The 57,671-nt window shown below is 29.2% G+C and carries 61 protein-coding genes, 1 riboswitch and 2 other annotated features (1 of these 64 running past the window's edge); of the genes, 5 read left to right on the top strand and 56 right to left on the bottom strand.

The features are described from left to right. The 14 genes from JOC62_RS12750 to JOC62_RS12685 form a co-directional block, all read right to left on the bottom strand. On the bottom strand, positions 1-1,106 hold the 5' portion of the coding sequence (locus JOC62_RS12750; RefSeq protein ID WP_204595663.1) for a ribonuclease J. 562 nt of this gene lie to the left of the window's left edge; the window shows 1,106 of its 1,668 coding nt (coding positions 1-1,106); the start codon lies at positions 1,104-1,106; its stop codon lies off the left edge, out of view. Positions 1,107-1,179: 73 nt separating this feature from the next. Next, positions 1,180-1,641: a Fur family transcriptional regulator gene (locus tag JOC62_RS12745; RefSeq protein WP_204595662.1), complete on the bottom strand. Its 462-nt coding sequence runs from the start codon at positions 1,639-1,641 to the stop codon at positions 1,180-1,182. 22 nt (positions 1,642-1,663) lie between these two features. After that, entirely contained in the window at positions 1,664-1,924 is a 261-nt protein-coding gene (locus JOC62_RS12740) for a DUF1292 domain-containing protein (protein ID WP_204595661.1), read from the bottom strand. A gap of 76 nt (positions 1,925-2,000) precedes the next feature. Continuing rightward, positions 2,001-2,417 carry a Holliday junction resolvase RuvX gene (gene ruvX, locus JOC62_RS12735; protein ID WP_204595660.1) on the bottom strand — a complete coding sequence of 139 codons (417 nt, stop codon included), beginning with the start codon at positions 2,415-2,417 and terminating at the stop codon, positions 2,001-2,003. 46 nt (positions 2,418-2,463) lie between these two features. Then, positions 2,464-2,721, bottom strand: coding sequence for an IreB family regulatory phosphoprotein (locus JOC62_RS12730; protein ID WP_039315650.1), 258 nt, complete (start codon positions 2,719-2,721; stop codon positions 2,464-2,466). Between the two features lie 145 nt (positions 2,722-2,866). Continuing rightward, on the bottom strand, positions 2,867-5,512 hold the full coding sequence (gene alaS, locus JOC62_RS12725) for an alanine--tRNA ligase (protein WP_204595659.1): 2,646 nt from the start codon (positions 5,510-5,512) through the stop codon (positions 2,867-2,869). A 48-nt stretch (positions 5,513-5,560) separates the two neighbouring features. Further along, positions 5,561-5,739, bottom strand: a binding site (T-box leader). Between the two features lie 90 nt (positions 5,740-5,829). Beyond that, positions 5,830-6,861 carry an AI-2E family transporter gene (locus tag JOC62_RS12720; protein ID WP_204595658.1) on the bottom strand — a complete coding sequence of 344 codons (1,032 nt, stop codon included), beginning with the start codon at positions 6,859-6,861 and terminating at the stop codon, positions 5,830-5,832. Beyond that, positions 6,845-7,339: a PRC-barrel domain-containing protein gene (locus tag JOC62_RS12715; protein WP_204595657.1), complete on the bottom strand. Its 495-nt coding sequence runs from the start codon at positions 7,337-7,339 to the stop codon at positions 6,845-6,847. Before JOC62_RS12715 ends, JOC62_RS12720 begins: the two co-directional genes overlap by 17 nt. 131 nt (positions 7,340-7,470) lie before the next feature. Continuing rightward, entirely contained in the window at positions 7,471-8,550 is a 1,080-nt protein-coding gene (gene mnmA / locus JOC62_RS12710; RefSeq protein WP_204595656.1) for a tRNA 2-thiouridine(34) synthase MnmA, read from the bottom strand. An 8-nt stretch (positions 8,551-8,558) separates the two neighbouring features. Continuing rightward, a complete protein-coding gene (nifU, locus tag JOC62_RS12705) occupies positions 8,559-8,993 on the bottom strand; it encodes a Fe-S cluster assembly scaffold protein NifU (protein WP_204595655.1) in 435 nt (144 codons plus the stop codon). Between the two features lie 2 nt (positions 8,994-8,995). After that, positions 8,996-10,177, bottom strand: a complete 1,182-nt coding sequence (gene nifS / locus JOC62_RS12700; RefSeq protein WP_204595654.1) for a cysteine desulfurase NifS — start codon at positions 10,175-10,177, stop codon at positions 8,996-8,998. A gap of 2 nt (positions 10,178-10,179) precedes the next feature. Further along, complete coding sequence (locus tag JOC62_RS12695) at positions 10,180-10,632, bottom strand: RrF2 family transcriptional regulator (RefSeq protein ID WP_204595653.1); 453 nt, start codon at positions 10,630-10,632, stop codon at positions 10,180-10,182. Between the two features lie 459 nt (positions 10,633-11,091). Next, positions 11,092-12,366, bottom strand: coding sequence for a replication-associated recombination protein A (locus tag JOC62_RS12690; RefSeq protein WP_204595652.1), 1,275 nt, complete (start codon positions 12,364-12,366; stop codon positions 11,092-11,094). Between the two features lie 144 nt (positions 12,367-12,510). Then, positions 12,511-12,777, bottom strand: a complete 267-nt coding sequence (locus tag JOC62_RS12685) for a hypothetical protein (protein WP_204595651.1) — start codon at positions 12,775-12,777, stop codon at positions 12,511-12,513. A gap of 124 nt (positions 12,778-12,901) precedes the next feature. Between JOC62_RS12685 and JOC62_RS12680 the strand changes: the two genes are divergently transcribed. After that, positions 12,902-13,231: a thioredoxin family protein gene (locus tag JOC62_RS12680; protein ID WP_204595650.1), complete on the top strand. Its 330-nt coding sequence runs from the start codon at positions 12,902-12,904 to the stop codon at positions 13,229-13,231. 74 nt (positions 13,232-13,305) lie between these two features. Here the strand turns inward: JOC62_RS12680 and JOC62_RS12675 are convergent, their stop codons facing one another. The 24 genes from JOC62_RS12675 to JOC62_RS12560 form a co-directional block, all read right to left on the bottom strand. Continuing rightward, positions 13,306-13,719 carry a hypothetical protein gene (locus tag JOC62_RS12675; RefSeq protein WP_204595649.1) on the bottom strand — a complete coding sequence of 138 codons (414 nt, stop codon included), beginning with the start codon at positions 13,717-13,719 and terminating at the stop codon, positions 13,306-13,308. A gap of 120 nt (positions 13,720-13,839) precedes the next feature. Then, positions 13,840-14,253, bottom strand: a complete 414-nt coding sequence (locus JOC62_RS12670) for a HutP family protein (RefSeq protein ID WP_204595648.1) — start codon at positions 14,251-14,253, stop codon at positions 13,840-13,842. A gap of 36 nt (positions 14,254-14,289) precedes the next feature. Beyond that, the gene (locus JOC62_RS12665) at positions 14,290-15,249 is read right to left on the bottom strand and encodes a DUF4003 family protein (RefSeq protein WP_204595647.1); all 960 of its coding nucleotides are present in this window, start codon (positions 15,247-15,249) and stop codon (positions 14,290-14,292) included. Positions 15,250-15,389: 140 nt separating this feature from the next. Further along, positions 15,390-16,205: an acetyl-CoA carboxylase carboxyltransferase subunit alpha gene (locus JOC62_RS12660; protein WP_204595646.1), complete on the bottom strand. Its 816-nt coding sequence runs from the start codon at positions 16,203-16,205 to the stop codon at positions 15,390-15,392. Continuing rightward, on the bottom strand, positions 16,198-17,067 hold the full coding sequence (gene accD / locus JOC62_RS12655) for an acetyl-CoA carboxylase, carboxyltransferase subunit beta (protein WP_204595645.1): 870 nt from the start codon (positions 17,065-17,067) through the stop codon (positions 16,198-16,200). Before accD ends, JOC62_RS12660 begins: the two co-directional genes overlap by 8 nt. After that, positions 17,060-18,412 carry an acetyl-CoA carboxylase biotin carboxylase subunit gene (locus JOC62_RS12650; RefSeq protein WP_204595644.1) on the bottom strand — a complete coding sequence of 451 codons (1,353 nt, stop codon included), beginning with the start codon at positions 18,410-18,412 and terminating at the stop codon, positions 17,060-17,062. Before JOC62_RS12650 ends, accD begins: the two co-directional genes overlap by 8 nt. Positions 18,413-18,421: 9 nt before the next feature. Then, on the bottom strand, positions 18,422-18,844 hold the full coding sequence (gene fabZ / locus JOC62_RS12645) for a 3-hydroxyacyl-ACP dehydratase FabZ (RefSeq protein ID WP_204595643.1): 423 nt from the start codon (positions 18,842-18,844) through the stop codon (positions 18,422-18,424). Positions 18,845-18,846: 2 nt separating this feature from the next. Beyond that, positions 18,847-19,335, bottom strand: a complete 489-nt coding sequence (accB, locus tag JOC62_RS12640) for an acetyl-CoA carboxylase biotin carboxyl carrier protein (RefSeq protein WP_204595642.1) — start codon at positions 19,333-19,335, stop codon at positions 18,847-18,849. Positions 19,336-19,346: 11 nt separating this feature from the next. Further along, complete coding sequence (fabF, locus tag JOC62_RS12635) at positions 19,347-20,585, bottom strand: beta-ketoacyl-ACP synthase II (RefSeq protein WP_204595641.1); 1,239 nt, start codon at positions 20,583-20,585, stop codon at positions 19,347-19,349. Between the two features lie 16 nt (positions 20,586-20,601). Then, on the bottom strand, positions 20,602-21,342 hold the full coding sequence (gene fabG, locus JOC62_RS12630; RefSeq protein ID WP_204595640.1) for a 3-oxoacyl-[acyl-carrier-protein] reductase: 741 nt from the start codon (positions 21,340-21,342) through the stop codon (positions 20,602-20,604). A 9-nt stretch (positions 21,343-21,351) separates the two neighbouring features. Next, positions 21,352-22,296, bottom strand: coding sequence for an ACP S-malonyltransferase (gene fabD, locus JOC62_RS12625; RefSeq protein ID WP_204595639.1), 945 nt, complete (start codon positions 22,294-22,296; stop codon positions 21,352-21,354). Then, complete coding sequence (fabK, locus tag JOC62_RS12620; RefSeq protein WP_204595638.1) at positions 22,289-23,227, bottom strand: enoyl-[acyl-carrier-protein] reductase FabK; 939 nt, start codon at positions 23,225-23,227, stop codon at positions 22,289-22,291. The genes fabD and fabK overlap by 8 nt, the downstream gene beginning before the upstream one ends. Positions 23,228-23,383: 156 nt before the next feature. Then, on the bottom strand, positions 23,384-23,608 hold the full coding sequence (gene acpP, locus JOC62_RS12615) for an acyl carrier protein (protein ID WP_204595637.1): 225 nt from the start codon (positions 23,606-23,608) through the stop codon (positions 23,384-23,386). Positions 23,609-23,671: 63 nt separating this feature from the next. After that, on the bottom strand, positions 23,672-24,649 hold the full coding sequence (locus JOC62_RS12610; protein WP_204595636.1) for a beta-ketoacyl-ACP synthase III: 978 nt from the start codon (positions 24,647-24,649) through the stop codon (positions 23,672-23,674). Between the two features lie 10 nt (positions 24,650-24,659). Beyond that, complete coding sequence (locus tag JOC62_RS12605) at positions 24,660-25,109, bottom strand: MarR family winged helix-turn-helix transcriptional regulator (RefSeq protein ID WP_204595635.1); 450 nt, start codon at positions 25,107-25,109, stop codon at positions 24,660-24,662. Positions 25,110-25,325: 216 nt separating this feature from the next. Beyond that, positions 25,326-26,156, bottom strand: a complete 831-nt coding sequence (locus tag JOC62_RS12600; RefSeq protein WP_204595634.1) for an MBL fold metallo-hydrolase — start codon at positions 26,154-26,156, stop codon at positions 25,326-25,328. Between the two features lie 232 nt (positions 26,157-26,388). Next, positions 26,389-27,783, bottom strand: coding sequence for an NCS2 family permease (locus tag JOC62_RS12595; protein ID WP_204595633.1), 1,395 nt, complete (start codon positions 27,781-27,783; stop codon positions 26,389-26,391). 192 nt (positions 27,784-27,975) lie between these two features. Next, positions 27,976-28,078: riboswitch (purine riboswitch) on the bottom strand. A gap of 44 nt (positions 28,079-28,122) precedes the next feature. After that, a complete protein-coding gene (locus tag JOC62_RS12590; RefSeq protein ID WP_204595632.1) occupies positions 28,123-28,539 on the bottom strand; it encodes a DUF3592 domain-containing protein in 417 nt (138 codons plus the stop codon). A gap of 161 nt (positions 28,540-28,700) precedes the next feature. Continuing rightward, entirely contained in the window at positions 28,701-29,198 is a 498-nt protein-coding gene (locus tag JOC62_RS12585; protein ID WP_204595631.1) for a flavin reductase, read from the bottom strand. A gap of 11 nt (positions 29,199-29,209) precedes the next feature. Next, entirely contained in the window at positions 29,210-30,106 is an 897-nt protein-coding gene (locus tag JOC62_RS12580; RefSeq protein WP_204595630.1) for an NAD-dependent epimerase/dehydratase family protein, read from the bottom strand. 133 nt (positions 30,107-30,239) lie between these two features. Continuing rightward, a complete protein-coding gene (locus JOC62_RS12575; RefSeq protein WP_204595629.1) occupies positions 30,240-30,455 on the bottom strand; it encodes a hypothetical protein in 216 nt (71 codons plus the stop codon). Positions 30,456-30,782: 327 nt separating this feature from the next. After that, entirely contained in the window at positions 30,783-30,995 is a 213-nt protein-coding gene (locus JOC62_RS12570) for a hypothetical protein (RefSeq protein ID WP_204595628.1), read from the bottom strand. 85 nt (positions 30,996-31,080) lie between these two features. Then, complete coding sequence (gene yaaA, locus JOC62_RS12565) at positions 31,081-31,848, bottom strand: peroxide stress protein YaaA (RefSeq protein WP_204595627.1); 768 nt, start codon at positions 31,846-31,848, stop codon at positions 31,081-31,083. 32 nt (positions 31,849-31,880) lie between these two features. Next, positions 31,881-32,657, bottom strand: a complete 777-nt coding sequence (locus JOC62_RS12560; RefSeq protein ID WP_204595626.1) for a nitroreductase family protein — start codon at positions 32,655-32,657, stop codon at positions 31,881-31,883. 312 nt (positions 32,658-32,969) lie between these two features. Between JOC62_RS12560 and JOC62_RS12555 the strand changes: the two genes are divergently transcribed. From JOC62_RS12555 to JOC62_RS12545, 3 genes are all read left to right on the top strand, one after another. After that, positions 32,970-33,155, top strand: a complete 186-nt coding sequence (locus JOC62_RS12555) for a hypothetical protein (RefSeq protein ID WP_204595625.1) — start codon at positions 32,970-32,972, stop codon at positions 33,153-33,155. A 105-nt stretch (positions 33,156-33,260) separates the two neighbouring features. Beyond that, positions 33,261-33,536 (top strand) — a binding site (T-box leader). Between the two features lie 65 nt (positions 33,537-33,601). Further along, complete coding sequence (trpS, locus tag JOC62_RS12550; protein ID WP_204595624.1) at positions 33,602-34,618, top strand: tryptophan--tRNA ligase; 1,017 nt, start codon at positions 33,602-33,604, stop codon at positions 34,616-34,618. Positions 34,619-34,812: 194 nt separating this feature from the next. Continuing rightward, a complete protein-coding gene (locus tag JOC62_RS12545; protein ID WP_204595623.1) occupies positions 34,813-35,244 on the top strand; it encodes a hypothetical protein in 432 nt (143 codons plus the stop codon). A gap of 118 nt (positions 35,245-35,362) precedes the next feature. Here JOC62_RS12545 and JOC62_RS12540 read toward each other — a convergent pair whose 3' ends face one another. The 11 genes from JOC62_RS12540 to JOC62_RS12490 all read right to left on the bottom strand — a co-directional run bounded on the left by JOC62_RS12540 (position 35,363) and on the right by JOC62_RS12490 (position 45,064). After that, the gene (locus JOC62_RS12540; protein WP_204595622.1) at positions 35,363-35,611 is read right to left on the bottom strand and encodes a BRCT domain-containing protein; all 249 of its coding nucleotides are present in this window, start codon (positions 35,609-35,611) and stop codon (positions 35,363-35,365) included. A 148-nt stretch (positions 35,612-35,759) separates the two neighbouring features. Next, entirely contained in the window at positions 35,760-36,371 is a 612-nt protein-coding gene (locus JOC62_RS12535; RefSeq protein ID WP_204595621.1) for a bifunctional 4-hydroxy-2-oxoglutarate aldolase/2-dehydro-3-deoxy-phosphogluconate aldolase, read from the bottom strand. Positions 36,372-36,377: 6 nt separating this feature from the next. After that, entirely contained in the window at positions 36,378-37,331 is a 954-nt protein-coding gene (locus JOC62_RS12530; RefSeq protein WP_204595620.1) for a sugar kinase, read from the bottom strand. A gap of 28 nt (positions 37,332-37,359) precedes the next feature. Beyond that, a complete protein-coding gene (gene kduD, locus JOC62_RS12525) occupies positions 37,360-38,142 on the bottom strand; it encodes a 2-dehydro-3-deoxy-D-gluconate 5-dehydrogenase KduD (RefSeq protein WP_204595619.1) in 783 nt (260 codons plus the stop codon). A 13-nt stretch (positions 38,143-38,155) separates the two neighbouring features. Then, on the bottom strand, positions 38,156-38,986 hold the full coding sequence (kduI, locus tag JOC62_RS12520) for a 5-dehydro-4-deoxy-D-glucuronate isomerase (RefSeq protein ID WP_204595618.1): 831 nt from the start codon (positions 38,984-38,986) through the stop codon (positions 38,156-38,158). 185 nt (positions 38,987-39,171) lie between these two features. Then, positions 39,172-41,298, bottom strand: coding sequence for a heparinase II/III family protein (locus JOC62_RS12515; RefSeq protein WP_204595617.1), 2,127 nt, complete (start codon positions 41,296-41,298; stop codon positions 39,172-39,174). Between the two features lies 1 nt (position 41,299). Next, the gene (locus tag JOC62_RS12510; protein WP_204595616.1) at positions 41,300-42,487 is read right to left on the bottom strand and encodes a glycoside hydrolase family 88 protein; all 1,188 of its coding nucleotides are present in this window, start codon (positions 42,485-42,487) and stop codon (positions 41,300-41,302) included. A 59-nt stretch (positions 42,488-42,546) separates the two neighbouring features. Next, positions 42,547-43,038: a PTS sugar transporter subunit IIB gene (locus JOC62_RS12505; RefSeq protein ID WP_204595615.1), complete on the bottom strand. Its 492-nt coding sequence runs from the start codon at positions 43,036-43,038 to the stop codon at positions 42,547-42,549. A 46-nt stretch (positions 43,039-43,084) separates the two neighbouring features. Beyond that, positions 43,085-43,879 (bottom strand): PTS system mannose/fructose/sorbose family transporter subunit IID, encoded by a 795-nt coding sequence (locus JOC62_RS12500; RefSeq protein WP_243425071.1) that lies wholly within the window; start codon positions 43,877-43,879, stop codon positions 43,085-43,087. Continuing rightward, positions 43,872-44,645, bottom strand: a complete 774-nt coding sequence (locus tag JOC62_RS12495) for a PTS mannose/fructose/sorbose/N-acetylgalactosamine transporter subunit IIC (protein ID WP_204595613.1) — start codon at positions 44,643-44,645, stop codon at positions 43,872-43,874. The genes JOC62_RS12500 and JOC62_RS12495 overlap by 8 nt, the downstream gene beginning before the upstream one ends. Positions 44,646-44,659: 14 nt before the next feature. After that, positions 44,660-45,064: a PTS sugar transporter subunit IIA gene (locus JOC62_RS12490; RefSeq protein WP_204595612.1), complete on the bottom strand. Its 405-nt coding sequence runs from the start codon at positions 45,062-45,064 to the stop codon at positions 44,660-44,662. A 515-nt stretch (positions 45,065-45,579) separates the two neighbouring features. Between JOC62_RS12490 and JOC62_RS12485 the strand changes: the two genes are divergently transcribed. Then, on the top strand, positions 45,580-47,343 hold the full coding sequence (locus JOC62_RS12485) for a glycoside hydrolase family 35 protein (protein ID WP_204595611.1): 1,764 nt from the start codon (positions 45,580-45,582) through the stop codon (positions 47,341-47,343). 112 nt (positions 47,344-47,455) lie between these two features. On the opposite strand, the gene JOC62_RS12480 is transcribed toward JOC62_RS12485, so the two are convergent. The 7 genes from JOC62_RS12480 to JOC62_RS12450 all read right to left on the bottom strand — a co-directional run bounded on the left by JOC62_RS12480 (position 47,456) and on the right by JOC62_RS12450 (position 57,400). Beyond that, positions 47,456-50,158: a sigma-54-dependent transcriptional regulator gene (locus tag JOC62_RS12480; protein ID WP_204595610.1), complete on the bottom strand. Its 2,703-nt coding sequence runs from the start codon at positions 50,156-50,158 to the stop codon at positions 47,456-47,458. 196 nt (positions 50,159-50,354) lie between these two features. Next, complete coding sequence (locus JOC62_RS12475; protein WP_204595609.1) at positions 50,355-52,673, bottom strand: polysaccharide lyase 8 family protein; 2,319 nt, start codon at positions 52,671-52,673, stop codon at positions 50,355-50,357. Between the two features lie 84 nt (positions 52,674-52,757). Beyond that, complete coding sequence (locus JOC62_RS12470) at positions 52,758-53,657, bottom strand: hypothetical protein (protein ID WP_204595608.1); 900 nt, start codon at positions 53,655-53,657, stop codon at positions 52,758-52,760. Between the two features lie 453 nt (positions 53,658-54,110). Beyond that, positions 54,111-54,776, bottom strand: coding sequence for a YjgB family protein (locus JOC62_RS12465; RefSeq protein WP_207758190.1), 666 nt, complete (start codon positions 54,774-54,776; stop codon positions 54,111-54,113). 337 nt (positions 54,777-55,113) lie between these two features. Next, positions 55,114-56,091 (bottom strand): hypothetical protein, encoded by a 978-nt coding sequence (locus JOC62_RS12460; RefSeq protein ID WP_204595607.1) that lies wholly within the window; start codon positions 56,089-56,091, stop codon positions 55,114-55,116. Between the two features lie 21 nt (positions 56,092-56,112). After that, on the bottom strand, positions 56,113-56,586 hold the full coding sequence (locus tag JOC62_RS12455) for a hypothetical protein (protein ID WP_204595606.1): 474 nt from the start codon (positions 56,584-56,586) through the stop codon (positions 56,113-56,115). Positions 56,587-56,725: 139 nt separating this feature from the next. Continuing rightward, the gene (locus JOC62_RS12450; RefSeq protein WP_204595605.1) at positions 56,726-57,400 is read right to left on the bottom strand and encodes a Crp/Fnr family transcriptional regulator; all 675 of its coding nucleotides are present in this window, start codon (positions 57,398-57,400) and stop codon (positions 56,726-56,728) included. Positions 57,401-57,671: the final 271 nt, after the last annotated feature.

Raw genomic sequence — 57,671 nt, 5'->3', positions numbered from 1 at the left:
GCATGACCTGAAACGTGAACATTCTCATCAGAACCGTATATAACTTCTGCACCTTTTTTAAATAATTGATTTATAACCTTTGATACTAATTTTTCATTACCTGGTATTGGAGTTGCTGATATTATAACAGTATCCCCTTCAACTATTGTAATTTTTCTATGCTCAGAAGCTGCCATTCTAGCAAGAGCTGACATTGGTTCTCCTTGGCTTCCAGTAGTTATAATAACTATTTCTTCATTTTTGTATTTTTGTGTTGCATCAATTGTTATTAAAGTATCTTTTTGTAATTTTAAATATCCAAGATCTATCGCAACTTGAACAATATTTTCCATACTTCTACCAGATACTGCAACCTTCTTATCATACATTTCTGCTGCAGTTATTATTTGTTGAATTCTATGAATATTTGATGCAAAAGTAGCAACTAAAATTCTACCCTTTGCTCTTCCAAATAATCGTTTTAAAGTGTCACCAACTACACTTTCTGATTTAGTATAACCTGGACGCTCTACATTTGTAGAGTCTGCCATCATTACAAGCACACCTTTTCTTCCAAGTTCAGCAAGTCTTGCAAAATCTGTTCTAGCACCATCTATTGGAGTATGATCTATCTTAAAATCTCCTGTGTGTAGAACAACTCCAAGTGGAGTGTGTATTGCTATTGCAACTGAATCAGCTATTGAGTGATTAGTTTTAATAAATTCAACCGTTACATTTTGTAATTTTATTTTATCCTTAGGTTTTACTCTAAATAATTTTGTAGTAGCTAGAAGTCCGTGTTCTCTTAGCTTTGTTTCTACAATTCCTAGAGTAAGTTTAGTTCCATATATAGGTATATCCAATTGTTTTAAAACATATGGAAGTGCTCCTATATGATCTTCATGTCCGTGAGTTAAAAATATCCCTCTAATTTTATCTTTGTTTTTTAATAGGTATGATATATCTGGTATAACTATATCTATTCCATACATATCAACATCTGGAAACTTCAAGCCGCAGTCTATAATTACGATATCATCTTTATATTCTACAACTGTAAGGTTTTTCCCGATTTCATCTATTCCACCTAAAGGAATGATTTTAACCTTAGCTCTTTCATTCTTCATATTTCCCCTCCTTATTTAAAATATGTATAAACAAAGGATGTCATCTCTTTTATATTTGAGAGGATTCCTTTAATTATTCTTTATTTTTCTTCATACACTCTTCACAGATTCCAAAGAATTTTACACTATGATCTTGTATTTTAAACCCATATTTTGTTTCTATTCTTTGTTCTAATTCATCTAATAAATCTTCTTCAACTTCAAAAACTTTGTTACATTGATTGCATATTAAATGGTGATGTCTATGTTCTTCATCTTGGTGAATAATTTCATATCTACTACATCCGTCGCTTAAATCTAATCTAGATAATAATTTCACTTCCTCAAGTAATAATACTGTTCTATAAACTGTAGCTAAGCCTATTTCAGGACAATCTTTTTTTACCTCATCATATATTTCTTCGGCAGTTAAATGTTTGCCTTCATTTTTTATTATAGTATCAACTATAGCTCTTCTTTGAGGAGTTAATTTATATCCTTTTTTCTTTAAATCTTCTTTAAGTTCTTGCATATCCACTGAAATTAAGCTTCCCATTTACAACACCTCTTTCCATGTTCTAATCTTCTTGCATTAATAAATTATAAGCTTCTTCTACCATTGCAAATTCAGCTTCATCTTCTATATTTATAAGGTTATCGCTTCCATCTTCATCCTTTTCAACTTTAAGAACTACTGCTTCATCTCCCTCTTCATCAGCTGGAGTTAAAACTACATATTCACTATTTAAATCATCTATCTTAAAAAAGCTAATCACTTTAAATGATAACTCATTTCCCTCTTCATCTAATAAATCAATGTATTCTATATCTTTTTCCATATTTATTCTCTCCTTTTTCTTTATTTTAATTACTATAGTAAAGTATTGTCAATAATTATTTTTAATTAATAATTATTTAACGCTTTGATATTCTATCTAAATATCCTTGTAAAATATAGGTTGCTGCTACTTTATCAACTATCTTTTTTCTTTTTCCTCTTGATAAATCAGCCTCAAGCATTGCCCTATGTGCTGCAACAGTTGTAAGTCTTTCATCCCAAAATACTATTTCTAAATCTATAGACTCTTTTAATAATTCACTGAATTCTTGTATCTTTTCTCCTGCAAATCCAATTGAACCATCCATATTTTTAGGTAATCCAATAACTATAGTTTCTACAGAATACTCATTACATATTCTCTTTACAGCTTCTACATCTTCACTTTTTTTAGTTCTTCTTATAGTTGTTATTCCTTGTGCAGTAAATCCTAAAGGATCTGAAATAGCAACCCCAACTGTTTTTTGCCCAACATCTAATCCTAATATTCTCATATTATCTCCTTGAAAATAAAAAGTGCCCTTCAACAGGGCACTTTTTTTATTTTATCTCTAAATAAGATTTTATAACTTCTTCAAGAATTTCATCTCTTTCAAGTTTTCTTACTAAAGCTCTTGCTCCGTTGTAATTTGTAATGTAAGTAGGGTCTCCTGATATTAGATAACCAACAAGCTGATTAATTGGATTATACCCCTTCTCTTGAAGCGAATTATAAACCTCAGTTAAAATGGCTTTTGTTAGCACTTCTTTATTTTTTGATAAATCAAATTGCATTGTATGCTCTAAATTATTACTCATATTCTATGCTGCTTTCCTAGCAGCTCACCCCCTTACCTTATTGTTAAAGGAAATTTATATATATTATTAATAGTAATCTCCATATTTATTCTTTTATATTCATATCTTATAAAATAATTATAACCCATATCTTTTTAAAAGTACACTATTTTACTAAAGTTTCAATTACATAATATGATTTATCGATAGCTTCATTTATTTTTTCAGGAAGCTTTCCACCAGCTTGAGCCATGTCAGGTCTTCCACCTCCACCGCCACCAACTACTGATGCTACTTCTTTAATTATTTTACCACAATGAATTCCTGATGCTACTGCATCTTTACTTGCCATTGCAACTAGATTTACCTTATCACTTACTTTACTTATTAATACAACTACTGATTTTGGAGCCTTATTTCTTATCTTATCCCCTAAGTCTCTTAATGCATTTCCATCAACATCTTCTAATGCATATGCTATTGCAGTAATACCATTTATATCTCTAGCTGAATTTAATATATCATCTTCAGCACCGCTTGTAAGTTTTGATTTTAATTCTGCAATTTCTTTTTCTTTTTCTTTTATTTCTGCTGTTTGAGTAGAAATCTTATTTATTATTTCTTTTTCATTACATTTTAATGCAACACATGCTTCCTTTAGCATTTTTTGCTTCTCTTCAACATACTTTATTGCTGCAAATCCTGTTAATGCTTCTATTCTTCTTACTCCTGCTGCAACTCCAGCTTCATTAACTATTTTAAATAATCCAATTTCCCCTGAGTTTAAAACGTGAGTTCCTCCACAAAGTTCCATTGAATAATCTCCAACTGATACAACTCTAACCTTATCTCCATATTTATCATCAAATAAAGCCATAGCACCCTTTTCTCTTGCCTCTTCTAATGTCATAAGATCTGTATCAACGCTATATACTTCCATTATCTTTTCATTAACTAAATTTTCTGCTTTTTGAAGCTCTTCTTCAGTTAAGCCTTGGAAGTGAGTAAAGTCAAATCTTAATCTTTCATCATCAACAAATGATCCAGCTTGGTTAACATGATCTCCTAAAACTTCTTTTAGTGCTTCATGTAGCATATGAGTTGCTGTATGATTTTTACGTATATTATTTCTTCTCTTTACATCTATCTTTAATTCTGCTTCTTCATTTAATTTTACTATTCCATTATTGATTTTTACATAATGAATAGTTTTTCCACCAACATTATTCTTAGTGTTATATACATAAGCTTCAAAATCATGACCCTTTATAGTACCCTTGTCACCTACTTGACCTCCCATTTCTGCATAGAAAGGTGTCTTGTCAGTAACAATATATCCTTTTTGTCCTTCTTTTAATTCTTCTACAACTGCTTCATCTGTTGCTAAGAATACTATCTTTCCAACAGCTTCATTCTTGTCATATCCTACGAATTCACACTCTATATCACTATCAACTAAATTTATTGGTGTTTCTTCACTTCCCATGTAAGTGAATTCTCCTCTAGCACTTCTAGCTCTTTCTCTTTGCTCTTGCATTTCTTTATCAAAAGCTTCTCTGTCTATTGTGATATTTTTTTCTTCTAATATTTCTTCTGTTAATTCATAAGGGAATCCATAAGTATCATATAACTTAAATGCTTTTTCTCCACTTAATACATTCTTATTTTCTTTTTCTAGTTCTTCAATGTATCCTAAAAGTATTCCCATTCCTGAATCTATTGTTTCATTAAATCTTTCTTCTTCCAATGTAACAATTTTTTCAATGTAATCTTTTTTAGCAATAAGTTCATCATATTCAACGCCATAGTTTTCAACTACTGATTCTACTATATCCTTTAAGAATAATTCTTTTATTCCAAGAACTCTTCCATGTCTTGCAGCTCTTCTTAGAAGTCTTCTAAGTACATATCCTCTTCCTTCATTACTTGGCTGAACACCATCTGAAATCATCATAGTAACTGACTTAACGTGGTCTGTTATTATTCTAAGTGATACATCTTTTGTAGCGTCTTCTCCATATCTAACACCTGCAAGTTCTGAAACTCTACCTAATATATTTTTAACAGTATCTATTTCAAATATATTTTCAACACCTTGCATTAATGTAGCAAGTCTTTCAAGACCCATTCCTGTATCTATGTTAGGATTTTGTAATCTTTCATAATTACCTTTTCCATCTCCATCAAATTGTGTAAATACTAAGTTCCAGAATTCTATTATTCTATCTTCATCACTAGCCTTTACAAATTCTTCAGCAGTCTTAACTGGTTCTACATCTACACCTCTCTCAAAGTGAATCTCTGTACATGGACCACATGGACCTGCACCATGTTCCCAGAAGTTATCTTCTTTTCCAAGTCTAAATATTCTGCTTGTATCTATATCAGTTTTGTTTTTCCATATTTCAAATGCTTCATCATCATCTAAATATATTGTTACATATAATTTATCCTTTGGCATTTTTAATACTTCTGTTATGAATTCCCAAGCCCATGGAATTACTTCTTCTTTAAAATAGTCTCCAAAAGAGAAGTTACCAAGCATTTCAAAGAAAGTACCGTGTCTTGAAGTCTTACCTACATTCTCGATATCTCCTGTTCTTATACATTTTTGGCATGTTGTAATTCTCTTCTTTGGTGGTTCTTGTAAACCTGTGAAATATGGCTTAAGTGGTGCCATACCTGCATTAATTAATAATAAACTCTTATCATTTTTTGGAACTAAAGGAAAACTCTTTAGTCTTAAATGATCCTTACCTTCAAAAAATCTTAAATAAGCTTCTCTAAGCTCATTTGTTCCCATATACTTCATATATCTTACCTCCATTACAATAAAAAAAGCCCTCATCCCAGAATATAAACAAGGGACGAAAGCTAACTCTTCCGCGGTACCACCCTAATTATGTAAAATTAATTTACATCTCTTTAAATGGTTATAGCTCATGGGTAGCTTCAAAATGATCTATTTAGAAGTTTTCACCATCCACTTCCTCTCTAAAAAACAAATTCAAATCTACTCATCCCAGTCATAGCTAAATATTCAATTTACTAAAGAAATTATATTTTATATACTTAAATATGTCAATATTTTTAATAATTATTTGTTGTTTTTCTACAAATATACATATGTTAAAACAAGTAGTAATTTAGATCATCATATATTACCTTTAGTATTACCCCTATAGGTACAGCTAGAATCATCCCTGCTACGCCTCCAGCCTTCTCACCTATTAGTAATAATATGATAATTATTAGAGGGTGTATGTTAGTACTATCTGCTGTTATTTTTGGAGCTAATATATTTCCTTCTATCTGTTGAATTACTAATATTCCAATCACAACCCACAAAGCCTTAACCGGAGAATCAACAAAGGCTATCAGAACAGCTGGTATTCCTCCAAAAAATGCTCCAAAATATGGTACAATGTTAAATACTCCATTTATTATGGATAGTATGAGAGGAAATTTAACACCTAAAGATAAAAATAAGATAAAACACATAACTCCAGTTGCTAAAGAAAGCATCACTTGACTTATTATATATCTTTCAAGAAGTAAATTTACATCATTTATGATTTCTCTAGTTATATTTCTTTTTTCAATAGGGATTAATAAATACATTTTATTTGATACACTATCTCCATCAGATAAAAAATAGTATGCAACTATAGGTATAATTGCTATTGATACTATATTACTTGTAAAGTTTATAATCCAGTTTATAGCACTGTGAGATAATGCCATGATACCGCCCCATAACTTTACTTCTAATTCTTCATATATTGTAATTGCAATGGATGAGTCATTTGCTTTTATTTTTTCTCCTATATTATTCAAGTAATCTGATAGTTCATCTATTATAGTTACGGAGTTACCCATTTCTTTCATAAATTTTGGTATTAATATTGAAAATAATAATACTATTAAAAAGCATATCCCAAGCATAACTATAAGTGTTGATGTTCTCTTTGATATCATCCATTTATCAGAAAGAAAATCTCTTAGTGGCTTTAGAACGTAAGCTAATATTGCTGATATAATTATTATATTTACTACATCTCTAAATACACTCCAATTAAAATATAAAACTACCGCTAGGATTAAGAAGATTACTATAAATATTCTTATCATTAATGATTTATTTTTAATTGGAAATCTCATTTTTCTCTCCCTTTCTAGGCATAGCTTTTAACGTTACACCACTTTTGCCAATATATAATATATATTCTTCACCTAAAATGCATTCATTTACAAGCAAAATATCTTTTCCTTTTAAAAGTCTTTCTATGACCCCAGTACTAACCAGTATACCCTTAATTGAAAAATCATTTTCTTCAATTATCAGATCTTCCATTACCCCTCTTATATCACCATTTAAATCAATTATCTCCATACCTTTAACACTCTTTAACTTAAGCCCACCCCCTTGAATACTTTTTCTTACGACAATGTCTTTATCTATAGATATAATATCCTCACAATTAATGAAGTTCTTTTTAGAGAATAACGAATAATTAGAAATATTAATTCCAATGATTTTTCCTTCAAAAAAGTTAATAAAAAGGTCCTCTACAATTCCTATTTTTTTACCATTAACATCATAAACACTCTTCATATAGAAATCCTTGCTTCTAAGCATAATTAACCCTCCTAACCTTAATATACTTAGCTTACCCATTATTTCCATTTTTAAACTTAAAGATAAAATATATTGATACATTAATTGTATATAAACAAAAAAGACTAGAGAAAATTCTCTAGTCTTAAAATTTATGCTAATCCTTCGATTATTCCACCGCCAACAACAATTTGGCCATCATAAAACACTACTGATTGACCTTTTGTTATTGCTCTTTGCTTATCTTTAAATGACACCTTAATCTTTCCATTTGGAAGAGGTGAAATTACTGCATCTGCAGGTTTTGCTGCATATCTAACCTTTGCTTGAACATTCATATCACCCTTTAATTCATCAAAGGGAATAAAGTTTACATCCTTTGCAACTAAATCTGTTTTAAAGATAGATTCTTCAGATCCTAAAACAACTTCATTAGTCTTAGGTCTTATATCTGTTACAAATACAGGCTTTCCAAGTGCTATTCCAAGACCTTTTCTTTGACCTATAGTATAGTATACTATTCCTTTATGTTGTCCTAGTATATTACCTTTACTATCTACAAAATTACCTGGTTTAACTGCCTTTGGACGCTCTTCTTTTATAAATCTTCCATGATTATTATCAGGAATAAAACATATTTCTTCACTGTCTTTCTTATTATGAACAGCTAGCCCTATCTCTTTTGCAATTTCTCTTATTTTATCTTTAGTGAATTCACCACATGGCATTAATGTATGTGCTAATTGATCTTGCGTAAAATTATATAAAGCATATGTCTGATCTTTTCTATCATCATCAGATCTTATTAAAAGATGTCTTCCATCTCTTTCTTCAATCTTCGCATAATGACCTGTCGCAACATACTCTGCACCTATTCCTCTTGCTTTTCTTAGAAGTTCATCAAACTTTAAGTGTTTATTACAAGCAATACATGGATTTGGTGTCTTTCCATCTATGTATTCTTGGACAAAATATTTAATTACATTCTCTTTAAATGAATCTTTGAAGTTTAATACGTAGAAAGGTATATCTAATTTTTCACAAACTCTTCTAGCATCCTCTACAGATGATAGAGAACAGCATCCACCTTCTTTTTCTTCGTATTCTTTATCTCCTTGCCAAAGTTTCATAGTAATGCCTATTACATCATATCCTTGTTTCTTTAAAAGGTAAGCAGCGACGGAGCTATCAACTCCGCCGCTCATACCTACAACAACCTTTTTCTTTTCCATTATATCACCTATTCTTCTCCGTGAATGTGGTCGTGTAAATCGTCTCCGTGCTCTTCAAAATCCCAAGCTTCTAAACCTTCTTTTTTTCTATAGTCGTTTATAGCTTTGTGGATTGCTTCTTCAGCTAAAACTGAACAGTGCATTTTTACTGGTGGAAGTCCATCTAAAGCTTCTGCAACTGCTTTGTTTGTAAGTTCCCAAGCTTCTTCAATTGTCTTTCCTTTAATTAAATCTGTAGCCATTGATGATGAAGCTATTGCTGATCCACAACCAAATGTTTCAAACTTAGCATCTAAAATCTTATTATCTTCTATCTTAAGATATACTCTCATGATATCTCCGCATTTAGCGTTTCCAACTTCTCCTATACCATTTGCATCTTCTATAATTCCTACATTTCTTGGATTTCTAAAGTGATCCATTACCTTTTCACTATATATCATAATTAATTTTCTCCCTTCTTAATAAAGTCAGTCCATAATGGTGACATCTTTCTAAGTCTTTCTATAATTGGTGGTACAACTTCTAAAACATAATCTACGTCTTCTTCAGTTGATCCATCACCTAATGTTAATCTTAATGATCCATGAGCTTTTTCATGAGGTAATCCTATAGCAAGTAATACATGTGAAGGATCTAATGATCCAGATGTACAAGCACTACCACTTGATGCACATACTCCTTCAAAGTCTAATGAAAGTAGTATTGATTCTCCTTCTATGAATTCAAATGAAACATTTACGTTACCTGGAAGTCTCTTATCTCCTCTTGGTCCATTTAATCTTGTATAAGGAACTCTTAATAAGCCTTCTATTAATCTATCTCTTAGAGCAGTCATGTTCTTAGCATGTTCTTCTAAGTTGTTTGTTGCAAGTTCAATCGCTCTTCCAAGTCCAACTATTCCAGCTATATTTTCTGTTCCAGCTCTTCTATTTCTTTCTTGACCACCACCGTGGATTAGGTTGTGTATTCTAACACCTTTTCTTACATAAAGTGCGCCTATTCCCTTTGGTCCATAAATCTTATGACCTGCAAGTGATAATAAGTCAATATTCATATCTTTAACGTCTATTTCAACATTTCCAATTGCTTGAACTGCATCTGTATGGAATAGAATCTTTTTATCTCTACAGATCTTACCAATTTCTTTTACCGGCTCTATTGTACCAATTTCATTGTTAGCAAACATTATAGATACTAATATTGTTTTATCTGTAATTGCATTTTTAAGATCTTCTATTCTTATAAAGCCTTCTTCATCAACATCTAAGTAAGTAACTTCAAAACCTTGCTTTTCTAAGTATTGGCAAGTATGTAATACAGCATGGTGTTCTACTTTAGTTGTTATGATATGATTTCCTTTGTTTTTATAAGCAGCACAGACACCTTTTATTGCCCAGTTATCTGCTTCTGATCCACCACCTGTGAAGTATATTTCACTCATATCAGCATTTAAAGCTTTAGCAACTTGACCTCTAGCTTTATCTACTGCCATCTTTGTTTCTCTTGATATTCCATAGAATGAAGATGGGTTCCCGAATTTATTAGTGAAGTATGGAAGCATTTCTTCTAAAACTTCTGGTTTAACGTATGTTGTTGCAGCATAATCCATATATACTGATCTCATTTCTATTCACCTCTATCTACAAGATTTAACTCTTGATTCTTTTTCTTTATAATTTCATAATCATTAACTATATCTTCAAGTGTTATTGATTCCATAACACTATCAATGCTATCTTTTATTTTTTTCCAAAGAATCCTAGTTGCACAGCAATCTATATTGTTACATTCTGAACCATCTATACAATCTGCCACTTCAATAGGACCTTCTAAAACATACATAATATCTGATACCTTTATATATTTAGGTTCTTTATTAAGCACATACCCTCCTTGAGCACCTCTTATACTTTTTATAAGCTTTGCTTTTCTAAGGGGACTAAAAAGTTGTTCTAAATAATATTCAGATATATTTTGTCTCTTTGATATTGTTTTTATTGATACTGGCGCTTCTCCATAGTTAATTGCAAGATCAACCATAGCCTTTACACCATATCTTCCTTTTGTTGAAAGTTTCATTGATTCACCCCTTAAAGTAGAGTAACTTACTACGATTTATGATTATATCTTACCAAAGCACTCGGTTATTGTCAATAAAGTTATGTAAATAATTTATGAAAAGTTATTATATATATTTCATAATAGTATAAATTGCTATACTGCATATTTTAAAGTATCTTTATAAATAAGAAATTACTATGAATACAACTTATACAAATGATAAATTTAATTAATATCATAATACAAATAATCTAATAGATTTATGTAATAATTCTATTAGAAAATAAACTTCAATAGTTTTCTACACTCATTAAATTAATAGTGTTTAGTAATTAAAGTTACTATATACGACATAAATAAAAGTGAGTACTAACACTATTTAATTTGTTAATACTCACTTTATTTTTAATTTGTACTATCTTAATTATTTAATACTATTATAAATACACATTAAATTCATTTTTATCATATTTAATATTATTTCTTTTCCTTTATACCCTTCCAATAGTTATCAATACCCTTTTCAAATTTATTATCTCCCGGAGTATAATATTTTTTATTTTTTATATTATTAGGTAAGTATTGCTGTTCTATATAGGAGCTTTCATAATTATGAGGATATTTATATTCTATCCCTCTTCCAAGACTCTTTGCCCCACCATAATGAGCATCCTTTAATGTGTTTGGTATATCATCTATTTTCATAGTTTCTAAATCTTTTAAAGCTGAATCTATAGCTACATAAGCTTTATTTGATTTAGGACTAGTAGCTAAGAGTATCGTTGCTTCAGCAAGGGGTATTCTAGCTTCAGGAAATCCAAGCTCCCTTGCAGAATCAACTAAAGATTTTACTATCATAGCAGCTTGTGGATATGCAAGGCCTATATCCTCACTTGCAATAACTTGAAGCCTTCTACATATAGATATTAGATCTCCAGCCTTAATAAGTCTTGCTAAATAATGAATTGAAGCGTTAGGATCACTTCCTCTTATAGACTTTTGGAATGCACTTAATATATCATAGTGACTATCACCTTTCATATCATAAGCTACAACCTTTGTCTGAGTACTTTCTATAGCCACATCTAAATCTATTATTATTTCTCCATTTTCATTAGGATTAGTTGAATTTATTGCAACTTCAAGTCCATTTAATGCTTTTCTAACATCACCATTAGAAGCTGCTGCAAAATATCTATATCCATCATCACTAACTATTATTTTTAAATTTTCATAATCTTCTTCTTCAATTAATACAGCTCTCTTTAATGCATCAATTACATCTTCCTCATCTAATGATTTAAATTCAAATATAGTAGATCTACTTAAAAGGGCCTTAAAAATATAATGATAAGGATTTTCTGTAGTAGATGCTATTAAAGTTATTCTCCCATCCTCTATGTATTCAAGAAGAGACTGTTGTTGTTTTTTATTAAAATTTTGAATCTCATCTAGATAAAGAACTACTCCATCTCTACCCATGAAGGTATCTAATTCTTTTCCTATTTCTTGTATATCCTTTAACGAAGCAGTAGTTGCATTTAACTTATAAAACCTTTTATTTATTTTATTAGAAATAATATTTGCAACTGTAGTCTTTCCAACTCCAGGTGGTCCATAAAAAATCATATTATTTATAGTTCCACTCTTAATTATTCTATTTAAAATTTTATTTTCTCCTAGTATATGCTTTTGACCAAATACTTCACTTAATTCATTAGGTCTTATTTTTTCAGCTAATGGTTTACGCATTCTTTCCACTCTTTTCTAAACTTAATATTAAATAATTATATCATAATTATTTAATATTATATCTAGCTTATATTGCAAATCCATTTCTTATATTAACTATATCTTTATATTAATTATACTGTTAATTGCTGTAATAGTTATATATTAATATAACCTAGGATATGGACTAATATAATTTTTATAAATCATATTTAATATCTCTGGATCTGTTCTTTCTATTACTTCATAAGTAAAACCACAATATAAAAGTCCTCCTATAGATAAAGATTTAAGTTCTGTATCTGTAAGAGATATAGTTAAAATACCACCTCCTATGAGAGAATACATTGCAATCCTTTCTTTTGCACAAAAATTTTTAACCTTTTTCTTTATTCTTCTTGGCGTTGGTACAGTTATTGCTTTTATAATCATAATCCACCTATATTTATTATTCTTAACTCTATTTATATTTGTATATGTGAAGATTTATTATAAACTTATATAAATTAATTCTTCATTGACACCTATGATAATATTAAGTAAAGGAGATGTTTATATGGTTATAGTAAATGATGAAAAAACTATTGAAGATTTATTAAAAAAGAAGGGAATAACTTTACTTTATTTTTCTTCACCAACATGCAGCGCTTGTGGTGCAATAAAAGAAAAACTTGAAGTGGCATTAAAGAATTTTCCTAAAATATCTGCTTATGAAATACCACCTTTTAATACAGATGAAATTTTAGCAAGCTTTAGTATATTTACTTTTCCTGCGATACTATTATATATAGATGGAAAAGAATATATAAGAGAGGCAAGATACTTTAGTGTAGAAAATTTAATCAAAGATATAAATAGATATTATGAATTATGTAATGAAGAATAGTAAAGCTATGATATATTTATATAATAAAAAAAAATTAAATACCCTATGGTAAAATTACCATAGGGTATTTTTTCTTATTCTACTTGAGTTAAAAGTCTTTTTAAAACATCCATCATTTTATTTTCAGTTATTTCATCATTACCTACAACAAGAATTCCTCTAACATCATTATCTGAAAGGTCCCACTTATATGTTACAAATCTAATTTTACTTTCTTCTGGTAGGAATTCTTCTATTTCCATAGCAATTTCTTCTGCACTGGCCATATACTCTTCAAATAACGTATCTTCATCAAGTTCTTCTATGTTATATGATGAATCTATCTCTTCATTTAATAGTTCTACTGGAATACTTAAATTATAAGCACAAACATCCTCTCTCTTAGTTCCTTTGCTCATATCTTTAAGAACCTTAAATTCTGTATTTTCTTCTATGTTTTCTCCAATTTCTTTTGTATCTAATATTTTATTTCCAAAAACAATATACACTATGTTTCCTTCTTTCTATTTTAATTTAAGATAAGTAAACTTTATCAAATAATCTTTATGTAATCAAGAAATTTTATTTATATAAATAAACAAACTCAAGGATACCCTTGAGTTCATATGCTACATTGGAATTGCTCTATGTCCAATTCCAATAACTACTTCATCTAAATGAAGAAGACCTATACTTAGAAAAATACAAACTGATATATGCTCTCCTCTTCTAGCTATACCAATCTTCCCACCAACATTTTGACCACTTGCTCTAGTTTGAACTTGCATTAAAGCATCTCTAGTTGCACCTATTATAGCTCCTTCATGAATATGTTCTTCTCTTATTAAATTATTTCTTTTAGAAGCAACAAGTGCTCTTTCTAAGATAGTATGAATAGAATCATTGATATTCCCACCAATATTAACTGCAGTTACTAGATAATCACTTTTCTTATATTTTAATTTTAAAACTTCCTCTTCATCTCTAGTTGAAATTGCCATTCTTGTAGCAATCTTTGCTACTTCTGTACTAGTATTTCTCATCCTTACGTTCTCCATTCCCTAAGGGAAGATTATGATTTATAAGATAATTGAAAAGGCTATATACTCCTCTATAATATATATAAGATCATCTTCTTCCTCAGTATCTACATCTATTATATCACCTTTAATGTATTCTAGATATCTCATCAATACAATACACAACGATATTTTAAAAATATTTTTTTCAGATATTCCCTTGCTATTAAAATCTTTTTTTTCTTTTAGCATGTCGTATATACCACATACTCCTTTAGCAAAAACTTCATCTTCCCTTACAAAGCTTGAAGCTAATCCCAGAAGAGGATATACATCTTCTTCTATAAAATTATAGCTATCTATAAGATTGCACCTAATATTAAGTACCTTCTCAATTTTTTTCTCTATATCTGAATTTGTAATAAGTAAAGACAAGTAAAAAGAATCAAGACTCTTAACTTCCTTTAAATTTATCTTTCCTATTTTTGAGTCAATATTTTTTATATCTTGAACTATCTCATTAATTTCTTTATCTATTGCCGTCAGATACACATATACTATGTAATCCTCTTTCATGAAGAAATCATACTTCTCTTCATTAATAACTTCTTTTATTTCAAATAATCTATTTAATTTTTTTTCTAATTCCTCACCGTTAAATCTTTTAGATAGTAAAAACGCTGTATAAAGAGTTTCTTTATTATCTTTAAAACCTCTATCTACTAATGAAGAATTTATATATTTGGTATTTAAAAAGACCTCCTTATAGTCTTTTCTACCATTCATAAGAATAGAGAAAACCTTTTTAAACTCTCCTCTGAATTTAGAATTAAATTTAGTGTTCTTTCTAATATACTTTCTTATATCCTTTATTCTAGTTTCATTAATTTCTTCATCACAACCATTTGCTATTAAAGATGCTAGACAATTTAAATCTTTTCCATCCCATCTTAAATTCTTTTTAAATTCATTGTTTAGTTCAATAAAAATTCTTACTTTCTCTTTCAGCTCAATATCCATTTCATCATCCTCATAAAATTTTTGCATTAAATATTAAATAATATATAATTATATATTATTTCTAATACGATACAACTGTCAATAAATTTCAAAAAAAGAATTAGAATAATTAACTATTCTAATTCTTTTTATTTAAATTTTTATAAATTTTTCCCAAAGTTTCTAAATTTATTGTATCTTTTTTCTAAAAGCTCATCTTCATTAATTCCTTTTAATTTATCAAGCTCTAATAATATTGCTCTTTTAAAACCATTTGCCATACGCTGTGGATTTTTATGAGCTCCTCCATGAGGCTCTCTAACTATAAAGTCTATAATGTTAAACTCTCTTAAATCTTCTGCTGTAATTTTCATAATCTCAGCAGCTTCTGAAGCTCTTTCACCGTCTTTCCATAAGATAGATGCGAATCCTTCAGGAGATAGTATTGAATATATTGAATGTTCAAGCATACCTACAGAATCTCCAACTGCAAGAGCTAGTGCTCCACCACTTCCACCTTCGCCTGTAATTATTGATACTATGGGAGTTTTAAGCTTACTCATTTCAAAAAGATTCATAGCGATAGCTTCACCTTGACCTCTTTCTTCAGCATCTACTCCACAGAAAGCTCCTGGAGTATCTATAATGCATATAACAGGTCTTTTAAATTTTTCAGCTTGCTTCATAAGTCTCAATGCTTTTCTATAACCTTCTGGCCTTGGCATACCAAAGTTTCTTTCTATATTTTCTTTAGTATTTTCACCTTTAGTTATAGCTATTACAGTTACTGGTCTGCCTGATATTTCAGCAATGCCACCTATTATAGCACTATCATCTCCAAAATTTCTATCTCCGTGGAATTCTATAAATTCATCAAAGATATTTTCTATATAAAATTTACCTGTTGGTCTATCTTTGTGTCTTGCGATAGATACTTTATCCCATGCTTTCATCTTTCTTGCCATTCTTCTATTCATATCTATTCACCTCATGTAATCTTAGTATCTTATATACACAAGTTCTTAATTCTTCTCTGTTTACTATCTTATCAACAAAGCCTTTCTCTAAGAGAAATTCTGCTTTTTGAAAATCATCTGGTAATGTTTCTTTAATAGTGTTTTCAATTACTCTTCTTCCTGCAAATCCGATTAATGCATTAGGTTCACTTAATATTACGTCACCTTCCATTGCAAAACTTGCAGTAACTCCACCTGTTGTTGGGTCTGTAAGTACAGTAATATATAGAAGTCCTTCTTCACTATGTTTTGCAAGAGCTGCACTAACTTTTGCCATCTGCATAAGAGAAAATATTCCCTCTTGCATTCTAGCCCCTCCTGAAGTTGTAAATATAATAACAGGAAGCTTATGCTTTATAGCAAATTCAATCATTCTAGTTAGCTTTTCACCAACAACAGTTCCCATACTTCCCATCATAAAGAAACTATCCATTATTCCAGCACAAATTCTTATTCCATTAACTAAACCAGTTCCTGTTACAACAGCTTCTCTGCTTTTAGTTCTTTTCTTAGCATCCTCTAACTTCTTTTCATATCCTTCAAAGTCTAGAGGGTTTCTTGTACTTAAATCTTTATCAAATTCTTCAAAAGAATTATCATCAAAAAATAATTTTACTCTATCATGAGCCTTAAGTCTAAAATGATGATTACAATTAGTACAAACATATTTGTTTTTAACTAAATCTTCATGATATATTATCGAGTGACATCCGTCACATTTAGTCCACATGCCAGATGGGATATTTGGCTTTATATCTGACTCTATATTTATTTTTTTAACTGTTCCATAATTCTTCTTTTTATTAAATAAATCCTTAAGCATACTTATTCACCATCTTATTTCCTAAAAATGCAGTATCATAATCTCCATTTAAAAATTCTTCCATCTCTAAAAGTGAATATTGGAATTCTATATTTGTCTTAACTCCACCAATCCCAAACTCACTTAATGCTCTTTTCATTCTTATTATAGCTTCGTCTCTATTTTCTCCATAAGCTATAAGCTTTGCAAGCATTGAATCATAGCAATGAGGTATCTTATATCCACAATAAATTGCAGAATCAAGTCTTATTCCAAGCCCACCTGGTATATATAATTCATTGATAAGTCCTGGACAAGGTCTAAAATCATTTTCAGGATCTTCAGCGTTAATTCTACATTCTATTGCATGACCTTTTATCTTTATATCCTCTTGAGTAAAGCTTAAAGGTTCTCCACTTGCTATTTTAAGTTGCTCTTTTAAAAGGTCTACTCCTGTTACCATTTCAGTTATAGGATGTTCAACCTGTATTCTTGTATTCATTTCCATGAAATAATAATTGAAGTCTTTATCTACTAAAAATTCTATTGTTCCTGCATTTTTATAATTACAAGCCTTAGCAGCTCTCTTTGCAACTTCTCCCATTTCAGCTCTAAGTTCTTCACTTAAAATTGTAGATGGAGCTTCTTCTAATACTTTTTGATTTTTTCTTTGTAATGAACATTCACGTTCACCTAAATGCACTACATTTCCATGCTCATCTGCAAGTATTTGAAATTCTATATGTCTTGGTCTTTCAATAAACTTTTCAATATATAAAGTATCATCACCAAAACAAGCTAATGATTCTGATTTAGCAGTATTATATCCCTTTCTAAATTCTTCATCATTTCTTGCTATTCTGATACCTTTTCCGCCACCACCTGCAGCAGCTTTTATCATAATAGGATATCCTATATTTTTTGCAATATCTAATGCATGATCTTCATTTTCTATAGTTCCTTCAAAACCTGGAACAACAGGAACATCTGCACTTTTCATTAATTCTCTAGCTCTTGCTTTATTTCCCATAAGCTCTATAGATGTGTAATCTGGTCCTATAAATTTAATATTACACTCACTACACATCTTTGAAAACTTAGCATTTTCTGAAAGGAATCCAAACCCTGGATGAATAGCATCAGCACCAGTTAAAACACATGCACTTAATATGTTTTTTATGTTTAGATAACTATCTTTTGCAGGATATGCCCCAATACAAATTGCTTCATCAGCAAGTTGTGTGTGAAGAGCTTCTTTATCTACTTCAGAATAAACAGCAACAGTTGCAACTCCAAGTTCTCTGCATGCTCTAATTATTCTTACAGCTATCTCTCCTCTATTTGCAATTAATACTTTCTTAAACATATACTTCACCTATCCTATAGCAAACATTATTTCTGCTTCACATACTTTCTTTCCATCTACTTTAGCTACACCTTTTCCAATTCCTACAGGACCTCTAAGCTTTATAATTTCGCAAGTTAATTCTAATTTATCTCCTGGTACTACCTTTTGTCTAAATCTCACCTTATCAGCTCCAGCAAAAAGTGGAATTTTACCTTTAAACTCTTCTTTTGTAAGAAGAGCTACTGCTCCAACTTGTGCTATAGCTTCAAGTATTAAAACTCCTGGCATAACAGGTTCTTCTGGAAAATGACCTTGGAAAAACTGCTCATTTGCAGTTACATTCTTATATCCAGTAACACTTTTCCCTTCTTCCATTTCTACAATTCTATCAACAAGTAAAAATGGATATCTATGAGGTAATATTTCTTTTATTTCTTTTATTCCCATCATAATTAGATATCCTCCCTTATCTTAAATAATGGAGTACCATACTCTACCATATCTCCATCTTTAACTAAAACTTGAACTATACTTCCTGAAACTTCACTTTCTATTTCGTTCATAAGTTTCATAGCTTCAATTATACAAAGTACTGATCCTTTTTTAACATTATCTCCAACTTTTACAAAACTATCACTATCTGGTGAAGGTGATCCATAAAAAGTTCCAACCATTGGTGACGTAACTACTGTTCCTTCGATGTCTTGAGGTTCTTCTTTATCGGTTTCCTTAACTTCATCTATTACTTCACTTATCATTTTTTCTGAATGAATCTTCTCTGTTATAGCTTCACTCTTAACTTCTTTGCTTGGTGATACATTTACTCCTCTAGTTAAAGATTTATCCATTTTTATATGAGAATCTCCACTTTTATACTCAAAGTATGCAAGCTCTGAAGTATTTATAAGCTCAATAAGTTCCTTCACTTCGTTAATATTCATAAAATAGCCTCCTATTTTTCATTCCACTTCTTAAATAATAATGTTGCGTTATGTCCTCCAAATCCTAATGAATTTGTTAAAGCATAATTTAACTCTTTATGTCTTCCAACATTAGGTACGCAATCTAAATCACATTCTTCATCTTTTGTTTCATGACCAATTGTAGGAGGTATGAAACCATCTCTTAATGCTTCTATACATATTATAGCTTCTATAGCTCCTGCTGCACCTAAAAGATGACCTGTCATTGATTTAGTTGATGATACAGGTATCTTGTATGCCAAATCTCCAAAAGCTCTCTTTATAGCTACTGTTTCAAATTTATCATTTAAAGGAGTTGATGTTCCATGTGCATTTATATATGATACTTCTTCTGGTTTTATTGATGCTTCTTCCATAGCTTCAACCATAGCACGACATGCCCCTTCTCCTTCTGGATCTGGCGATGTAATATGATAAGCATCACAAGTGCTTCCATATCCAACAATCTCAGCTAATATATTAGCACCTCTCTTTTGTGCTGACTCTAAGCTTTCAAGTACTAATATTCCAGCTCCTTCACCAATTACAAAACCACTTCTATCTTTATCAAATGGAATTGATGATCTCTTAGGATCATTTGATGGATTTAAAGCCTTAAGACTTGCAAATCCTTCTATTCCAATCTTAGTTACTGGCGCTTCTACTCCACCTGCAAGCATTACATCTACATATCCATGTTTTATTTGTCTAAATGCTTCTCCTATTCCATTTGTTCCTGTAGCACAAGCTGTAACTACTGCAGTTGATGGTCCTTTTAATCCATATCTTATAGATATATTACCAGCTGCCATATTGCTGATTGCCATAGGTATGAAAAATGGTGATACTCTCTTTGAACCTGTAGCCATCTTTGTTATTTCAGTTTCAATAGTTTGGAATCCTCCAATACCTGAACCAACAAGTACCCCAATTCTATTCTTATCCATATTTTCTAAATCTAATCCTGATGATTTAATTGCTTCATCAGCACAAGCTAATGCAAATTGAGAATATCTATCTAATCTTTTACTTTCTTTTTTACCTAAAATTTCAGCTGGATCAAAGTTTTTAACTTCTCCTGCTACCTTTACACTAACTTCATCTTTATTTACTAAAGTTACATAATCTATTCCAAGCTTACCTTCTTTAGCGTTAGCCCAAAACTCTTCTACGCTATTTCCTATAGGAGTTAAAGCTCCCATTCCTGTAATTACTACTCTTCTTTCCATAAAAAAATCCTCCGCCCTACATTACCATTCCGCCATCGACATTCATTACTTGACCAGTTACATATGATGCATCATCTGATGCTAAAAAAGCTACCATATTTGCAACATCTTCTGGATTACCAAGTCTCTTTAGCGGTATGTTCTTTTTAGCTTCCTCTTTAAATTTTTCTCCTAAAACTTCTGTCATATCAGTATCAATAAATCCTGGTGCTACAGCATTAACTGTAATACCTCTACTTCCAACTTCCTTAGCTAATGATTTTGTCATTCCAATAACACCAGCTTTAGATGCTGCATAGTTTATTTGACCTGCATTTCCTACTATTCCAACAACTGATGAAAGATTAACTATTCTACCGGATTTTTGTCTTACCATAATTGGAGTTATAGCTTTCAAGCAGTTAAATACACCTTTTAAATTTACATCAATAACACTATTAAAATCTTCATCTTTCATTCTCAGTATTAATGTATCTTTCGTAATACCAGCATTATTTATCATTATATCAATAGCTCCAAATTTCTCTTTTGCAGATTTTATCATTTCTTCTACAGCTTTGCTATCGCTTATATCACATTTATATAAGAAGACTTCCACTCCCATACTTAAAAGTTCTTCTTGTACTTTTAAAGCTTCCTCTTCATTACTTCTATAATTTAAAACAATATTTGCACCAAGAGAAGCTAGCTTTTTAGCTATAGCCCTTCCTATTCCTCTTGAAGCTCCTGTTACTATTGCACATTTATCCTTTAACATAAAAACCTCCTAAACATTTCCCTTTAAATCTTCTATAGTTTTATTTAATGATTCCATATTTTCTACATTATAGACTTTGGCTTTTCTGTCAATCTTCTTAACAAACCCTCTAAGTGCCTTACCTGGACCTACTTCGATGAATGTATCAACACCTTTGTCTAACATGTCTCTAATTGTTTTCTCGAATAATACCGCTGTTTTTATATGTTTTCTTAAAAGTTCTTTTAAATCATCCCCATCACTATATGGAGCTCCTAAAACATTTGAATAAACTATTTTGTTAAAGTTATTAAACTTAACCTTTTCAAGTTCTTTTAAAAATTCTAAACTTGCTCCTTCAAGTAATGAACTATGGAAAGGTCCACTAACATTTAAAATAACTCCCATTCCACTAAGTTCTTTAGCTATTTTTACTGATTCTTCTATAGCATTATTTTCACCTGATACAACAACTTGACCCGGGCAATTATAATTTGCGCCTTCTATGATTCCAAATTCTGAAGCTCTTTTTATAAGCTCTTCTACTTTTTCATCATTTAATTTTAAAATGGCAGCCATCTTTCCAAGTCCCTTCGGAAGTGAACTACCCATTATTTTTCCTCTTTCACGAACAAGCTTTAATCCGTCTGAAAAATTCAAAGATCCTCCATAAATTAACGAACCATACTCGCCAAGAGATAAACCTGTAGTAAAATCTCCTTCTATTCCATTTACTTCTAATGCTTTAGCTGCTGCAAGAGATGTTAATAAAATTGCTGGTTGTGCATTTTCAGTTAATTTTAATTCTTCTTCTGTACCATTAAATATTAAATTTTTAATATCCATTTCTAATGCAGCTTCACCTTTATCAAAAACTTCTCTGCATTCTTCTATATTTTCGTATAAATCTTTTCCCATTCCTATATATTGAGAACCTTGGCCTGCAAATAATATAGCAATATTTTTACTACTCATATACCCCTCCAACTGTATCAAGAGCAACTTTAGCTCCATTCATTAAGTCCTGTATTATATCATAACAACTTTCTTCTTTATTAATTAAACCTGAAACTTGCCCTGCCATTACAGAGCCATTTATAACATCCCCATCTCTAGCCGCTCTTGGTAGAGATCCTCTTCCAAGTGCCTCTAACTCTTCTACTGTACCATTATCTTTTTCAAGCTTTTGGAACTGTCTAGATAACTTATTTTTAATTACTCTAACTGGATGTCCTGTTGATCTTCCTGTTACATCTGTATCTATATCCTTTGCACCTAAAACTTTATCTTTGTAATTTTGATGTACTGTACACTCCTTAGCAACTAAGAATCTTGTTCCTACTTGAACTCCAAGTGCACCAAGCATAAATGATGCTGCAACTCCTCTTCCATCTGCAATTCCGCCAGCTGCAATTACTGGTATATTTACCGCATCAACAACCTGTGGAATTAATGCCATTGTAGTTAATTGTCCAACGTGTCCCCCTGACTCCGTTCCTTCTGCTACTACTGCATCTGCACCCATCTTTTCCATTCTTCTTGCTAAAGCAACTGATGCAACAACTGGTATAACTTTTATACCATTCTCTTTCCACATCTCCATGTACTTACCTGGGCTTCCAGCACCTGTAGTAACAACTGACACTCCTTCTTCACATACAAGTTTTGCAACTTCATCTGCATGTTCAGACATAAGCATTATATTTACTCCAAAAGGTTTATTTGTAAGCTTTTTAGCTTTTCTAATTTCATCTCTTATCCATTCAATTGGTGCTGTTCCTGTAATTAATCCAAGACCACCAGCTTCACTTACAGCTGCTGCTAATGATGCATCTGCAATCCAAGCCATTCCACCTTGTAATACAGGATACTTGATACCTAACATTTCACAAACTCTATTACTCATTAAAGTTCCTCCTAAAATTCACCTATACAGTTATAAATTCATTTATAATATAAGCAAAATCGGGTTCTAATACTAAGCCCCCGATTTTTGATTATTGAAAATATTCTGTTAACTCTTTACAAAACCACTATGAGCAACAGATCTTACTCTTAAATACTAGTTGTTTTTCTTTTTTTCTACGTAATCAACTGCATCTTTGATGCTCTTTATGTTTTCAGCATCTTCTAATTGAATACCAAACTTTTCTTCTATTTCGATTACTACTTGGAATAAATCTAATGAATCTGCTCCTAAATCTTCGAAAGTTGTTTCTAATGTTACTTCACTTTCCTCTACTCCTAATTGTTCACAAACTACTTCTCTAATTTCTTCAAATATCATAATAAATACCTCCATAATTTACACTTTAATTTTTATTTTTTATTTCAAAGCTCTCGCTTTTAATTACCATTTTATTAGTGTGGCACCACAAGTTAGGCCTCCACCAAATCCAACTAAAACTATTAGATCTCCATCTTTTAGTTTTCCTTCATTATCCATATCTGCTAAAGCCATTGGAACTGATGCTGAAGATGTATTTCCTACTCTTTCTAAATTCACATAGAATTTTTCTTTTGAAAGTCCTAGTTTTTTTGCTGCATAATCTATTATTCTTAAATTAGCTTGATGTGGTACAACATAATCTATATCCTCTAGATTATATCCAGTACCTTCTAAAACTTTCTTTATAGAATCAACCATTGCACCTGTTGCAAACCTAAATACTTCTCTTCCATTCATCTGTACATATTTGCTTTTAATAACTTCTTCTTTTGCAAAAGGATTAATTACATCATTTGCTCCTGCAGTTAATGCATCACCTTTTTCTCCTTCTGATATTGAATAACTATTTATAATACCGCTCTTCTCTTCTTCATCTATTCCAATAACAGCAGCTCCGCCACCATCTCCAAAAAGAACACAAGTGCTTCTATCTTTCCAATCAATAATCTTTGAAAGAGTTTCTGCACCAACTACTAATGCATTTTTATATCTTCCAGTCTTAAGTAGGCTCTCAGCTACTTCTAATGAATAAATAAATCCTGTGCATGCTGCATTTAAGTCAAAGGCTGTTGCATTTTTTGCCCCTATCATTTTTTGTAATATGCATGCTACTGATGGAGTAAATGAGTCTGGAGTAATAGTAGCAACTATTATTAAATCTATTTCTTCTCCCTTAATACTCGCCTTATCCATTGCAACTTTTGCTGCTTTATAAGCTATACTGGAAGTATCTTCGCCTTCAGATATCCTTCTTTCACAAATTCCTGTTCTCTCTAATATCCATTGATGATTAGTATCTACTATTTTACTTAAATCATCATTAGTAATAACTTGAGATGGAACGTATGAACCTACACCTTTAATCTTTACTTCCTTCATGATTTTCTCCTTAATTGCTTAAATAATTAACTTTGAAGAATTCATTTAATCTATCTAATGAAGATATAAGAATTTTCTCCTCTTCCTCTGATAAACCTTCAATCGTTGCATTAATCATGTCATTATGGAACTTTTCATGCAATCTAAATGCAAGTTTTCCACTCTTAGTTAATTTAATTAATACAACTCTTCTATCTTCTTCAATTCTCTTTCTTTCAACGTAGCCTTTTTTTATAAGCTTATTTATTGCTGTTGTTAAAGTTCCAACAGTTATCTTTAAGTCTTGTGCTACCTCTGACATTGTTCTTTCTGTATACATACCAATAGCCTCTATAGTATGTATTTCTGTAACAGAAAGATTATTAAGAACTCCTTTTTTTAATGCTTGTTCTTCAATTTGAAGTATATCATTAAAAATTTGAACTAATAATTCGTTCAATACCTTTTTTCTTATGTCCATTAATAAATCCTCCACTTTTTATATAGTCTACATATACTATAATTATTTTTTATGAATAAATCAATGGCGTCAAACATTTTTTGTATCAAATGTTTTGATAATCAAACTATAATATAATCAAATTATTTTGTCAACTAAATATTTGCTGTTATCTTCTATTTTATTAACGGTTTTATTCATTTTAACAAAAACTTCTTATTATTATTTAAGAAATTTTCAATGGATAACTTTGCCTGTAAATCCTTCTATAACCTCACTTTTATCATCTTTTAGAATATCAATTATTTTATTTCCACTACAATGGCATAAAGAAAATTTTTTAACATTTAGCTCTTTAATTTTTTTTGCTGTTTTTACATTTTCTAATAATGATAATTTTGAAAGATGTATACCACCTACTACATTTATTACTTTTTTCCCAATTATATTTTGTACCTTAGTAATAATATTAATAATCCCTGTATGGGCACATCCAGTTATTAGTGTAAGACCTTCTACATTTTCTATAACTAGGACAAGTTCCTCTGCGAAATTATCTTTTATAAGGATATTTTTTTCTTTTCTTGCCAATTCATCTTTAGATTTAGATATTTTTTCTTCATTGAAACTTTCTAGATTAGATATTACATATATTCTATCTTCTAATTTCATTTTTTCTTTAACTTCAATAATTTTATATCCCATATCTTCTATATACCTCTTATCAAAATTAATACCTATATATTTTTCTTCTTCACTTTTTAAATGATATTTATCACTTCTTTCAAAGAATTCGTTTCCCAGTATAATATAAGGCTTATTATTTATATTTTCTAAGAAATATTTAAATCCACCAGCATGATCATAATGTCCATGGCTTAATATTATGTAATCTACATCTTCAAGTGATAATCCTAATTTTTTAAAATTGGATAGAGTCTTTTCTGATTGTCCTGTATCAAATAAAATTTTTAATCCATAAGCTTCTATAAAGTAAGCTAATCCATGCTCACACTCTAATTTACTACCTTTTTCTTTATTATTTTCTATAACTGTTGTAATCTTCATATAATCCCCTCATATCCATTTAATATATTTTTCATATATTCCTTAATAAAATTATATCATGCACTCCAATTAAACCTTTTATGTTTATATAAATTTAACTATTTGTATTTATTTACTTCCTTATAATTATATACAAGCTTATAAGTTTGTATATTTTCTCCTCTTGATACGTTAATAAATTATAAAAAAGCATCGACTATATAAACATAAATAGTCGATGCTTTTTTTATAATTAATCTGGCATAAGAACAAATCTTAATATAAATAATATTGCAAAAATATAAAGTAATTTGTGTACTTCTTTGCCTTTTCCAGTAGCAATTTTTACTATTGGATAAAATATCATTCCAATTGCAATACCATTAGCTATTGAATAAGTAAATGGCATCATTGCTATAGTAAAGAAAGCAGGCACAGCCTCTGTAAAATCTGAAAAATCTATTTGGCTAACTGCACTCATCATTAATATACCAACAATTATTAAAGCTGGTGCTGTTGCACTTTGTGGTACTATTCCAACTAATCCACTAAAGAATAGTGATAATACAAGCATAATACTTACTATTACATTAGAAAGTCCTGTTCTTGCCCCTGCTGCTATTCCTGAGGCTGATTCAACAGTTGTTGCAAGAGTTGTTGTTCCAAGTAATGCTGCACAAGTTGTTCCTACTGCATCTGAAGTTAAAGCTTGTCTTAAATTCTTAACATCACCATCTGATTCAACCATTCCTGAACTTTGAGCTGTTCCAAGTAAAGTACCAATTGTATCAAAAAGATCTACTAAACTTAATGTAATTACAACCATAAATACAGTAAGTAATGCACCTATAAGTCCATCTCCGTTACTTGTTAATAGTCCTTTTAAATCCATTGCAAAGAATGTATCACCAATAACAGGCATTGAGAAAAGCTTCATACCTTGAATATTTGTAACTCCCATAGGTATTCCTATTATTGTAGTAATTATAATTCCAATTAGCATTGCACCTGTAACTTTTCTTGCCATAAGAACAACACCTATTATAAGTCCTATTATTGTTAATATAACTGCCTTATCAGTAAAGTCTCCAAAAGCTACTAATGTCCCTGGATTTGCTACTACAATTCCACCACTTTTTAAGCCTATTAATGCAATAAATAATCCAATACCAGCTGTTATTGCATATTTTAAGTTTTGAGGAATAGCTTGAACTATTTTTTCTCTAATAGAAGTTAAGGTTATAATGACAAATAAAATACCTGATATAAATACCGCTGCTAAACCTTCTTGCCAAGTAAAATTTAATTTCAAGCAAATATTATAAGCAAAGAATGATACAAGTCCAAGACCTGGTGCTAAAACAAAAGGTAAATTAGCATGAAAGGCCATTATTAAAGTACCAACAGCTGCTGCTATACAAACTGATGCAAAAGCTGAAGCTATTATTGGATCTTGTGCCATAGTAAGATTTGCTGCTGCATCTCCTTTAAGACCTAGAGAATTCATTCCACCTATTTTTAATATATTTGGAATTACTAATAATGCATAAGCAAATGTTACGAAAGTTGTAAGCCCACCAATAATTTCTGTTTTTACATTTGTCTTATTCTCCTTAAGCTTAAATACTTTTTCTAGAATATTTTTCATTTGTTCTCCTCCATTTTTATAGTTATGTATAGTAATGACTACCCATAAAAGATCTGTTTCTTGATTTTAAGGCTATAGCCTCTTCCTAGCCTTTCTCTTTTTACCAAGACTCTCTAAAGAACTAACTTCTACTTCATTGTAAAATAAAAAAACTAGCCGGTTTATTAGGTAAACCAATGCTAGCTCATAGAAACTTCATTTTGATTTACCCATAGTGTGAAGATTAATTGGTCTTCACGTAGAAACCTCTGAACCGTATTATCAGACTTATATGGGCTTATATTGTTATTTTATCCATTATACTATACCTATTTATATTGTTGCAATGTAATTATTTCCTTATATCAAATATAATGTAAATGAAAAAGAGAAAAATAATACTGCTAGTATTATTAATGTTATTGAAAGTCTAAAGAACTCCATTTTATCATCCACATAAAAATCATCTTTCTTCTTTTTGTTACACACTATCATAATTTCATCACCAACATTAAAGTCTCTACTGCTACCAGGTTCATTATGGACAAATACTATTTTTTCTCCTTCTTCTGTAAAGAATTCTATAACAGGTTTATATAAGGTTATAAATGATAACTGATGAAAATCATCTAATATAGCTTCGTCTGTCTTCTTTACTTCTATTATTTTTCCAACTACCCTTGTTCCATTTTTATAAATTCTATATCTAATTCCAAATATTATTATTGCAGCTAATAACAATCCAATCCCTATAGCTAATAGTACATACATTGCCATTACAATACCCCCTTTAGATAAACTATATATCTAATAGTTATTAGTACAATATATGATAACATTTACATTTTGTGAAAAATTATAAGGAGTATGTTTTTTATCTAACACACTCCTTATTTTATAAAAATAAAAGATCAGCTAAAAAAGCTAATCCTTTAAAATTAATATTCTTCTATAATCTCTCCAAAATAAAGTATATGACCTATTTTTTCCCCTTTATAGAACTGCTCTGCTAGATCTTTATCAAAATTATCTAAATCCATTTCATTTTTATATAATATCTTACATTCATAATATCTATTACACCCTTCAATCACTGGTGTATCTACACTCTTTGATGGAATAAATTTTATATTTGCAAGCTCTTCTTTATTTACATCTCCTCCTGATTTGCTTCCACATATTTTTAGTGCCTCTTTAAGCTCACCTTCATAAGGAATACTTACTGTAAATGTTTCTCCAGACTTTAAAAATTCATTTGTGTATCTGCTTTCTCTAACTAAAGCCATAAATACTGGTTTTCTCCACATAAAGCCTATGCTACCCCAGCTTATTGTCATAGTATTTGCAGATTTCAAATCTCCACCAGTTAAGAATGCTCCATTTATATGAAGATTATCTAAAGCATTTTCAACATCTCTTGTAAAATTATTATTCACTTTTGCTCCTCCTAAACTACACTTCTACACTTCAAGGTACTTTTATAATATTTAACAATTTCCCTTAACTCAGAATGAATTTTTTTAAATCTATACCCGCCAAGTTCCATAATATTTATAATATTTATTGTAAGGTTTAAATAATTATTATAGGGCGATGTATCATTATCATCATACTCCTTATTTAAAATTGCTTCAATACCACATTCTTCTTCAATTATATTTATTATTTCTCTTAAACTTATATCACCTATACAAGCAGCATTTACAGGAGCATTTATATCTTTATTTAGAAGCCATGCTAAAAATACACCTGCTTCATTTTGAGTTATTAAATTCATATGTGAATCTAATTTAGTTGAGCATATAGATTCTTTATTATCTACTCTTTCAACATATCTTAAAAGTCTCTCAGTGTAATCATCTTTTCCTATAACCACTGGGAATCTTACAGCTATTACAGGGAATTCTGCATTTTTGTATAATACAGCCTCCATTAATCTTTTTCCCTCACTATAAGAGAACTCCTCTTTCTCCCCCATAACTATTTCATATTTACTTGGATTAAATTCTGTTTCCTTTAAATTTACTCCTTTATCATAAACTGCAACTGATGAAACTACAATATATTTATCTGTTTTACCCCTTAACACATTACACATTCTCATTCCATCATTTGGACTATATGAAATGGTATCATAAACAACATCATATCTTTGTCCATCCAAAGCCTTCATTAAAGCGTTTTCATTTCGCTTGTCAACAAGTATACGTTTAACCTTGTCCCCAAAATTATCTTTTCTTATCCCTCTCGTTGCTATTGTTATATCATGTCCATTAATTATAAGTTCTTTTATAAGTTCTTTCCCAAAAAATCTTGTCCCACCGAAAACTAATATCTTACTCATAGCATTATTATCCTTTCAAATTTAATATAACAATTTAAAATCCTCACACCTATTATGATTATATGATACCATATTTGCATATATTATCCAATTAGCAAACAAAAAACAACTCATAAATTTATGAGTTGTTTATCTAAAATAAGAACATGTCCACAATTATTTTAAATGATATTACTATTGCAACAGGAACAAGTAGTACAGAAATAATCATATATCTGCTACCTTTTTTATTCATTTCCTTTACATAGTCCTCATTATCATCTTTTATATCTTTAAATGTACTTACTGATTTTATAAAAAATGTAATCATTGCAGCAATAACAATTACATTTAAAGCAACTAGTATCATATTGACACCTCCTATAATTTTCAAACTTTAATAATTACATATTATCATACTTTAAAGAAAACTTTAAATATTATATTATTATGTTATGAGATATTATTATTATAAAATATAAAAGATAACTTAAATAAATAGGAGGTTATTCCATGAATCCATTATATTATTTGATTATTGGCCTTCCATTAATATGTGTAATTATATTAATTTGCTATAATATTTATACAATGAAAAAGTCAAGGGATAAGGCACTTAATAAGAAAAATAAATTTAAATAATTAAATTTAAGTAAAACTCTATTAGACAAATTTTTATCTAATAGAGTTTTACTTATTACAATAATACCATTAACACTATAACTGTTGTTAATATTAAACTAATAGGAGCTAATACAATAGAAACTTTCATATATTTCTTTGCTTCTTGCCCTTCTATTTCTATATTACCATTGTTATCAGCAATTTTTTTAAACATACTTGATGCCTTTAAAAACATTATTAACATTGCAATTACTACAATTATATTAATTACTATTAAATATATCATAGATATGGTCCTCCTCTGTTTAAGAAATTTCACTTTTATATATTACCACATTTATTAAGGAGGTAATATACTTCTTTAACAATATTTATCCTAAAGTAAATACCATTTCCTCATCATTACTTAAATCTTCTCTATAGATATATCCCTCTTTATTAAACTTTTTTAATCCTTCTACATCTTCTATTCTATTTTTCATTATATAAGTTGCCATAAGTCCCCTTGCTCTTTTAGCATGTACAGTTACAACTTTATACTTTCCATTTTTAAATTCCTTAAATACAGGAGTTACTATAGTAATTCCCTTCATCTTATTTAATTTTGCAGATTTAGAATATTCATTTGATGCTAAGTTAACTAAGATATCACTTTCACTATTTTTAATATCTTCTAATAAAGTTTTGTTTATCTTTTCTCCCCAGAAGGAATAGAGATTCTTGTGCTTACCTATATTAAGCTTAGTTCCCATCTCTAATCTATAGCTGCATATTAAGTCTAAAGGTCTTAATACTCCATATAAGCCGGATAATACTCTAAGATGTGAATTTGCATACTCTAAATCCTCTTTAGAATATGAAGTTATATCAAGTCCTCTAAAGGCTTCCCCATTAAAGCCTAGTATACATGGAAATGAATGCTCAGCTTCTTCTATTGTCCATTTATGAATATTTAAAAGAGTATCATCTGTTAATTTATCTGATATCTTCATTAATGATCCTAGTTCATCTGGATTAAATTCTTTTAATCTTTCATTTAATTTTATTGATTCACTAATATGTCTTACATTAGTTAACTCTATATCATAATTTAATTCTTTTCTTTCTAGTTTTTTTGCTGGTGATAAAATTACTATCATCTGTGTCCCTCTCTCTTCCTCATAAATCTATATTACTCTTGTCCATTCCAATTCTTTAATATTTCTCTTGCAGAACGTCCCATTTCTTTTGAAAACTCTGCACCAGTTTTTCTTCTATAATTAAATTGTCCAAAATTTTCTGCACCATATATATTTTTAGGAGATACTTTTTCTTCTCTTTCTTTATACATATCTTCTAATTCTTCTTCATTTAATACTTTATATTTTTCATTAAATACAATATATTCTTTTTTAAATCTATCTGAGATTATTCTGTTATAATCATCTTCATAGTACCCAAGACAAAGCATACATGCTGGATATACAAGCTTTGGAAGATTAAATAACTCCTTATGAATTTCATAATTCTCTATAATATCTCCTATATAACAAGATCCAATTCCTAAACTTTCTGCTGCAATGGCTCCTGTTTGAGCTGCTATTATGGCATCTTGCATAGAAAGCATAAAATCTCCTTCATCTGGCACTATAAATTCCAAACTATTCTTATTACAAAATTCTTTTACATTACATATATTATAATAGTTATATAACCTTTGTAAATCACCTAAAAATATTAAAATTACATTGGACTTCTCTATAAATTGTTGATTATCACAAGTTTTTGCAAGTTTTCTTTTAGTCTCACTATCTCTAATAACTAATATAGAATATAACATCATATTTCCTGCTGTAGGAGCTCTCATTGAAGAATCTAATATTATGTTTAACTCTTCTTCACTTATATTTTTATTTGAATACTTTCTTAAAGACATTCTGTTTTTTATTAAATTTATTACTTCACTCATTTTCCACCCCTTATAATTTACACCTAGTTTACAATTGTTAAAACAATATATGGTAATATTATACTATATATTATAGGAGTGATTGTTATGACTTTAAACGCTGTATCAAGGAGTATATTAAAATATATAATTTTTTTAATATGTACAATTGTGCTTTATCATATAGTAGGATACTTTTTCTAAATTTTAGACTCTAGTTCCTGTTGCAATAATATCATTTCAACTAATTATTAACATGTTCTTGCTAAAGTTATATACGCTCTTTGTAATCGGTTACTTTTTTGAAATAAACTTTAAAGGTGGTATATACATATGAACTTATCAAAGAATATCTTTTTTAAAAGATTATTAAAAGGATTTATTTTATCATCATCAATATTAATTTTAACTATATTATTTTTTAATTATATGCTACTTAATCTTAATTACATAGTACTTTTTACCTGTGCTATAATATGCTCAGTTGTATACGCCTTTACAGGAGAAATATGGTCATAAATATTAATTAATTCATAAGCTTTTTACATCTTTTTGAATATAATACCTCTAAGATTCATTGACAAGCAAAATTTTAAGGAGTATTATTTATGTAAATTAAGATATATTAATCCATTGACAAGGAGAAGTAGTTAAGTTTAGCTTCATTAAAGAGAGTTAGAAAATGGTGAGATTCTAGCAAGAAGAGATTTAATGAATGGACCTTTGAGGAATAAAGGGAAATCTTTTTATAAAGAGAGTATCTTCTATCGTTTGCTTCACGTTATAGAGGCTAGAGTATGTTAGTACTTGAATTTTAAGTGGCATTTAATAAATTAAAGTATACTTTAGTTTATAATATGCAATTTAGGTGGTACCGCGGATTTTATCTCCGTCCTATTTATTTAGGACGGAGTTTTTTTATTATATCAAATATTTTTATTAAACAAATGAGAGGAGTTTTTAAAATGAGTAAAGAAATAATGCTTACAGGAGACAGACCAACAGGTAAATTACACTTAGGACACTATGTAGGTTCTTTAAGAACTAGATTTGAAATTCAAGAAACAGGTAAATATAAAAACTTCATTATGATTGCAGACCAACAAGCTTTAACTGATAATGCAAGAAACCCTGAAAAGATAAGAAAAAGCTTAGTGGAAGTAACTTTAGATTATTTAGCAGTTGGTATAGATCCAGCTAAAACAACAATATTTGTACAATCACAAATACCTGAATTAAATGAACTTACTATGCACTACTTAAACTTAGTTACAGTTGCAAGACTTGAGCGTAACCCAACAATTAAAGAAGAAATTAAACTTAGAGGATTTAATACTAGTATTCCTGCTGGATTTTTAGTTTATCCTGTAAGTCAAACTGCTGATATTACAGCCTTTAAAGCTACAAAAATTCCAGTTGGTGAAGACCAACTTCCTATGATAGAACAATCTAGAGAAATTGTTAGAAGCTTTAATGCTATATATGGAGATATATTGGTTGAACCTGAAGCTTTAATATCAAATTCTGGCTGTGCTAGACTTCCAGGTATTGATGGAAAAGCTAAGATGAGTAAATCTTTAGGAAATGCTATATATTTATCAGATGAAGCAGACGTAATAACTGAAAAAGTAATGAGTATGTATACAGATCCAAATCATATAAAGGTATCAGATCCAGGTGAAGTTGATAATAATCCTGTATTTATATACTTAGATGCTTTTGGAAAAGATAAAAAATATATTGAAGAACTTAAACAACACTACAAACAAGGTGGACTTGGAGATGTTAAAGTAAAGAGATATTTAAATGATGTTCTTCAAGCTGAACTTGAACCAATTAGAAATAGAAGAAAAGAATTTGAAAAGGATAAAGAACTTATATATAAAATCCTTTTAGCTGGAAGTAATAGAGCTAGAATGACTGCATCAGAGACTCTTAAAGAAGTTCGTGATGCTATAGGAATTAATTACTTCAATGTGTAGATTATATAAGACTTTATGAAATTATACTAAAAAAAGTGTTGATGTTATATATCACTAGTAAGATAACCATTTTACTTGTATGTAGCATCAACATTTTATTTTTTTATAAAAATCTATAGTTTTGAGATTATTTTCAAAATATTATATACTTAAATTACTATATACTTAAACTAAAAACTTATGGAGGCTTATATATGAATAACTTAAATGATATATTAGGAATAAATTTAAATGAAGTATCACTTTTAGATATAGATGAAGAAATGCTTATAAAGCTTAAAACTTGTGATTATCATACTCAAAGCAATTTTTATTTTTGGCTTATAAATGAGATTAATAAATTAGAAGATACAAAGAATCTTACAGAACTTTCTCACTGTCACTTTTTAATGTCTTATTTTTTATATGTAATATTCACTCCTATGTGTTATGAAGAACTTGCATTTAATCATGCAAATAAGGCTAATATTATAGCTCCATCTTTAAAGTATAAAGAATGGCTATTAATGTTTGCAATTCTTCCAAATGGATTTATTAAACCTTATGATACTATTAAACTTGCAGAAGATGTATTAGAAGTTAATCCATCTAGTGAAATTGCAAATGCTATAATATCTATGTTTTAAAATTTAGCTTTGTCTCATGATAAATAGCCATAATAAATTGTAGCTATACAAAAATTTTATACTATGAATTCTATACATAGCAAAAGGGCCTGCTTTAAAACAGTCCCTTCTTTAAATCCTAAAGACTTAATTTTTCCCAAAACTCATCTTCTGATATTACATCAATACGAAGTTCTCTAGCTTTAGTTAACTTTTTACCTGGATTTTTTCCTACAACTACTAAATTAGTTCTAGTACTAACTGCCTTTGGAGTTTTTGCTCCATAGTTTACTGCTATTTCTCGCATTTTACTTATGCTCTCTCTCATAGTTCCAGTAAACACTATAACTTTTCCATCAAATATATTTTTGCAAATATTATTTTCCAAAATACCCCTCCTAATATATTAATAATATGTTGTGTTATAAATATATTAGGTTTCAAAATAATATATGCTTACTTATTTATTATTATATAAAATTATAATATTGATTTTCCACTCTTTATAAGCAACGCTATCTCTATCAAATATAAAGTTATGATACTAATTTTTCACAGTAATTCTTAACTCCAACCTTACCACTACTATTAAATACTTTATTTAAATCGCTTCCTATACCAACACAATCTGCACCTGCATTTATCCACTCTAAAATATTTTTATCATTTACCCCACCTGTTGGCATTATATCTATATCTTCAAAAATTGACTTTGCAGCTTTTATGAAATCTTTTCCAACTATATTCCCTGGGAATACTTTGAAAAACCTTATTCCTTTTGCATATCCACTATTAAGTTCTGACATAGTCATTACCCCTGGAATAATTGGTATATTAAAATCTCCATTTGCATTTATTATCTCTTCACTTAAGCAAGGTGATACTATAAAGTCAGCATCATTTTCTATGCATAATTTTAGTTGTTCTTCTGTTAATACTGTACCGGCGCCAATTAAAACATCATTATAGCTTTCCTTTAGCTCTTTTATTAATTTTGCACCTGAAGGAACACTCATAGTTATTTCTATTATTTTTATTCCGCCTTCAATTGCTCCAATACTTATTTCTTTTGCTTCATCATAATTCTTTGTTCTTATTACAGCTACAACTTTTTCTTTTTTTAAAGTATCTAGTATATGCTTAATCATATATATTTACCTCTCAACAACCTTGTTTTCTCCTAAATGAACTAACACATCTTCATAATATGGAAGTCCTTCATTATCCCCTTCGACTCCAACTACTAATGATCCCACAGCATTAGCAAATCTTAATGTCTCTTCTAATGACTCACCCTTTAAAAATGCTGTCAAAAATCCTGATGCAAACCCATCTCCAGCTCCTACTGTATCAACTACAGCTCTAGGCTTAACAGCATCTACATAACATATCTCATCTCCGAAAGATCCAACAGCTCCATATTCGCCTCTTTTTATTACTACATTTTTAATTCCATAGTCATGAAACTCTTTTATTGCTTTTTTTAAATCACAATGTCCACATAATAATTCTACTTCTTCATCACCAATTAATAGTATATCTATTTCAGGTAAAATTTTCTTTATAAACTCTGTGGCTTGTTCCTTTGTCCACATCTTTAACCTTATATTAGGATCAAAGGATATGATGAGATTGTGCTTCTTTGCTAAAGCTATAGCATCTAGTATTATCTTTTTATTATGATCATTTATAGAAGGCAGTACTCCTGTTATGTGAAGAACTTTTGCATTTTTAAAGTATTCCTCACTGACTTCATCTATCTCTAACTTTTCTGTTGGTGAATTTGCTCTATAATAAAATGATCTACTTGATCCATCTGATAGAATTTCTCTAAAGTATACAGATGTTGTATAGTCTTGAACTAGTTCTACTTGAGATACATCTACTCCTTCACCCATTACAGATCTCTTTATATAATTACCAAAATCATCTTTTCCAAGCCTACTTATCCATCCAGATTTTAAGCCTAATCTAGAGCAGCCAATAGCTACATTTAATTCTGCTCCACCTATCTTTTTTTCAAATGTATTTGAAAACATTATTGGTCCTTTTTTTATAGGACACATTGCAATCATACCATCTCCTATAGTTATTACATCTAACACCATATCCCCCCTAAATTGTTATTTCCTATATCTATCTAACTAACCATCCACCATCAACTGCTAATATATGACCATTTACATAATCAGATGCTCTGCTTGATAAGAATACTATTGTTCCCATAAGATCAAATGGATCTGCCCATTTTTCTGCTGGTATTCTACTTAAAATTTCTGAATTTCTCTTCTCATCCGCTCTTATTGGCGCAGTATTTGCAGTTTTAATATATCCTGGTGCTATAGCATTTACTTGTATATTCTTACATGCTAATTCATTTGCAAATGCCTTTGTTATTCCAGCTACTCCATGTTTACTTGCTGTATAAGGTGGTACAAATTTTCCTCCTTGGAAAGATAGCATTGAAGCTACATTTATTATCTTTCCGTGTCCTTGCTCTACCATTACCTTAGCTGCTTCTTGACTTAAGAAATAAACTGCATTTAAATTTATATCCATAACAGCATTCCAATCCTCATCTTTATATTCAAGAAGAGGAGTTCTTCTTATGGTACCTGCATTATTTATTAGTATATCTATTTTGCCATAATTATCTATAGCCGTATTAATAACCTTAGATCTATCTTCCTTTTTAGTTAAATCAGCTTGCACAAATACTACTCTTTTTCTTTCAGCTTCTATTAAAACTCTAGTTTCATCCCAATTATTATCGTAAGTTGGTATTACAAGGTCTGCTCCTGCTTTTGCAAGTGCAACTGCATATGCTTGTCCAAGTCCAGTATTTCCACCAGTAACTACTGCAACCTTGCCATCTAATCTAAAAAAGTCCATTGAAAATTTATTTAAATCATTTATCATAATATAATCTCTCCTACTTTAATAATTTAGTATCTACTACTTCTAAGTCATTATAATTTTTATTTTCTCCACACATACCCCATATAAATGTGTAGTTATTTGTTCCTGTTCCTGAATGAATTGACCAATTTGGTGAAATTGTTGCTTCTTCATTTTTCATTACTATATGTCTAGTTTCATCTGGTTTTCCAACTAAATGTAATACTCTAGCATTTTCATCCATATTAAAATAGAAGTATACTTCCATTCTTCTTGGATGTAAGTGTACTGGCATAGTGTTCCAGCCACTACCTTCCTCTAATATAGTCATCCCCATAAGTAATTGGCAGCTTTCACATACACTTGGATCAACATACTTATATATTGTTCTCTTATTCATTTCTTTATCTGAACCCATTTTAGTTGGATTTGCATCTTTAAATTCTACTTTTACTGTTGGATACTCTTTATGAGCTGAAGCACTATTCATATAGAACTTAGCTGGACTCTTAGCATCTTTACTAGTAAAGGCAATTTCCTTAGTTCCCTTACCTATATACATACCATCATATTGAACCATGTTATACTCAGTACCATCTAAATATATTGTTCCTTCTCCACCTATGTTTATAACTGCCATTTCACGATTTTCTAGGAAATAATCACTTCCTATTTCATCTGAAATATTAATTTCGACCTTTGAGTTTAAAGGCTTTGCTCCAAGAACTATTATTCTATCATCATTGCAGTATGTGGCTGTTAGGCTATCATCAATGAAAACACTCTCTATTAAATATTTCTTTCTTAATTCCTCTGTATTTAAAGTTTTTAATTCATCTGGACTTACTGAATATCTTATATCCATTTATAAACTCCTCCTTAAATCTTATATACTATTTAAATTTCTATACCATTTATTAAAGCAATTCTTATGCCATAATTTTATAACACTAAAAAAGCCCATTATATCTACTACAATGGGCTTCTTTAAACTAACAATAATGACACTCTTTTTTATAAAGTATGACACTATCATATAAATATTAAATTTTAATATGCCAATACAGTTAAACTGTCCTCTTTTTTATTTTCATCTATTACTGCAACTCTTCCATATACTCTATGTCCATTTACAATGTATAACTTTCTTCCCTTTGATTCTTCTTTATGCACAATTAAAACTGTGTAGTCTAATTTATCAATCTTTACTCTTATTCCCTCTGCTATATGTCTGCTTACAACTTTTCCTTGCCAGTCATATACCTCTATGTTTTTAATATTTGAAGTTTTATCCTTATTGATACCATACATAACAGTAGTTACAGATGTGTTTCCGAAGCTTTCTAAGTTTAATACAGCTCTAGTGCTTTCATATATTTTATTATAATCTTTTGATATTTTGCATTTTTCTAATTTAAAGTGTCCACCTTTATAGTGATTATCTAAATCTTTATTACAGATACTATTTAAATAGAAATTTATATTTTTGCCCTCATATTTAACTTTATTTTTATTTATAAGTATTACCTTATCTTTATTGAAGTTATAAAACAAACTATATTTATTCTTATCATTTGCATAGAATTCATCACTTAAAATCCATATGTTTGGCTTTATAAATATAACCTTTCTATTTACTAACACACTATTTTTTTCATTTATATATCCTAAATGTCCACCCTCAACAAAATCATAATTATCTTTAAATTTGTATAATCCCTTTATTGGAGTTGCTACTTTATAATTTCCCCATGAACCTTTGCATACAGTAAATTCTTTTCCATTTACAATGCTTGTATTATGACTTTTTGCCATTTTAAGCTCTATTCTTTCAGGCTTTTCAGGTGAATATGTGTATCTCCCTGAATCAACTAAAATATCCTCACCATTGCATGTAACTTCTAAATGCAACATATCACTATGCCCATGACCACTTCCTAAAAAACCACATTTAAACATGCTATATGAATCACTACTATCAAAACCTGTTCTCATAAAATATAATCCTACATCTTCAAAGGCCTTACTATTAAAGTTAACTTCTTTACTATCTAATTTATCCATTATATAAGTAGATCTATATCCATATGTCATTAATGTATTTAAGTCTATCTTTTTATCACCATAATTTTTAAGTGTTTCATCTTTAAATAAAACTGCTCCAAAATTCATTATATCTTTTAAATTTTCTTCATCGCTGTCTCCATAATTACTTTGACAACCATTTGGCTTCATAATATACAGACTTCCATATGCCATATCTTTTGTTTTCTTTTTTATGATACTTGGAAGATTTGCATTATTATTTTCTGCTATAGTTAATACTTCAAAAAAGCATTTTATCATCTCATTATGATATTGGAATGATTGCTCCCAATGAAGCCCATCTTCAGCAACTTGAAGATTTATTGCTTCTTTTAATATATTTATAGTGTCTTCTCTATACATACTTGAAATCTTTAATTCTGGAAGAAACACCTCTGCTATAAAAGCACCTTCTTGCTCTAGTATCACCCAGTTACTTAATATTCTTTCATCCGCGCTATTATCTTTTAAGTAAATTAAATGCTCATTTATACTTAATAATATATCAGAAAGTAATTCTGCATCAATTTCACCTTTAAGTAATAGTATCTCTAAAGCTTTAATCCAATTCTTTAGTCTTATTCCAGCTTCTATAGTTCTCCATGTTGTGTTGTATAGTTCTTTTCTTAATCTATTATTTTCTATCCAATCTTTAAATAAATTCTTTAAAGTCTTTATATACTTTTTGTTACCAGTAAATAAATAACTTTGTGCTAATACAACAAAGTATCTATGCCTATTTAGCATAAAAGTCCACTCATTATCATTAAAAGGATTTAAGCTCCAATCAATATTTTTATTAAAAATTATCTTTTTATGGCATCTTTCCATTTCCCAAGGAAGATTAAATACAAATTCATTAAGGCATACTTCTTCACTTATATCTAACATAATTTGAATATCTTCTTTTAGATTATTCTTTGCATAATTTATTATCTCGTCTTCACTATCAATAAATCCATGTACTGATTTTCTACTTATATAATAATTTTTTAATTCTTCTAAGGCCTCTGAGATATTGTTATTTTCATAATTTTCCTTTACTTTTTCAAGGCCTTTATAATCTAAATTTAATACTTCAAATACATTCATTCTACCAGTAACCTCCAAAGTCTTCCTTATACAATCTCATTAAGGATTCCATAAAGAAATAATCTCCCCAAAGATTACATTCATCAACTCCTTTATTATGTTGCCATGAGTATACTCCATGCATTAGTATTCCATCTGAATCTTCATTTACTGTCATATAATTGTTTATTAAATTTCTAATCATTTCATGAGCTGATCTTGTATAAACTTCTTTATTTTCATAATCCTTGAAAAGTTTATTCATTTCAAATATTCCACAAGCGGCTATAACTGCTGATGAGGAATCTCTTGGCTCCTTATCTTCCTCTTTAAAAATTAAGTCCCAATAAGGAATTAAATCTTCTGGTAATCTATTTAAATAGTAGTTTGTTACTCCTTTAAATATCTCTTCTGAATCTTCATTCTTGTTATACTTGTAATTAATTGGTAATCCCAGTATTGCCCATGCTTGTCCTCTAGCCCAACATGAATCATTTTTAAAGCCTTGATGTGTTACTCCTTTTACTGCCTCTCCAGTATTTCTATCAAAATAATATGTGTGATATGTTGATGAGTCTTCTCTAATTACATTATTGATAGCTGTTTTGAAATGATTATTTGCTACATCTAAAAATGATTTATCTAAAGTTTCTTCATAAGCCCAATATAGTAATGGTAGGTTTAAGAAGCAATCTATTATAAGTCTATATTCTTTTTCATCAGAAAGATCTCCCCAAGCTTGTATAAACTCTCCCTTAGCTTGATATCTTCCCTTTAATTTATTAGCTGCTTTAAGTCCAAGCTCCCTAGCTTCCTTATCCCCTGTTATTTTATAATCAGCAATGGCTGATAAGGAATAAAGGAATCCTAAATCATGGTGATTTAAAACATAGTCTTTTTCATATCTTTCTTTAAAGTTTTGTGTATGAAGCTCGGCTATCTCTCTATATTTTGCATCTCCTGTATATTCGTATGCTAGCCATAACATCCCTGTCCAGAATCCATTTGTCCAATCATCATTATCTTTAACTCTATATTTTAAATTTGTGGTACATGCACTTGGAAATTTATTAGTATATCTATCTAAATTTTCATCTATATTTTTTATTATTCTATCTAGCCCTATTTTTATTTCTTCCTTATTTAATAAACTTTTATTTAAAAGCTCTTTCTTATCTTTTATTTCCTCTATATATAATATTTTTCTCATAATACTCTACTCCTAAACTTATTATTATCTATAAAAAAGGGACCTTATGGTCCCTAATACTAAAAACTAACTTTACTTAAGAAATTTTCTAATAACACTTCTGATTCATCAGGTACCATTCTTGCAGTTAGCCTAACTCCTCTATTTCCTAATTCTTTAAAATCTTCAAATTCCTCTTTGGTTATACTTAAAGATTTTTTTATTTGAACTGTATTATCTCTTTTAGCCATGTTTCCAACATTTATTTCTTTAATTTCTAATCCTCTATCCATTAAATCTAATGCATCTTTTGGGCTTTTTAAAACTAGTAATACTTTTTGATTTGAATATTTTTCAGAAAGGATATTTGTTGCTGCCGTATCCTTTGATATTATTGATGTTGCAATTCCAGGTGGTGCCACCATTCTTAATATCCCTTTTTGCATTTCATCTGCAGCAACCTCATCATTTGCAACCATTATTCTACTTGCTCCTAGCCCAGTAGACCATCTAGCTGCAACCTGTCCATGTATTAATCTATCATCTATTCTTATATGAATTATACCTTTCATTCTAAATTCCTCCCCTATATCATTTATAATCTTATTTTACACTAATTTAAGCAAGTATCTTTAAATTGTGTAATATTATTCCTAGAGCCATAAGTATGAATATTGCTTTTGTTGAAGTCATTTTCTTTCTTCCTAATAACCAATAAGTAAATCCAACCAATGCAACTGGCGCTAGACCTGGTAATATTTTATCTGCAATTTCCTGCAATTTAAATACAACTTCTCCATTTTGCCATTCAAATGCAAACTTAGCATTTATAACGCTTGGAACTAATGCACCAACTACTACAATCCCTAAAATATTTGCAGCTTCTGTAACATTTTTTAGCATTCCACCAATTGATCCAACAAGCTTAGTACCTTGAGTATATCCAATATCAATAAACTTTTTCATACAGAATAACCTTATGAAGTTAAATGCTATCCATAAGAAAATACCAATTGGATTTCCTTCTAGAGCCATATAAGCTGCTATTGATCCTATAACTGTATTAGGTAATACTGTAAATAAAGTATCTCCAACTCCTGCAAGTGGTCCCATAAGGCCTGTCTTTATAGCTGTAACTGCTTCTATAGCTGTTTTCCCTTGCTCTTCTAAGGCTAATGATGCACCAACTATTAATGATCCTGTTGTAGCATTTGTATTAAAGAATTGAATATTATTTTCTACAGCTTCCTGTAATCCTTCTTTATCATCAGCATATATTTCTTCTAAAGCAGGTAATACTGCATATCCATATCCAAGCCCCTGCATTGTTTCATAATTCCAACATGTATGAACCCCTAATAACCATCTTTTGAAAACTCTATTCATTGTTTTTTTAGATATTCTTTTACTCATCTTCGTCATCTCCTCCACCTACAACTGCAACATTTCCTTCTCTTCTTCTTTCAAATGTCATCAATGCTAATGCTAGTCCAATTAATGATATTCCAAGCATTGGTACATTTAAGTATGCAGCTAATGCAAAACCTATTAATAAATAAGCAACATATTTTTTAATTGATAAATATTTAAGTAATATTGCGATACCTAAAGCTGGTACTATCGCACCTGCTGTTTTTAATCCACCCATTAACCATTGAGGCATATTATTTATAACGTTTTCAACAAAAGCAGTTCCTAATGATAATCCAATTGCAACTGGAATAGCTCTTGATAAAGCCCAAGGAAGTAACCCTAATATATTCATTCTTTCTAGGCCTTTATAATTTCCTTCTTTAGCATAAGTAGTTGCTTTTTGTTGTATAAATGTATTTGTAAATCTTGCAAGAACATCTAATTGAGTAAGTAATAACGCTACTGGGATTCCTAAAGAAATTCCAATTTCAGGTCCATCCCCTGACATTATAGCAAAGGCTGCTCCAAGTACTGCTCCACTTGTATAATCTGGAACAACAGCTCCTCCAAAGTTACCAACTCCTAGAGACATAAGATTAAGTGTACCACCTACAAAAAGTCCTGTTTGCATATCTCCTAATATTAATCCAGCTATTCCTCCAGCTACAGTAGGTTTAGCTAGTCCAAATCCAGTGTTTAGTCCATCATACTGTGCAATAACTATAAATACTGTTACTGCAATTATTTGCCATAATTTAATGTCCATTTTTTAATTCCTCCTTATTCATCATCCTCATTATTATTTAATATAATTCCTGGTCTTATAGAATCTTTGGTAGATTCCACTATTTTAAGAGCTATCTCATCTATATTAGATCCTTCGCTCATAATAGCCTCAATTAACATTGATAAATTAATTCCTGAAATAACTTTAACATCACTATCATTTCCAGATTCATATAATGCTTTATTAAATGGTGAACCTCCAAATAGGTCAGCTAGTATCAGTACTTTCTTATTTTTAGTTTTTATTTCTCCTATTTTCTCTTTTAATCTTTTATGAAATATTTCCACCCCATCATCATATAATCCTAAATAGTTAATTTCAGATCCTAATATCATTTTTACTGCATCATTAAACCCCTTGGCTAATGTACCGTGACTTACTACTAAAACTTCATACATCTTACCTTCCCTCCTTGACTATATATATTAGCAATTGGTGTGCCAACTTTTAAGTACGCTAAGATTTTTAAATTAATATATATACAAATCCCTTTAATTTATTGGGCTTATAGAGATTAATTTATTTTTTTATAATTCCTTGTTTTATATTTTTTAGAATTACATTTTTTAAATTTATTGACACCAAATATACTTTTTATATCTCTTTCCTCTCTTTTGTCTGACAAAAATATAAAATTATATGACACTTATTAAAATCTAATAATAAATAATACGACATTAATCAATGTATAATTTAACTTAACATTATACTAATATAATTTTATAAGATTTTAATTAAAATACTAGATTTATCCATATATAATGTAATAATTTATTCTAATTAAACTTAAAATTCATATTATTTAATGAATGTATTCCCACTTAATTGAAGCTAAAGTGCATAAAAGCATATGACACTAGATTGGCATACTTATTGCTATTATTTATATAGATTGAATTTTAGGAGGATATATATGAGTAAGTTTGAAATAAAAGAAGATTTCTATTTAAATGATAAAAAAATAAAAATAATATCAGGTGCTGTACATTATTTTAGAATAGTACCTGAGTATTGGAAAGACAGATTAGAAAAACTTAAATCTATGGGATGTAATTGCGTTGAGACATACATACCTTGGAATTATCATGAAAGTAAAAAAGGTGAGTTTAACTTTACTGGCAATCGTGATTTTGTTAAATTCATAAAAATTGCTGAGGAGCTTGGACTTTATGTAATACTTAGACCTACACCTTATATCTGTGCAGAATGGGAGTTTGGTGGATTACCTGCTTGGCTTCTAAAAGATGACTCAATGAGAGTTAGAAGTACTTATAGAGGATTTCTAGATGCTGTTGACTCTTACTTTAAAGAATTATTTAAATATATAGTTCCTCTTCAAATAACTAATGGTGGTCCTGTTATTATGATGCAAGTGGAAAATGAATATGGCTCTTTTAGTAATGATAAAGATTATTTAAAGGCTATAAAATCTCTAATGATAATTCATGGTGCTACTGTTCCACTTTTCACTTCTGATGGTGGATGGAAAGAAGCTCTTGAAGCTGGAACCTTGATTGAAGATGGAGTTTTTCCTACTGCAAACTTTGGCTCTAGAACAAAGGAACAAATTTCTAATCTAAATACATTTATGAAAGAAAATAATATAGAAGGTCCCCTAATGTGTATGGAATTTTGGATAGGATGGTTTAATAACTGGGGTGGTGAATTTAAAAGAAGAGATAGCGACGATGCAGCAAAAGAATTAAAGGATATGCTAGAAGAAGGTCATGTGAATATTTATATGTTCCATGGTGGTACAAACTTTGGTTTATATAATGGTTGTAGTTATCATGATGGTATAGATCCTCAAACAACAACTTACGATTATGATGCTCCACTTACTGAATGGGGAGAACCTTCTGAAAAATACTTTAAATTTAAAGAAGTTATCTCTAACTTTAAAGAGCTTCCTAAAGTAAATATATCTAATAATATTAAATTTAAGGATTACGGAGAAATAAAACTTTCTAATAAAGTGTCATTATTTAATACTTTAGAAAAATTAGCTACTCCTGTTTATACTCCTCAAACATTAAGCATGGAAAAGCTTGATCAAAACTTTGGATATATATTATATAGAGCTAAACTTTCTAATATGAATCCTTTAGAAAAAGCTAAGTTAGTAGATTGTGATGATAGAGCTCAAGTATTTTTAAATGGAAACCATGTAACAACTCAATATAAAGATAATCTTGGATCAAATATTCCTTTAGACTTTAATAGTAATTCTGATAATACATTAGATATTCTTGTGGAGAATCTAGGTAGAATAAATTATGGAGCAAGTTTAGTAAGTCCAAAACAACGTAAGGGAATTAAAGGCGGAGTAATGCTTGATATTCATTTCCATACTGGTTGGGATCATTACTGCCTAGATATGGAGGATATTAGTAAAGTAGATTTTAGTCTTGGCTACACGGAAAATACTCCTTCATTCTATGAATATACTTTTACAGTAGATGAAACGGGTGATACATTCCTTCATTTACCTGATTTCGGTAAGGGCTGTGCTTTTATAAACGGCTTTAACCTTGGCCGCTTCTGGGATATAGGTCCAACAAAATATTTATATATCCCTGCACCGCTTTTAACATTGGGTGAAAATAAAATTGTCATATTTGAAACTGAAGGAAAATATAGTTCTAATATAAGTCTTAGAGACAAACCTCTTTACTAAAATATATAGCACATAGTAGATGTTTACTATGTGCTATTATTATAATTTCATTCTATAAAAGTTACGTACTTTTATGTTGTTTTATTATTAAATTCTTTTATATTAAATCATTTTAGCCTCTTTTTCTCATATGAATTATATCATATATATTAATAATCTCAGCAAGGCTTAAAGAAACCTTATATTCTTTAAGTATATCTTTAAATATATTATTTGTTTCCAAAATAAAATCCTTATTGTTCTTTATAAATGATTCTTCATAAGGATGATCTGTTATTTCATCTCTTAAAACTAGCCTTTCAATTAACATACTTATATGTATGAATAAAGCAAGCTTTAAGTCACTTTCAAAATTCATATTTAATGCTAACTGATAATTATTTACTACCTTAGATACTTCATCAACTATCTTGTTTGGATTAAGTATTGTAAGTTGATTTAATATATTTTGTAGTGAAAGGAATTTTATCATATCATCCTTTATATCATCTATGCTTTTCTTTTTATTTACATCCTTTAATACTTCTTCTAATATATCATCTGACTCTCCATTTATTAAGTTTTGAAGACTTATTGCTCTAACCTCTGGTACATCTATTGTAGTTGTTGATATAACTAATCTTACATCATAATCCTTTAATGTATTATTATTTTTAATACCTTCAGAAATACTATTATAGTCCTGTGCTAATATCTCTATATCAGCTTGTCCAATACACTTTAATATTATTTCTCTTATCTTTTCTGCTGTTCCAACTCCTGAAATACATGTAACAACTATAGCCTTCTTTTTATCCTTTGCTTCATAGAATCTATACTCTGTGCTATTATTCTTAGAACAACTTTCTACTATATCTTCTATGTTTTCTTTATTTATTATTTTACTAGCCACATCTAAGGCTAGCCTTGTTGATATATTATTTATTATCCCTACATTTCCATTCACATTACTTTTTAGTTCTTCATATATTTCATTTAAAGAGCCCATATCAACTAATATAATAGTTCCATTTTCCGTATTTATATTTGTTAGATATTCCTTTATTCTACTTACTACAGTAGAAGTTGGGACATCTATTGGCATATCAAAAGGTTCAAATATAAATTCCTCAAAACAAGTGTTAGCAACTGCAGCTATACTACTTGCAGTAGAAAATCCATGAGCAACTATTATTCCATTACATTTACTCTTATTCTGTGATATGAATCCATTAAAGTATAGAGTAAGGAATATAAATAATATACCTCCAAGCTTTCTATCTAAAGTATTTTCTATTATTTCACTTAGCTTTTTACCTAAAAGATAACTCTTAGATAACCTTTTCTTTAATATGTTTATATATCCCTTATATTCATTTTGAGTTTTTATATCTTCATTTTCATTACTTCCTAATAGAATAATTACATAAGTTAAAACTTTTGTTGTATTTCCATAATATTTTATTCCATAGTTTTTCTGTATGAACATTAAAGCATTTTCTACTACATTAAATATTAATTCATAAGTTAATATATCCTTTTCTACGTGAGAATTATTAAAAATCATTTCTTTAAGAATTTTATTGATGAATCTATTAGATTGTTTTGTGAATATCTCTTCATCAATTGTACCCTTATTTAAATTATTTAAGCTCTTTAAAATATTTTTAAGTTCTTTTTTTATGGTTTCATTATCCTCGTATTCTGAATTTAAAATTTTATTTTCTATATTATTATCTTTATATATTTTCATATTTTCATGATAAAAGTTCTTTTTTATATTTGTAGAATTTTTAAATTTACCTGGAAGATCTCTTAAATCTATTTCAATTTCCTTGCCTTTATTATTACTTCTATAAGCATTTGCGCAGCTACTTATTATAATATTTTTAAGTAATCCTATATTTCCATTCCCATTTATAGATAGTAATGAATTTACCACATTCTTGCTTACTACTAAATCTTTATTAATTTCCTTTGCTTCGTTATGATAAAAGTTATATATCATAGATAGTCTTTCTGATAATGTTCTTTCATCTAGACTTGGAATATCAACAAATATGGGAATTCTTCTCTTAAATGTATCTAATAAGACTTCATCTAAATTCTCAGTAGTTGCAAATATAAATCTAACATTTGCCCTTCTCCATTTGCTTGTCTCACCTATTCTTCTAAATTTTCCTTGATCTAAAAAAAGAAATAACTTTTCCTGGCCTTCTGGTGAAAGTCTATGGACTTCATCTAAAAATAAATATCCTCCATCAGCAGATTCTATAAGTCCTTCTGTATCCTTATCTGCCCCTGTAAAAGCTCCTTTTTTATATCCAAAAAGATTTGCTGATAAAAGCTCTGGATTATTTGCATAATCAGCACAGTTAAATGTAATAAATGGTGCATCACTTTTTATGCAATCTTTATGTATTGCATATTCATATATTATACTTGCAATAAAACTTTTACCTACACCACTATTTCCTGTTAAGGTTATTGGTAGCCCCTTATTAGGATATACAGCTGCTGCTTTACATTGTTCCACTTGTTCTTTTAAGCTTCCGTTACTTCCTATTAATTTTAAAAAGGGATCTTTATTACTCTCTTCCTTGCAATCAACATCATTACTACTTTCTACTTCTATTGATAATGTATCATAAAAATATACTGGTCTAGTATTAGTTTTCATTGCCTTTCCATCTCTGCAAAGTTCATTTAAATAATGACTAACTACATTCCTTGGAATTTCTAATAATACTGCTATTTCATTTGCTGTTATTCCTTTTTTCTTTGAATCCTTATTCAACTCTACTAGTTTATTATAAACTTTATCCCTTATTTTCAACGTATATCCCCCTCTGTAAATTTTTACATATAAATTATATATTAAATGTTTACATATTGTAAATATTTAGATAGCTTGTCTTTAAATATACTACTTATGATAATACAAAAAGTTATTTAATTAATAATTCCACTAAATATAATGGGAAGATAATCAAAATATCCCCCCATTTATTTATAATTTATTATAGAACATTTTACTTTTTCTTTGTCATCTTTAATCTAGCAATACTACTTTGACCATTAGAATCTTTAGCATCCATTTCTATTATTACTTTATCTCCATTTTTAGTTATAATAAGTCTATCATCTTTCTCTAAAACTTTATGAAGTTTTCCACTGATCTCAATTCTAATCTTCCCCTTATTTTTCATTGTAGGGTCAGATACTCCTATTTCAATTTCTCCACCATTTATCTCTCTTAATATTACTGATGATTGACCAGTTACTTTTAATCTTCCATTATCAATAGAAGTCTCTTCATTATTCCAAACATTTGCCCCTAAGATACCCTTCTTTTCATCTTTTACAGCTTGTACATTCTCATTATTTGAAATAACTTTTATATCGGAATTCTTTGAATACTTTTCAACTTCATTCATGCTTTTATTTGGAAGTAATACATATTCATAAGTATCATTTACTGGATTCTTACCATGCTCCTTAAACATAGTGAAGAATGTGTTAGCTTTAACTTCTGACGATTGTCCATTGTTTATATCCTTCCAACTTCCAGATCTAGTGTCTCTTAAAATATTAAACTCATCTGATTTAGGGAAATAATATCCTATACTTGAATTATTGTCTTTACCTTTTAGATAAGCCCATGAAACATCTTTAACCTTAGTTTCTTCATCTATTTTATTTGTTAGGTCCTTTCCATCAATAAATATCTTATCTACATCTTTATTAATTAACCTATTTTCTACTATTGTTTCAACTCCACTATCTTTTGTACTATTAATTCCAGCTCCTAGTGCTACTATCTCATCATCAAACATAAAGTATGATTTCTTAGCTTCTAAATCCATACCTAAATCTTTATTTGAATTACTTCTCTTATTATCTAGGTACATTCCAGCTACTCCATAATCACCTAAGGATACTCCTCCAACCCAATCTCTATTAGAAGTTGCTGTTTCTCCTGGGCCATAATTAGTTCCTGCTACATTTTTAAATATATCTTTATTATCAACTGTAGTACCTGGCAATCTCTTTGAATCAACTGTTGGCCAATAATCCTTTGAATATTGTTCAATATCTCCATTATAAAGATAAGTCATTCCATCAGATGTATGATATCCCTTTAAGTTTTCACCATTTAATGATTCATAATTAGAAATTCTACTTGAATACATACTCACTCCAAATACAAATCCATTTCTTCTATGAACTACTCTATCCATATTAGGGAATATATAACTTCCAATTAAATCTCCTCTTGGCTTAACGTTTTCATCCTTCATAAGGGCATTCGCTTGAACAATAAATTGAAGGTTATTGGATGTTTCTATAAAATCTCTAGCATCATTAGAAGTTATCCACTCCTTAATCATTGCCTTATATCTATCTGCATATTCTTTTGGTGCAGTCTCTGTATAGAATGCAAGAATTCTTCTCATAATTCCAAAGCCATGTCCATAATCTTTCTCATTTTCTCTTGAAATAGATCTTCCACTAACCATATCCATCATTGCACCTTTGTAGATAAGAGGCTCAAAGGAATCAAGAATAACCTTATATATATTATTAAGCTTTTCTTTATCAATGCTCCAAGGTGTATCATTTAGAACATGTGCCATTTCTCCAACTCCGCCTACAAATACAGATCCATACGAACCTGCATATGGTATACTTCCATGCTCTACCCATGAACCATCTTTATAATATCCATCAACTTTAGTTCCTTCTTCAGCTATAATATCATCTACATATTTAAATAATGGATCTAAATGACCTACTCCATAACTTATTCTATCTTCATTTTTTGAAAGGAGGCCACTATAAATTACAACCTTACACATATCAGCTCTATTTGCACCAACGGATGGATACTTTCCTTGAGTATGCTTAGTTGGGTCCTTAACATAATTATCAATTATATCTGTATATTTTAGGATTTCTAAATCAGTAAGCTCATCTCTAATCATAATAAGTATGCCATTTAACTTTTGAGGTGATCCTATCTCCCAGTCCCACCAGTTATTATAAAACTTTTTGCCATCATATCTATTTTGAATAAGCCACTCTAAGCCTGATTTTATATCCTTTAATAATTCTTTATTTCCATAAAGATAAGAACCTTTAAGCTTATATGCAACAGTCATATCATAAAGTCTATTAAATTGAGTAGTTATATTAGCAGAATTTGTTGTACTTGTAGTATCACTCCAAAGGCCTTTTTTATCATCACCTTTAGTCATTGTATTCCAATACTTCTCACCACTTTTAGTTAACTCATTTATAATTTCTACTGTTTTAGAATCATTTAAATCAATAATTGAATTTGGAACCATTGTCTCCAATATACTATCTAAGGCTTTATTGAAATCATTATCATTTATCTCTTTAATATTGACCTTAAATGATCCAACTTCCTTTTAGCTTTCACTTATTGCTGTGATTGTTGTAGAACCATTACTAATTCCACGAATAATTCCATCCTCAACCTTAGCAATTGATTCATCAGCTGAATGTAATGTAAATTTTTCTTTAGACCCTACAGGATATATTGTTGCAGTTGGCTTAAATGGTACACCAATACCTAAGTTAACTTCATCACTTGCAAAATCTACTCTTTCTAAGTTTGAACTTACAGTATCTATCTTTAGATTGTCAATTTCAAAGCTACCTTTAGCCCCTACACTATTTGATGATACTCTTCCAAATACAAATATTATTTTCATCTTAGTTGCAGCATTAGATGGTGTATTAGTAGTTAATTTATATTCTGTCCAATCACTGCTTCCAGATATAGTTTTAATATCCTTTCTCTCAACAACTTTATTTGATGAATCATAATACTCTGCCCTTATATATAGAGGTTCATTAGCTGAAATATCTGTAATTTTAATATTTATTGATACATTATAATCTGTATTGGGGTTTATATTTACGTAGCTATCAGGTTGGAAGAAACCTACACTATTGTTACAGGATACTTTAACGTATTTTCCTCCTGTCATAGCATTGTTAGTAACCTCTCCATATGGAGTATTCTCTCCTGTAGCTGCTGCTCCAGCCCATTTTCTAAGCTGCCAATTTAATGGTCTAGTTTCATCTTTCCACCAAGTTTTATAAGTGATATTTTCTTCTTTAATGACTTTGTCAAAGCTTTCATTTAATAATTCACTATTTTTAAATGAAACCTCCTCACTAGTTACCTCTGATTTTTTATTATCTGCGAATGCATAACTTACATTCATTAATCCAAGGGTATTCGTTACACATACTGCTGTTATACAGTTTAAGATAAGCTTTTTGATTCTTTTTTTATTCATATAAATATCAGCCCCCTAAAGTATTTCTAACAATAATACTTTAGCAAGATATGTGCCATATTTTAGGGTAGTTGATAAATAGTGGCTTCTTTATAAAATAAATTAAAATTTTTTCTATTTGTCATATATAAAATAGTATATATAGGTTACACTTAGATTATAATTGGAGTAAATTTTAATAATTCTAGTTTTTAGTTATGACAGATATGTCGAATGTGATGATTTATTTTAGAAAGTGTGCTACTTAGCTAGTAATTTCTATTACAGATATGAAAAAGATGTATAGCTTAACCTCTTCATTTTTCTTAGCATTTTAGCTTTATTTGATTATCTTATATAGTAGCAAAGTATTTCCACACATAAAATCTACTATATATTTTTATTATTTCTCTTATATTTAGGTTGTAATAATAAAATAAAACACAGTAGATTACTATCTACCGTGTTTATATTTTACCACTCTCTTCCTCCATACTCCGCCATAGAGTTTTTAGTCAATTCAGGATATAAAACAGAATAATGTTTTAATTTTAAATTTTTATTATCAAATACAAAAAGTATTTTAAACTTTTCTGATATCTTATATCCAATAATTTTTTCATTTAATTTAGTTGTTACATTATAATCAGGCTTTCCAAAAAAGTTTTCTACATTATTTAACTTTAATTCATCTAAACTTTTATCTAAAGATCTTATTTCAAAGATTTGTTCGCCTTTATTACAACCAAAAATCAAATTATTAGAATCAAATTTAAAATAATCTCCTTTAGCAGACTCAACATAAATTTCATTAGATGGCTTTCCTAATTTATTTATTACAGAATTTATAGAGTCACCTAATTTATAACTTGAATTTATTACTTGCCCTTTAATGGCATGTGATTTTATATTAGATAAAAATATATAATTTTTTGACTTATCATTGTCATTATTATTCACATTTTTTGTGCTATTCACCTTTTTATCATTATTACTTTTATCATTAGTTTCATTAGGAGATTCATTATTTCCTTTTTTATTACTATCATTTTTAGAGTTTGAATCATTTAATGATTTACTAGAATCGTTAATTGTTTCATTTTTTTTGTTTGAATTATTGCTACACCCAAATAATATCATTATGCCCAAAGCTACAACTATAGTTACTATTAATAATTTTTTTATTAAAATCTCCCCCTTTTTATTTGTATACTAAGCTTTTACAAAAATACTATATATGATTATCATTTTGAATTAAATGATAATCATATATCTCTAAAAGAATTTTAATTATTTATTAAAAATTCAACACCAGCTGGAGTTACTTTAAACGTAACCCAACCATTAACTACTTTTATATTTTTAGGTCCATTTATAAATTTAGTATTTGAATCTAACTTTAGACTACTAGTATGACCTAAATCGCATTTTAATTTTTACACATAATAAATATCCTAATCTTTAAATATTTTTAGTATTAGTTATTCATTAACACTTCAAGACCAGTATCAGTAACTTTTAATGTCACATTATTATTTTTATCAAATTTTATATTAGGGGACCAGTGATCATTACCACCATTGAGTGAAACATTACCAGGACCAGCAGTAGCTACAATAATTAGGTCTCCAGGTTTAACATTAATAGAAAAAGGCACATTCTGTTTTAAAGTTACATTATGAAAATCATTATCATTATTTAAAGAATATGATATATCTGAATTACCAAAAGGAATAGCTGTAAAAATGGCAGAATTATCTTTAAATTTTAAAGATATTGTATTACCTTGTTGATTACCGAATTCAAAGTTACTTGCTTGGGACCACTTTCCAGTAGGGGCTTGCTTTTCAGCATTGAAAGTAAGAACTAAATTACCTTTAACATCTGTTTCTGATGTTAATTTACCATCTTTCGCATGTTGAGTAATATTTGCTAAGTCTTTATCATTTGCACTAAATTGTATATGTTCAGTTGCTTTTGAAGTTATACTTATAGCATCACCTGTAGATTTATCTGTAACGTTTTGTATCCATGGTGTTGTTGGATTTGCAGCTTGACCTGCATTTAATGATAATGCTAATTCTAAGTTACTGTCTGTTGGATTCACTTTATCTGGTGTTGTTAATGTTACTCCATTTTCATCTGTTACATCATATTGAGATGTTACATTTACTGACGTATCTCCATTATTTGTTATAATGTAATCTGCTGATTTTAAATTAGCCTTTTGAGTATCCTTATTATAGCCAATGTCAAATGCCATACTTGTTGGTATTGATACATTAATTTCTGATGGTGTAGGTGGTGTAGGTGGTGTATATTTTTCAATACTACCTGTTACTGGTACAGTCCCAGATTGTGGAGAACCTCCTTGTAAATCTGCCGCAAATACCGGTACTCCCATTGACATACTCATTGAAATTACGATTAAGCTTGATAAAAATTTCTTTTTCATTTGTATCCTCTCCTTTTATAATTAATTTTTTATATTTATATTTAGGATAGCTTTAGCTTCTCCTAGATATTTATCATTGTTTTTAGAATCAAAAGCTTTTATTGTTGCTACTGCTTCATAAGTTCCCTTTGGTAAATGCTTACTAAGTTTAGCACTTTCTATATAATGATTAGGTTCCATTTTACCTGTCTTAAATACAACTTCATTATTTGATTTTAATCTTATGGTTACCTCTATAGGAAATGTATTATAATGAGGATTAGCAATTCTTAAATTTCCTTCTGAATCACCATTTTTAAATACAGGATTACTATTGATTTCAAAAGAAAATTTAGATGAATCTGCTTTTTTTTGTAGTTCTTCTAAAGACGTTCCTGGTAAATCTCCAATTTTCCCTACTGAATTACTATAATTTAAATTCTTATACCATAAGAAAGCGCCAATCCCTAATATAAGCAATAATATTATTATCCCTACTATTATTTTCTTTTTCATTTTGACTATATCTCCTTTCTTGATAAAAGAATACTATACTAACAACAAACACAAAATGACAAAAGTCAAAATTTTTCGACAAAAAAATAATTAACTTAAATAATATTATTCAAGTTAATTATTTTTAAGTTAATTATTTTTAAAAAACACATAACTCCTCGTTACAATCCTTGCAATTTAATTCATCTTTCATATAATTAATATTTTTTATTGTTATAAATCCTCCTTTAATTTCTATAAGATTCTTTTTTTTAATTTTTGACAATAACCTACTAATAGTCTCATATGATGTTCCTGTAAACTCAGATAAATCCTTATTTGATATCTTTAAATCTATTTTAATACCCTCATCTGTATGAATTCCATATGAATTAGAAAGCCTAATTAATACAGAATATAAGCTTTTTTCTTTATTGTTACATAATAGATCTCTCATTTGTAAATATGTTTTTTGAAAAAAAAGATCATAGTAAGTTAAAATTAAACTTCTCAACTCATCATCTCTTTCAATCTCTTTTGTTGGAATTATACCAAATATACTATCTTCAATTGTTTCAATCCTAAATAAATTAACAAATGTTTGATATTTATTATAAGGCTTTAACATTACATTTTTTCCAGAATATATAGTTAAAATTAGTTCATTAGAATCATGTAATAAATGAGTCACCTTGACTTTTCCCGATAATAATATATAAGTACTATCACTAAATTCATTTTGTTCTAAAACAATTTTATTTTTTTTAATACATATCTTTTTTTTAATTAAAGGAATTAATTTATTCATTAATTCTTTAGTCGTACTTTTAATCATACTTTGTCCAACTCCTTTTATCTTTCATAGACACCTTGATTATACAATAATACCTTTTATATTCAACTTAAGAGTTTACTTACAGTAAAAACAAGTATTTAAAATACTATTATATTTGTTAATAAATACTATTATATTTTAATTTTTTTCTTTTCTTTATTTTTTTGTTTGTAATGGTAGGTGTATGAGTTTAGTGGGGTTGGGGGAGGGCGGCCGGTGGCGGGGGTTAGTGTTGTTGGGGTGGGTGGTGGTGGTTTGTTGTTGGTGTGGG

Origin of the sequence: Clostridium sardiniense (genome assembly GCF_016907995.1) — a bacterium.
Lineage (GTDB): Bacteria > Bacillota > Clostridia > Clostridiales > Clostridiaceae > Clostridium > Clostridium sardiniense.
This window is presented reverse-complemented; position numbering and strand designations above follow the sequence as displayed.

Excerpts from the sequence above, each read along its gene's own strand:
- JOC62_RS12570 (WP_204595628.1), bottom strand. The coding sequence starts at position 30,995 with ATGATATATTTAATAGTAATTAATATAATTGTAGTAATTGCAATGTTA.
- fabK (WP_204595638.1), bottom strand. The coding sequence starts at position 23,227 with ATGAGTAATAGAGTTTGTGAAATGTTAGGTATCAAGTATCCTGTATTA.
- accB (WP_204595642.1), bottom strand. The coding sequence starts at position 19,335 with ATGAATATTAACGAAGTGAAGGAACTTATTGAGCTTATAAATACTTCA.
- JOC62_RS12505 (WP_204595615.1), bottom strand. The coding sequence starts at position 43,038 with ATGAAAGGTATAATTCATATAAGAATAGATGATAGATTAATACATGGA.
- JOC62_RS12715 (WP_204595657.1), bottom strand. The coding sequence starts at position 7,339 with ATGCTTAGAAGCAAGGATTTCTATATGAAGAGTGTTTATGATGTTAAT.
- ruvX (WP_204595660.1), bottom strand. The coding sequence starts at position 2,417 with ATGAGAATATTAGGATTAGATGTTGGGCAAAAAACAGTTGGGGTTGCT.
- trpS (WP_204595624.1), top strand. The coding sequence starts at position 33,602 with ATGAGTAAAGAAATAATGCTTACAGGAGACAGACCAACAGGTAAATTA.
- JOC62_RS12595 (WP_204595633.1), bottom strand. The coding sequence starts at position 27,783 with ATGAAAAATATTCTAGAAAAAGTATTTAAGCTTAAGGAGAATAAGACA.
- nifS (WP_204595654.1), bottom strand. The coding sequence starts at position 10,177 with ATGAGATCAGTATATATGGATTATGCTGCAACAACATACGTTAAACCA.
- JOC62_RS12695 (WP_204595653.1), bottom strand. The coding sequence starts at position 10,632 with ATGAAACTTTCAACAAAAGGAAGATATGGTGTAAAGGCTATGGTTGAT.
- fabD (WP_204595639.1), bottom strand. The coding sequence starts at position 22,296 with ATGAGTAGTAAAAATATTGCTATATTATTTGCAGGCCAAGGTTCTCAA.
- JOC62_RS12665 (WP_204595647.1), bottom strand. The coding sequence starts at position 15,249 with ATGGATATTGAGCTGAAAGAGAAAGTAAGAATTTTTATTGAACTAAAC.
- JOC62_RS12650 (WP_204595644.1), bottom strand. The coding sequence starts at position 18,412 with ATGTTTAAGAAAGTATTAATTGCAAATAGAGGAGAGATAGCTGTAAGA.
- nifU (WP_204595655.1), bottom strand. The coding sequence starts at position 8,993 with ATGATATATAGTGAAAAGGTAATGGATCACTTTAGAAATCCAAGAAAT.
- JOC62_RS12745 (WP_204595662.1), bottom strand. The coding sequence starts at position 1,641 with ATGGGAAGCTTAATTTCAGTGGATATGCAAGAACTTAAAGAAGATTTA.
- yaaA (WP_204595627.1), bottom strand. The coding sequence starts at position 31,848 with ATGATAGTAATTTTATCACCAGCAAAAAAACTAGAAAGAAAAGAATTA.
- kduD (WP_204595619.1), bottom strand. The coding sequence starts at position 38,142 with ATGATAAATGATTTAAATAAATTTTCAATGGACTTTTTTAGATTAGAT.
- JOC62_RS12450 (WP_204595605.1), bottom strand. The coding sequence starts at position 57,400 with ATGATTAAAAGTACGACTAAAGAATTAATGAATAAATTAATTCCTTTA.
- JOC62_RS12515 (WP_204595617.1), bottom strand. The coding sequence starts at position 41,298 with ATGAATGTATTTGAAGTATTAAATTTAGATTATAAAGGCCTTGAAAAA.
- JOC62_RS12495 (WP_204595613.1), bottom strand. The coding sequence starts at position 44,645 with ATGGACATTAAATTATGGCAAATAATTGCAGTAACAGTATTTATAGTT.
- JOC62_RS12460 (WP_204595607.1), bottom strand. The coding sequence starts at position 56,091 with ATGAAAAAGAAATTTTTATCAAGCTTAATCGTAATTTCAATGAGTATG.
- alaS (WP_204595659.1), bottom strand. The coding sequence starts at position 5,512 with ATGAAGTATATGGGAACAAATGAGCTTAGAGAAGCTTATTTAAGATTT.
- JOC62_RS12660 (WP_204595646.1), bottom strand. The coding sequence starts at position 16,205 with ATGAATAGAAGAATGGCAAGAAAGATGAAAGCATGGGATAAAGTATCT.
- JOC62_RS12475 (WP_204595609.1), bottom strand. The coding sequence starts at position 52,673 with ATGGTTCCAAATTCAATTATTGATTTAAATGATTCTAAAACAGTAGAA.
- JOC62_RS12500 (WP_243425071.1), bottom strand. The coding sequence starts at position 43,879 with ATGAGTAAAAGAATATCTAAAAAAACAATGAATAGAGTTTTCAAAAGA.
- JOC62_RS12740 (WP_204595661.1), bottom strand. The coding sequence starts at position 1,924 with ATGGAAAAAGATATAGAATACATTGATTTATTAGATGAAGAGGGAAAT.
- JOC62_RS12670 (WP_204595648.1), bottom strand. The coding sequence starts at position 14,253 with ATGAGAAATACTAGTACAGAAGTAGCAAAGATTGCTACAAGAATGGCA.
- JOC62_RS12485 (WP_204595611.1), top strand. The coding sequence starts at position 45,580 with ATGAGTAAGTTTGAAATAAAAGAAGATTTCTATTTAAATGATAAAAAA.
- JOC62_RS12555 (WP_204595625.1), top strand. The coding sequence starts at position 32,970 with ATGAACTTATCAAAGAATATCTTTTTTAAAAGATTATTAAAAGGATTT.
- JOC62_RS12600 (WP_204595634.1), bottom strand. The coding sequence starts at position 26,156 with ATGAAGATTACAACAGTTATAGAAAATAATAAAGAAAAAGGTAGTAAA.
- mnmA (WP_204595656.1), bottom strand. The coding sequence starts at position 8,550 with ATGGAAAAGAAAAAGGTTGTTGTAGGTATGAGCGGCGGAGTTGATAGC.
- JOC62_RS12685 (WP_204595651.1), bottom strand. The coding sequence starts at position 12,777 with ATGATTATAAAAGCAATAACTGTACCAACGCCAAGAAGAATAAAGAAA.
- fabF (WP_204595641.1), bottom strand. The coding sequence starts at position 20,585 with ATGGAAAGAAGAGTAGTAATTACAGGAATGGGAGCTTTAACTCCTATA.
- accD (WP_204595645.1), bottom strand. The coding sequence starts at position 17,067 with ATGCTTAAGGATTTATTTAATAAAAAGAAGAATTATGGAACAGTTAAA.
- JOC62_RS12535 (WP_204595621.1), bottom strand. The coding sequence starts at position 36,371 with ATGATTAAGCATATACTAGATACTTTAAAAAAAGAAAAAGTTGTAGCT.
- JOC62_RS12455 (WP_204595606.1), bottom strand. The coding sequence starts at position 56,586 with ATGAAAAAGAAAATAATAGTAGGGATAATAATATTATTGCTTATATTA.
- fabG (WP_204595640.1), bottom strand. The coding sequence starts at position 21,342 with ATGTTAAAGGATAAATGTGCAATAGTAACAGGAGCTTCAAGAGGAATA.
- JOC62_RS12680 (WP_204595650.1), top strand. The coding sequence starts at position 12,902 with ATGGTTATAGTAAATGATGAAAAAACTATTGAAGATTTATTAAAAAAG.
- JOC62_RS12580 (WP_204595630.1), bottom strand. The coding sequence starts at position 30,106 with ATGAGTAAGATATTAGTTTTCGGTGGGACAAGATTTTTTGGGAAAGAA.
- JOC62_RS12575 (WP_204595629.1), bottom strand. The coding sequence starts at position 30,455 with ATGATACTAGTTGCTTTAAATGTAATTGTTATTGCTGCAATGATTACA.
- JOC62_RS12605 (WP_204595635.1), bottom strand. The coding sequence starts at position 25,109 with ATGGACATAAGAAAAAAGGTATTGAACGAATTATTAGTTCAAATTTTT.
- JOC62_RS12545 (WP_204595623.1), top strand. The coding sequence starts at position 34,813 with ATGAATAACTTAAATGATATATTAGGAATAAATTTAAATGAAGTATCA.
- JOC62_RS12590 (WP_204595632.1), bottom strand. The coding sequence starts at position 28,539 with ATGGCAATGTATGTACTATTAGCTATAGGGATTGGATTGTTATTAGCT.
- fabZ (WP_204595643.1), bottom strand. The coding sequence starts at position 18,844 with ATGATGGGAATAAAAGAAATAAAAGAAATATTACCTCATAGATATCCA.
- kduI (WP_204595618.1), bottom strand. The coding sequence starts at position 38,986 with ATGGATATAAGATATTCAGTAAGTCCAGATGAATTAAAAACTTTAAAT.
- JOC62_RS12610 (WP_204595636.1), bottom strand. The coding sequence starts at position 24,649 with ATGAAGGAAGTAAAGATTAAAGGTGTAGGTTCATACGTTCCATCTCAA.
- JOC62_RS12510 (WP_204595616.1), bottom strand. The coding sequence starts at position 42,487 with ATGAGAAAAATATTATATATAGAGGAAATAAAAGATAAGAAAGAGCTT.
- JOC62_RS12720 (WP_204595658.1), bottom strand. The coding sequence starts at position 6,861 with ATGAGATTTCCAATTAAAAATAAATCATTAATGATAAGAATATTTATA.
- JOC62_RS12560 (WP_204595626.1), bottom strand. The coding sequence starts at position 32,657 with ATGAGTGAAGTAATAAATTTAATAAAAAACAGAATGTCTTTAAGAAAG.
- acpP (WP_204595637.1), bottom strand. The coding sequence starts at position 23,608 with ATGATATTTGAAGAAATTAGAGAAGTAGTTTGTGAACAATTAGGAGTA.
- JOC62_RS12470 (WP_204595608.1), bottom strand. The coding sequence starts at position 53,657 with ATGAATAAAAAAAGAATCAAAAAGCTTATCTTAAACTGTATAACAGCA.
- JOC62_RS12690 (WP_204595652.1), bottom strand. The coding sequence starts at position 12,366 with ATGCGTAAACCATTAGCTGAAAAAATAAGACCTAATGAATTAAGTGAA.
- JOC62_RS12465 (WP_207758190.1), bottom strand. The coding sequence starts at position 54,776 with ATGATATTATTTGGGTGTAGCAATAATTCAAACAAAAAAAATGAAACA.
- JOC62_RS12490 (WP_204595612.1), bottom strand. The coding sequence starts at position 45,064 with ATGTATGAAGTTTTAGTAGTAAGTCACGGTACATTAGCCAAGGGGTTT.
- JOC62_RS12530 (WP_204595620.1), bottom strand. The coding sequence starts at position 37,331 with ATGGTGTTAGATGTAATAACTATAGGAGATGGTATGATTGCAATGTGT.
- JOC62_RS12730 (WP_039315650.1), bottom strand. The coding sequence starts at position 2,721 with ATGAGTAATAATTTAGAGCATACAATGCAATTTGATTTATCAAAAAAT.